The 57,671-nt window shown below is 38.5% G+C and carries 51 protein-coding genes and 2 pseudogenes; 7 read left to right on the top strand and 46 right to left on the bottom strand.

Annotated elements, in window-relative coordinates; genetic code table 11:
* Positions 1–219 precede the first annotated feature (219 nt).
* Entirely contained in the window at positions 220–1,206 is a 987-nt protein-coding gene (locus tag BQ5903_RS00270; protein ID WP_010495553.1) for a LacI family DNA-binding transcriptional regulator, read from the top strand.
* Between the two features lie 281 nt (positions 1,207–1,487).
* On the opposite strand, the gene BQ5903_RS00265 is transcribed toward BQ5903_RS00270, so the two are convergent.
* The 6 genes from BQ5903_RS00265 to BQ5903_RS00240 form a co-directional block, all read right to left on the bottom strand.
* Positions 1,488–3,251: a PTS lactose transporter subunit IIBC gene (locus tag BQ5903_RS00265; RefSeq protein WP_010495555.1), complete on the bottom strand. Its 1,764-nt coding sequence runs from the start codon at positions 3,249–3,251 to the stop codon at positions 1,488–1,490.
* 462 nt (positions 3,252–3,713) lie between these two features.
* A complete protein-coding gene (gene lacG, locus BQ5903_RS00260; protein WP_079578333.1) occupies positions 3,714–5,132 on the bottom strand; it encodes a 6-phospho-beta-galactosidase in 1,419 nt (472 codons plus the stop codon).
* A 3-nt stretch (positions 5,133–5,135) separates the two neighbouring features.
* Positions 5,136–5,486 carry a PTS lactose/cellobiose transporter subunit IIA gene (locus tag BQ5903_RS00255; protein ID WP_056971187.1) on the bottom strand — a complete coding sequence of 117 codons (351 nt, stop codon included), beginning with the start codon at positions 5,484–5,486 and terminating at the stop codon, positions 5,136–5,138.
* Positions 5,487–5,528: 42 nt separating this feature from the next.
* The gene (locus tag BQ5903_RS00250; protein WP_079578331.1) at positions 5,529–6,419 is read right to left on the bottom strand and encodes a PRD domain-containing protein; all 891 of its coding nucleotides are present in this window, start codon (positions 6,417–6,419) and stop codon (positions 5,529–5,531) included.
* Positions 6,420–6,639: 220 nt separating this feature from the next.
* A complete protein-coding gene (locus tag BQ5903_RS00245; protein WP_079578329.1) occupies positions 6,640–7,272 on the bottom strand; it encodes a LysR substrate-binding domain-containing protein in 633 nt (210 codons plus the stop codon).
* Complete coding sequence (locus BQ5903_RS00240; protein ID WP_079578327.1) at positions 7,273–7,530, bottom strand: LysR family transcriptional regulator; 258 nt, start codon at positions 7,528–7,530, stop codon at positions 7,273–7,275.
* Between the two features lie 723 nt (positions 7,531–8,253).
* Here BQ5903_RS00240 and BQ5903_RS00235 point away from each other — a divergent pair.
* Together BQ5903_RS00235 and BQ5903_RS00230 are read left to right on the top strand one after the other, a co-directional pair.
* Positions 8,254–9,879, top strand: a complete 1,626-nt coding sequence (locus tag BQ5903_RS00235; RefSeq protein WP_079578324.1) for a malolactic enzyme — start codon at positions 8,254–8,256, stop codon at positions 9,877–9,879.
* A 35-nt stretch (positions 9,880–9,914) separates the two neighbouring features.
* Positions 9,915–10,886 (top strand): annotated as a pseudogene (locus tag BQ5903_RS00230) (AEC family transporter).
* Positions 10,887–11,074: 188 nt separating this feature from the next.
* On the opposite strand, the gene lacD reads toward BQ5903_RS00230, so the two are convergent.
* The 8 genes from lacD to BQ5903_RS00190 form a co-directional block, all read right to left on the bottom strand.
* The gene (gene lacD, locus BQ5903_RS00225) at positions 11,075–12,055 is read right to left on the bottom strand and encodes a tagatose-bisphosphate aldolase (RefSeq protein WP_010495564.1); all 981 of its coding nucleotides are present in this window, start codon (positions 12,053–12,055) and stop codon (positions 11,075–11,077) included.
* 71 nt (positions 12,056–12,126) lie between these two features.
* Entirely contained in the window at positions 12,127–12,645 is a 519-nt protein-coding gene (gene lacB / locus BQ5903_RS00220; RefSeq protein ID WP_010495566.1) for a galactose-6-phosphate isomerase subunit LacB, read from the bottom strand.
* Positions 12,646–12,712: 67 nt separating this feature from the next.
* Positions 12,713–13,141, bottom strand: a complete 429-nt coding sequence (gene lacA / locus BQ5903_RS00215; RefSeq protein ID WP_010495568.1) for a galactose-6-phosphate isomerase subunit LacA — start codon at positions 13,139–13,141, stop codon at positions 12,713–12,715.
* Positions 13,142–13,220: 79 nt separating this feature from the next.
* The gene (locus tag BQ5903_RS00210) at positions 13,221–13,991 is read right to left on the bottom strand and encodes a DeoR/GlpR family DNA-binding transcription regulator (protein ID WP_010495570.1); all 771 of its coding nucleotides are present in this window, start codon (positions 13,989–13,991) and stop codon (positions 13,221–13,223) included.
* 250 nt (positions 13,992–14,241) lie between these two features.
* A complete protein-coding gene (locus tag BQ5903_RS00205) occupies positions 14,242–14,484 on the bottom strand; it encodes a hypothetical protein (RefSeq protein WP_010495571.1) in 243 nt (80 codons plus the stop codon).
* Between the two features lie 57 nt (positions 14,485–14,541).
* Complete coding sequence (locus BQ5903_RS00200; protein WP_010495572.1) at positions 14,542–15,951, bottom strand: PTS galactitol transporter subunit IIC; 1,410 nt, start codon at positions 15,949–15,951, stop codon at positions 14,542–14,544.
* 77 nt (positions 15,952–16,028) lie between these two features.
* Positions 16,029–16,334: a PTS sugar transporter subunit IIB gene (locus tag BQ5903_RS00195; RefSeq protein ID WP_010495573.1), complete on the bottom strand. Its 306-nt coding sequence runs from the start codon at positions 16,332–16,334 to the stop codon at positions 16,029–16,031.
* A gap of 35 nt (positions 16,335–16,369) precedes the next feature.
* Positions 16,370–16,873 carry a PTS sugar transporter subunit IIA gene (locus BQ5903_RS00190; RefSeq protein ID WP_079578322.1) on the bottom strand — a complete coding sequence of 168 codons (504 nt, stop codon included), beginning with the start codon at positions 16,871–16,873 and terminating at the stop codon, positions 16,370–16,372.
* A 418-nt stretch (positions 16,874–17,291) separates the two neighbouring features.
* Between BQ5903_RS00190 and BQ5903_RS00185 the strand changes: the two genes are divergently transcribed.
* The 3 genes and pseudogenes from BQ5903_RS00185 to tnpA form a co-directional block, all read left to right on the top strand.
* Complete coding sequence (locus BQ5903_RS00185; protein ID WP_010495575.1) at positions 17,292–18,239, top strand: hexose kinase; 948 nt, start codon at positions 17,292–17,294, stop codon at positions 18,237–18,239.
* Between the two features lie 30 nt (positions 18,240–18,269).
* Positions 18,270–18,947, top strand: coding sequence for a DUF4867 family protein (locus tag BQ5903_RS00180; RefSeq protein ID WP_010495576.1), 678 nt, complete (start codon positions 18,270–18,272; stop codon positions 18,945–18,947).
* Between the two features lie 244 nt (positions 18,948–19,191).
* Positions 19,192–19,686, top strand: a pseudogene (gene tnpA / locus BQ5903_RS12540) (IS200/IS605 family transposase); the annotation flags it as partial.
* 329 nt (positions 19,687–20,015) lie between these two features.
* On the opposite strand, the gene BQ5903_RS00165 reads toward tnpA, so the two are convergent.
* From BQ5903_RS00165 to BQ5903_RS00055, 23 genes are all read right to left on the bottom strand, one after another.
* Positions 20,016–21,575 carry a bifunctional metallophosphatase/5'-nucleotidase gene (locus BQ5903_RS00165; RefSeq protein WP_010495583.1) on the bottom strand — a complete coding sequence of 520 codons (1,560 nt, stop codon included), beginning with the start codon at positions 21,573–21,575 and terminating at the stop codon, positions 20,016–20,018.
* Positions 21,576–22,379, bottom strand: coding sequence for a phosphonate ABC transporter, permease protein PhnE (gene phnE / locus BQ5903_RS00160; protein WP_010495584.1), 804 nt, complete (start codon positions 22,377–22,379; stop codon positions 21,576–21,578).
* Positions 22,376–23,170, bottom strand: a complete 795-nt coding sequence (gene phnE / locus BQ5903_RS00155) for a phosphonate ABC transporter, permease protein PhnE (RefSeq protein ID WP_010495586.1) — start codon at positions 23,168–23,170, stop codon at positions 22,376–22,378. Before phnE (BQ5903_RS00155) ends, phnE (BQ5903_RS00160) begins: the two co-directional genes overlap by 4 nt.
* On the bottom strand, positions 23,163–23,948 hold the full coding sequence (phnC, locus tag BQ5903_RS00150; RefSeq protein ID WP_010495588.1) for a phosphonate ABC transporter ATP-binding protein: 786 nt from the start codon (positions 23,946–23,948) through the stop codon (positions 23,163–23,165). The genes phnE (BQ5903_RS00155) and phnC overlap by 8 nt, the downstream gene beginning before the upstream one ends.
* Positions 23,949–24,206: 258 nt before the next feature.
* Positions 24,207–25,139 carry a phosphate/phosphite/phosphonate ABC transporter substrate-binding protein gene (locus BQ5903_RS00145; RefSeq protein ID WP_010495589.1) on the bottom strand — a complete coding sequence of 311 codons (933 nt, stop codon included), beginning with the start codon at positions 25,137–25,139 and terminating at the stop codon, positions 24,207–24,209.
* A 340-nt stretch (positions 25,140–25,479) separates the two neighbouring features.
* Entirely contained in the window at positions 25,480–26,790 is a 1,311-nt protein-coding gene (locus tag BQ5903_RS00140) for an IS1380 family transposase (protein WP_079578320.1), read from the bottom strand.
* Positions 26,791–27,078: 288 nt separating this feature from the next.
* Positions 27,079–28,464, bottom strand: a complete 1,386-nt coding sequence (gene ltrA, locus BQ5903_RS00135; protein ID WP_079578317.1) for a group II intron reverse transcriptase/maturase — start codon at positions 28,462–28,464, stop codon at positions 27,079–27,081.
* A 477-nt stretch (positions 28,465–28,941) separates the two neighbouring features.
* The gene (gene dnaB / locus BQ5903_RS00130) at positions 28,942–30,318 is read right to left on the bottom strand and encodes a replicative DNA helicase (RefSeq protein WP_010495592.1); all 1,377 of its coding nucleotides are present in this window, start codon (positions 30,316–30,318) and stop codon (positions 28,942–28,944) included.
* Positions 30,319–30,457: 139 nt separating this feature from the next.
* Positions 30,458–30,907 carry a 50S ribosomal protein L9 gene (gene rplI, locus BQ5903_RS00125; protein ID WP_010495594.1) on the bottom strand — a complete coding sequence of 150 codons (450 nt, stop codon included), beginning with the start codon at positions 30,905–30,907 and terminating at the stop codon, positions 30,458–30,460.
* A gap of 150 nt (positions 30,908–31,057) precedes the next feature.
* The gene (locus BQ5903_RS00120; protein ID WP_010495596.1) at positions 31,058–33,085 is read right to left on the bottom strand and encodes a DHH family phosphoesterase; all 2,028 of its coding nucleotides are present in this window, start codon (positions 33,083–33,085) and stop codon (positions 31,058–31,060) included.
* Positions 33,086–33,379: 294 nt separating this feature from the next.
* On the bottom strand, positions 33,380–34,165 hold the full coding sequence (locus BQ5903_RS00115; RefSeq protein ID WP_010495598.1) for a hypothetical protein: 786 nt from the start codon (positions 34,163–34,165) through the stop codon (positions 33,380–33,382).
* Positions 34,162–35,040 (bottom strand): ATP-binding cassette domain-containing protein, encoded by an 879-nt coding sequence (locus BQ5903_RS00110; protein WP_079578315.1) that lies wholly within the window; start codon positions 35,038–35,040, stop codon positions 34,162–34,164. Before BQ5903_RS00110 ends, BQ5903_RS00115 begins: the two co-directional genes overlap by 4 nt.
* Complete coding sequence (locus BQ5903_RS00105) at positions 35,037–35,408, bottom strand: GntR family transcriptional regulator (RefSeq protein ID WP_029605071.1); 372 nt, start codon at positions 35,406–35,408, stop codon at positions 35,037–35,039. Before BQ5903_RS00105 ends, BQ5903_RS00110 begins: the two co-directional genes overlap by 4 nt.
* A 53-nt stretch (positions 35,409–35,461) precedes the next feature.
* The gene (locus BQ5903_RS00100; RefSeq protein ID WP_079578312.1) at positions 35,462–37,282 is read right to left on the bottom strand and encodes an FtsX-like permease family protein; all 1,821 of its coding nucleotides are present in this window, start codon (positions 37,280–37,282) and stop codon (positions 35,462–35,464) included.
* A gap of 2 nt (positions 37,283–37,284) precedes the next feature.
* Complete coding sequence (locus BQ5903_RS00095) at positions 37,285–38,055, bottom strand: ABC transporter ATP-binding protein (protein ID WP_079578310.1); 771 nt, start codon at positions 38,053–38,055, stop codon at positions 37,285–37,287.
* 186 nt (positions 38,056–38,241) lie between these two features.
* On the bottom strand, positions 38,242–39,006 hold the full coding sequence (locus BQ5903_RS00090; protein ID WP_079578308.1) for a DeoR/GlpR family DNA-binding transcription regulator: 765 nt from the start codon (positions 39,004–39,006) through the stop codon (positions 38,242–38,244).
* 159 nt (positions 39,007–39,165) lie between these two features.
* Positions 39,166–40,314 (bottom strand): N-acetylglucosamine-6-phosphate deacetylase, encoded by a 1,149-nt coding sequence (gene nagA, locus BQ5903_RS00085; RefSeq protein WP_079579633.1) that lies wholly within the window; start codon positions 40,312–40,314, stop codon positions 39,166–39,168.
* A 16-nt stretch (positions 40,315–40,330) separates the two neighbouring features.
* Entirely contained in the window at positions 40,331–41,500 is a 1,170-nt protein-coding gene (gene agaS / locus BQ5903_RS00080; RefSeq protein WP_010495612.1) for an SIS domain-containing protein, read from the bottom strand.
* Positions 41,501–41,518: 18 nt separating this feature from the next.
* A complete protein-coding gene (locus BQ5903_RS00075; protein WP_010495613.1) occupies positions 41,519–41,920 on the bottom strand; it encodes a PTS sugar transporter subunit IIA in 402 nt (133 codons plus the stop codon).
* A 93-nt stretch (positions 41,921–42,013) separates the two neighbouring features.
* Positions 42,014–42,835: a PTS system mannose/fructose/sorbose family transporter subunit IID gene (locus BQ5903_RS00070; RefSeq protein ID WP_010495615.1), complete on the bottom strand. Its 822-nt coding sequence runs from the start codon at positions 42,833–42,835 to the stop codon at positions 42,014–42,016.
* Positions 42,822–43,730, bottom strand: a complete 909-nt coding sequence (locus tag BQ5903_RS00065) for a PTS mannose/fructose/sorbose/N-acetylgalactosamine transporter subunit IIC (protein ID WP_010495617.1) — start codon at positions 43,728–43,730, stop codon at positions 42,822–42,824. Before BQ5903_RS00065 ends, BQ5903_RS00070 begins: the two co-directional genes overlap by 14 nt.
* Before the next feature lie 15 nt (positions 43,731–43,745).
* Positions 43,746–44,225 (bottom strand): PTS system mannose/fructose/N-acetylgalactosamine-transporter subunit IIB, encoded by a 480-nt coding sequence (locus tag BQ5903_RS00060; RefSeq protein ID WP_010495619.1) that lies wholly within the window; start codon positions 44,223–44,225, stop codon positions 43,746–43,748.
* A gap of 12 nt (positions 44,226–44,237) precedes the next feature.
* Entirely contained in the window at positions 44,238–46,001 is a 1,764-nt protein-coding gene (locus tag BQ5903_RS00055; protein WP_079578306.1) for a glycoside hydrolase family 35 protein, read from the bottom strand.
* 165 nt (positions 46,002–46,166) lie between these two features.
* Here BQ5903_RS00055 and BQ5903_RS00050 point away from each other — a divergent pair, with 165 nt between their 5' ends.
* On the top strand, positions 46,167–46,868 hold the full coding sequence (locus BQ5903_RS00050; RefSeq protein ID WP_010495625.1) for a GntR family transcriptional regulator: 702 nt from the start codon (positions 46,167–46,169) through the stop codon (positions 46,866–46,868).
* Between the two features lie 309 nt (positions 46,869–47,177).
* On the opposite strand, the gene rpsR is transcribed toward BQ5903_RS00050, so the two are convergent.
* From rpsR to dnaA, 9 genes are all read right to left on the bottom strand, one after another.
* Positions 47,178–47,414, bottom strand: coding sequence for a 30S ribosomal protein S18 (gene rpsR, locus BQ5903_RS00045; protein WP_010495631.1), 237 nt, complete (start codon positions 47,412–47,414; stop codon positions 47,178–47,180).
* A gap of 20 nt (positions 47,415–47,434) precedes the next feature.
* Complete coding sequence (gene ssb / locus BQ5903_RS00040; RefSeq protein WP_010495634.1) at positions 47,435–47,986, bottom strand: single-stranded DNA-binding protein; 552 nt, start codon at positions 47,984–47,986, stop codon at positions 47,435–47,437.
* A 28-nt stretch (positions 47,987–48,014) separates the two neighbouring features.
* The gene (rpsF, locus tag BQ5903_RS00035; RefSeq protein WP_056971648.1) at positions 48,015–48,305 is read right to left on the bottom strand and encodes a 30S ribosomal protein S6; all 291 of its coding nucleotides are present in this window, start codon (positions 48,303–48,305) and stop codon (positions 48,015–48,017) included.
* Positions 48,306–48,599: 294 nt separating this feature from the next.
* Positions 48,600–51,161, bottom strand: coding sequence for a DNA gyrase subunit A (gene gyrA, locus BQ5903_RS00030; protein WP_010495637.1), 2,562 nt, complete (start codon positions 51,159–51,161; stop codon positions 48,600–48,602).
* A gap of 52 nt (positions 51,162–51,213) precedes the next feature.
* The gene (gene gyrB, locus BQ5903_RS00025; protein ID WP_010495640.1) at positions 51,214–53,172 is read right to left on the bottom strand and encodes a DNA topoisomerase (ATP-hydrolyzing) subunit B; all 1,959 of its coding nucleotides are present in this window, start codon (positions 53,170–53,172) and stop codon (positions 51,214–51,216) included.
* A 125-nt stretch (positions 53,173–53,297) separates the two neighbouring features.
* Positions 53,298–54,479, bottom strand: coding sequence for a DNA replication/repair protein RecF (gene recF / locus BQ5903_RS00020; protein WP_010495641.1), 1,182 nt, complete (start codon positions 54,477–54,479; stop codon positions 53,298–53,300).
* Between the two features lie 2 nt (positions 54,480–54,481).
* Positions 54,482–54,700: a S4 domain-containing protein YaaA gene (gene yaaA, locus BQ5903_RS00015; protein WP_010495644.1), complete on the bottom strand. Its 219-nt coding sequence runs from the start codon at positions 54,698–54,700 to the stop codon at positions 54,482–54,484.
* Between the two features lie 218 nt (positions 54,701–54,918).
* A complete protein-coding gene (gene dnaN / locus BQ5903_RS00010) occupies positions 54,919–56,058 on the bottom strand; it encodes a DNA polymerase III subunit beta (RefSeq protein ID WP_010495646.1) in 1,140 nt (379 codons plus the stop codon).
* A 242-nt stretch (positions 56,059–56,300) separates the two neighbouring features.
* Positions 56,301–57,671: a chromosomal replication initiator protein DnaA gene (gene dnaA, locus BQ5903_RS00005; RefSeq protein WP_010495648.1), complete on the bottom strand. Its 1,371-nt coding sequence runs from the start codon at positions 57,669–57,671 to the stop codon at positions 56,301–56,303.

The following is a 57,671-nucleotide window of genomic DNA, read 5'->3' as shown; positions in this document are numbered from 1 at the left end:
ATTACATGTTGCTTTTTGCTTAAAAACAATCGCTTTCATATTGTGCATTAAACATTTTTAAATGCAATTTTTCTTTTAAATATTAGCCTGACTTTGCTTGATATACTCTTCAAGATGATTATGGAAGTTCAAAGATCCGCATTGATAGTTCACTTAAAAAATCAGGGTATTCAGTCTTTATTCCGCTTTCTCCACCCTGTTATAAAGGAGGCCACGCCAGTGAGTTTAAAAGATATCGCATTACAAGCAGGTGTTTCGATCACCACCGTATCACGCATTCTAAATCAAGATAGTTCTTTATCTGTTGCAGATGAGACTCGCCAACGAGTTGAAAAAATCGCGAATGAGATGAATTACAAACCAAATAAAAAAAAGCCCAGGTCAGCTACTATCGGGATCGTAACATGGTTCACCGAAGAACAAGAAAAAAATGATCCCTACTACCTAACATTGCGTTTGTCAGCCGAAAAAGAATTAAAAAAACAGGGCTATAAATCCGTCTCAATCTTTGGCGATTCACCTTGGACTAATGTCAGACGTTGTATGGGAGTGATAGCCATCGGTCGTTTCAGTACTGCCCAACAGCTTCGACTTAAGGCATTGAATCCATCCCTAGTGATCATTGGTGATAATTCTCTAGAAAATGATATCAGCTGCGTAACCAGTGATAACGAAGTTGGAGTCAAGCGTGTGTTACAGGATTTTATTGACCACAGTCGTGAAAACATTGGCATCCTAATTGCAGAAGGACGCACTAGTGATGATTTGGAAAAAATCTATGACCGACGTTTAGTAGATTACCGTCATTACCTACGCTCTAAGCATCTATATCGCGCCGAAAATGTCTTTTCTATCGCTGAAGTTTCTAGAAAAGCTGGTTATAATGGGATTCAAACCGCCTACCGCAAACTAGGCAAAGATTTTCCCAATGCTCTTTTTGTAACCAGTGATATTTTGGCATTAGGAGCCCTAGATTTCTTCACAGAAAATGAAATCAAGGTACCACAACAAGTATCCGTAGTTAGTTTTAACGATTCACAACTTGCTGAAACAGCGAAACCGTCTTTAACATCTGTCAAAGTTGATTTACCACTGATGGCAAAACGCGGAGTTGAGATGCTACTGCAAATTATCACTGCTGACGCTGATGTTGCCGAAAGAACGATCATCGGGACTTCGATCAGTTTCCGTGAGAGCAGTGACTGATTCGCTAGCTAGGAATAGATACTGTAAATCTTTAGCAGCAATTAAATTTATAGATAATAAATACCGGCCCCCTCATTTAGCAGGCCGGTATTTTTTTATTTCTGGGTAATACTTAAATAACCTGACACCTTGCGTTCTGTAGATTCTTGTCAAACTACATTATACGCCGCTTCGTTATGGGTCAGTTTTTATTTACCCTAGTGTTTTACTTGAATTTTAAAATCAAGAGCAAAAAAACAGTATATTCACAATTATTAGGCGAATATACTGCTTTATTATACTTATTCTTCTACTGAATCGTCTTCATGTAACTTACTCATCACAAACTCAATTGCTTCTTTTGGAGCACGAGTTAGATCAATGTATTGCTTACCTTGTGTTTTGATCAACTTGATCCCATATTTATCGGTATCTTTCTTAATATCGTCGTAATATGTCTTGACCTGTGGAGCTAACACAACAACATCAAAATTAGGTAAGATATCGTAATGAGAGCCATAAGCGCCTGCTCTGGCAGTTAAATTAACATTATATTCTTCTGCACCTTCTTTAAGCGCATTAGCAAGTAATTCACTCGTTCCGGCACCGGCACAAAGGACTAACACTTTAGTTGGATCGTCTGGATCATCACTGATACTTTCAATTGATTCATCTTTTGTTTCTGAAGCTTCTGTTGGTTCAACTACTTCTGATTCTGCTGCGACAGTTGCAGTACCAGCTGCTGGAACAGTCTCAACTGCTACATCACCTGCAGCTGTTTCTTCTGCTAAGTTAGCAGCTTCTTGATCACATAATTCTTTATCATAGGCACGACAGAATGGCAGATAAATTAAAACATCAACTGCCAATAATACTAGGACAAATACTAGGGATAACGGCTGGAAACCAGTAGCCAAGAATGTCCCAATTGGACCTGGAGTTGCCCATGGCAAGACGTACATAAACCCATTCATTCCTAAGAATTGAATAAATGCTTTACCGATCAAAACGTTGACAACTGGTGCCAAGACAAACGGTACGAACATGTATGGGTTCAAGATCATCGGAGCAGCGAACAGCAAAGGTTCGTTAACAGCGAACATAACCGGAATAAAGGATGCTTTACCAACAGCTCTTAACTGTTTTGAACGCATTGCGATCATGAAAATAAATGGTACGACAAAAGTAGCACCGGTACCACCAAGTTCGCCAACGAAGTTACCAAAGTTTTCTGTCAACGCATGTGAAGGATGCTCCCCGGCCTTTTGTAAAGCCAAGTTTAATGTTGTATTACCAAACAATGGAGCTTCGATAGCTGGTTTGACAACAGAAGGACCATGCACCCCAACAAACCAGAACAATGGGATCAGGAACCAGATAAAGGCCATACCTAGATATGATTCTGCACCATTGAACAGTGGTTGGAACAATTTAGCAATAACTTCAGCAAAGGGCACTTTAACAAAGAAACGTGCTAAGAAATCAATAAGAGCACAACCTAGAACTGAAAATGAATATGCGAAGATATCACGGAAGTTTGCTGCAATTGTACCAGGAACTTCTTTTGGCATACGTATCGTAATATCTTTAATAATACAAAAACGATATACATTTACTGTTAAGAAAGCAGAAACAAAGGCTGACAAAATACCATTTGTACCCATGTTAGATGTCACAAATGAACCATCTTTTTGTTGAGTAACAGCGAGTAATAAGAAACCACAGATCGAAGCGATCATAACTGACACTTCACTAATGGCCTTACCAGCGGGCATCTTATTGCGGTTCATGGAACCTGCTAAACAACGTGCAGTAGTACCTGCAACTAACATCCCAACTACACCCATCGTGTAATTGTAAATTTTATTTAACCAGTCAGATAAACCAGTCGGTAGATCCACCCCGAAAACGCTCGGCAAGGATGCACACAAGAGAAAAATACTTGAGAACAAAATAACCGGCATTGCGGCTAAGAAACCATCTTTGATAGCTTGCAAATAGATATTACGCGAAATCTTTTCAAACGTAGATTGATGCTTTTCTATTGCTTTAATAATACCATTCAAAGAACCTCACTCCTTTTAGAAAATTTTTATAATAATACACTTAATTAAAAACCGCAGCCAAAAAAATACACAAACAAGAAGATCACTTCTTGCTTTCAGTACTTTCCCGGCTGCGGTCACGCCTAATTAAATAGTAACGATCCGCCATAAGGGGATATTATTGAACAAAAACTTTTATGATCCTGAGCGGCGGCAGTCCGCCCAGGCCATAAAAATTAATACTTAGGAAGTTTAGGCATTAGCTGCCTTTCATAACATTTTGACTGTGGGCAACATGCTATGAAAGGCAGCCAATGCTGACCCTTCCACGTGTTGCTTGCTTACTTTCACTGAGTATTAGTCGAGTTGCACAAGCTAAGAACTTTTTGCTTAACTAACTTCGCCGTCATATCGTAAAATGCGACAGTATAATGCTGAAGTCCGTTAATGCCCAATTTCTCCGAGCTTGCTCCGCTTCTTTTTTTACTTCATCGTATCTGCTAATTCTTTGAACCACAACGCACTTTTCTTGATATAACGCTTTTGGGTTTCAAAATCGATAAAGAACAACCCATAACGTTTGTTATATCCATTAGCCCAAGAGAATTGATCTTGTAATGACCAGACAAAGTATCCTTGAACATCGACACCTTCGTCTCTAGCTTTTAAAATCGCCTCAATATGTTGGTCAATATAATCGATACGTTTGTCATCTTCTAAGACTTCGCCTTCTGCTGGCTTTTCTTCTTTAAGGCCTAAACCATTTTCGGTAATATAAATGGTTTTGCAATTAGGGTAATCTTGCGAAACACGTTTCAATGAATCATATAATCCTTCCGGATAAATATTCCAGTCCCAATCAGTCGTTGGAATACCTTCCTTTTTAACAGCTTCACCGACACCTTTAAACTTGAAAGAAGAGGTCCCTTTTTCACCAGTCCCATTAAAACTATTAGTGCTTTCGCCGTGGTATGCTTTGATAAACTGGTTTTGATAATAATTCATTCCAAAGAAATCATTTTGCGGTGCAGCTTCTGCTAAAATATCCAAATCGCCATCTTCGATCTCTAAATGAGCGTCATTTAAACGTAAGATCTCGTTGATCGACTCCATCGTGTCATCTGAATAATAGCCTAAGAATGTCCCATCAAGTAAGAACTTATTCATGAACGCATCCTGTAATTTAGCAGCATGCACATTTTCTGGTGCATTATCGATCGGATAAATTGGTTGGATCACATGAATCAAACCGATCCGGCCAGGCAAGCCTAACTTCTTGTACAAATTGACAACACGAGCATGGGCAACTAGCTCATTGTGTTGTGCTTGGATCCCGCTTGTTACATCAAAATGATGATTAGGTGGGAAGTTTCCTTGAATGTATTGTGAATATGCCAAAGAAATCAACTCGTTGATCGTAAACCAATTCTTCACTTCTGTGAATTCTTTAAAACAAAATTCAGCATAGTCCACAAAGTAATCAATATTTTTACGATTTAACCAGTCACCATCTTCAAATAATGTTTGCGGACTGTCAAAATGGTGCAAACTGACGTACGGCTCTAATCCTCGATCTAAGCATTCCTTAAACAAACGATGATAATAAGCAACACCTTCTTGGTTCGGTTCACCATACCCCTTAGGAAAGATTCGCGTCCAAGCAATCGAAACACGAATAGAATTCAAACCATATTTCTTGGAAAGAGCAATATCTTCTGGATAACGATTATAAAAATCACTGGCTGGATCAGGCGAAAAACGACCTTGAGCCTTCAAGTAATCATCCCACATCGTTTTACCTTTACCTGCAACTTTAGTACTGCCCTCTACCTGATAAGCGGCAGTTGCGCCACCCCAAACAAAGCCATTTGGTAAACTTTTTACTCTATTTAATAAGCTCATAAATTAAAGACCTGCCTTATCTAAGCGTTCTTCGATCTTAGCGATCCTTTCGTATTCGTTGATAAAGTATTCAACTTGATCTTTCAACATCATTGTTGTCATTAAAGTATCCTGACCATGAACCATGATAAATGTAACGTCCATATCAGCACCGCCGGCCTCTTTTGTCAGTAAACCAGTTTGTTCATTATGTGCTTCAACGATGTTTTTGTTTGCAGACTCGACTAGTTCGCGTGCTTTAGCAAAGTTTCCATTACGTGCCTGATTTAAAGCTTCGATCAAGTCTGATTTTGCATCACCAGCGTAAGCAACAATTGCAAAGCCTACCATTGAAATATCATTTTTTGTAGCCATTAGTAATTCCTCCCATTAACCTTCTCATTAAATAGTTCGTCGTCAGTAATTAGTTTCACTAGACTTCAAACCGCTTTCATTGTCTTTCTCATTAATGATCCTTTGAATGTGAATCAATAAATACAACTCTTCATTTATACCTAAATCAGCATCTAATTCACTGCAAATCGCTTCATAGATCTCGTGAGCTATTTTATAGGAATGTGGATATGAGGTTTTCATTTCTTCTTCTATCTTCACTATCGCACGCTCATTGCTTGGCTGATGTTGTGATAATCGTTCTGCCAAATAACCGAGATGAATCATCAATCTGTCATAAAAATTCTGATTAGAGCCATTTCTAAGTACCATATTTTTCTGCAAGATACTTTGTACCAGATCATTCAGATCTGAAGTGATCTGCGACGTCTCATTTCCTGCCGAAACATCTTCGCCCTCACTACGGCCGTTGATAAAGTGCAGCGCGATACTCTTGATCTCATCTTTAGGAAAGTAGACTTTTAAATTCGCGTTAATGATTTTTAAACCATCAGCAGCAATATGGTATTCAGTGGGGTATTGTTCTTGCATATCAGGAACCGGAGTACGTTGATAGGTATTATTTTGCAAATGCTTATACATTCCATTAATATGATCAGCTAAAGTAACATACACAAAATCAGCTAAATTATAATGATATTTGCTTTTAGCATTATCAACTATTTCGTATGTTGTTGTTACAATATTGATCGGAATATCCTTCAACAAGAATGCCAAGTTTTGCTGAGATTCCTTAGTTGCCAAATACATTACTTTTTCGATCCGCTCATTATCAAGTTGGTCACCCTTTCTTTTTTGATAAGCGACCCCTCGACCTTTGACCAGCGCTTGGCGACCTTTTCCTAAATCTACGATTGCACAATTATTATTTAAAACTTGGACGATTCCTAGCAAGAAAATACCCCCTTTCATACATTTGGACAAAAAAAGGCCACAAGAGCAGTTGACAGTTCTATATGAACTGACCCCCATCTCCTATGGTCATGCCTAATTTAATAGTAACAATCCATTTAATATCCACGTCTTAGTATAAACTAAACCAAACAGTTTGTAAACGTTTTTTCTAAATAAATGTTTATTTATTAACAACTTTAAACAATATAAAACAAAAATTCTATGACGAGCGTGATAACTCCTTCTGCAACAAATCTACAATACTCTGTTCATCATCTGACAATATCTTATTTTTACGATATGCAGTTGACATATAAAAAGTAGGCTGATCATCATCTAATAGGGTCAATGAATGTACTTGATCCGTTTTGGAAATAGCTGATTCTGTCAAAAAACCAATGCCGACGTTTTCGGCCACTAATGACTTCAAAATATGAATATCAGTCGTCGGATAAACAATGTGCGGTCGATAATGCGCATGGTGACTGACCTGCTTTAATGCCTTACCATGCACAAAGCCTTTGTCCAAAACTATAAAATTCTCATTTTTCAATTCGCTAAAATTGATTTCATCCTTTTGTGCTAAAGGATTGTTTTTAGAAACAATGATCTTAAATTTCGACTCGTCAAACAGCTCGACCTTTAAAACATCATCAATAACAGGAGACAGCGAGCTCAGTAAGGCTATATCTAAATCTCCTTTTTCTAAACGCAGGCGTAAATCAGCAGATCCAGCTTCGACAGTTTCGATCTTGTTGATCAATTTACTGCGAAATAAATCTGGCGATATCTTAGGAAAATAATAATTACCAATTATTGGCGGTAAACCCAATCTGACTTTACCAGATGTCATTTAAGCCAATTCTTTTTTGGCTATTCCTAATTCAGTCAACATATTTTGTGCATGGATCAATAATTGTGAACCTTGCCTAGTAGGTTCCAATCTTTGATGCGAATGATCACGAATAAATAACCTAGCACCAAATTCGTTTTCTAACCGTTTGATCGCCAAAGTAATGGTTGGTTGTGAAACGTTCTTTTCCATAGCGGCCTTAGAAAAATTTTTTTCATCAAAAACTGCTACAAAATATTCTAGATCTTTCACATTCATTTTAGCCCCTCCATATCAGCTTTTTTCTGCTGCCTATTAACATTTTTTATAAGTAACTTAAGATTTGACTATAATTTTAACACACTACTATACTAAGAATCGTTCAAAAGGTTGAGAACAACAAATTAACCTTTTAAGTTTTAACAAATAGGAGCTAATTTTTAGTCAACTTAGGTTACTGAGTCAAGTTGGGTGTTTCGCTTTGTTTTTATAGTTGAGCTGCGCAACTCAGAAGATTCCGCTTATCACACCTCAAGCTCACAGCGCTGAGACCCGCGCTATAAGCCTGATGTCAGATAATGCTCATCCTCTAAACAAGTTGTTCCACTCTGTTTTCATAGTCGAGTTGCGTGAACCAGAAAGCTCCGCCTATCTCACTCTAACCTTCAATGCTAAAAACGCATTAAAGGTTAGACTATGATAGTGCTCACTTTCTCCCTGTTCACTCCACTCTGTTTTCATAGTCGAGCTGCGTGAACCAGAAAGCTCCGCCTATCTCACTCTAACCTTCAATGCTAAAAACGCATTAAAGGTTAGACTATGATAGTGCTCACTTTCTCCCTGTTCACTCCACTCTGTTTTCATAGTCGAGCTGCGTGAACCAGAAAGCTCCGCCTATCTCACTCCAACCTTCAATGCTAAAGACGCATTAAAGGTTAGACTATGATAGTGCTCACTTTCTCCCTGTTCACTCCACTCTGTTTTATAATAGGAGGTTTTATCATGGAAAATGCACAAAATATTTTAAACGATCCCTTCAAAAACAAGGGCACCGCATTTACTAACGAAGAGAGAGAAAAATATGGTTTAATAGGCACTCTTCCTCCTCGTGTTCAAACTTTAGCTGAACAAGAAAAACAGGCTTATAACCAATTTAAGAGCAAGGATTCCGCCCTCGAACAACGACTGTTTTTAATGAATATTTTCAATACTAATCGGACTCTTTTCTATTCTTTAATGGGTAAACACATTACTGAATTTATGCCCGTTGTTTACGACCCAACAATAGCTGATTCTATCGAACAATATGGACAATTATTCGTGGATCCGCAATATGCTGCCTTTTTGTCGATCGATGATCCTGATCATGTGAAAGATGCCCTGGCAAATGCTGCCGGCGACCGCGACATTCGTTTGATAGTTGTCACAGACTCACAAGGTATCCTTGGCATTGGCGACTGGGGCGTTAACGGTGTAGACATCGCTGTTGGTAAATTGATGGTTTATACTGCTGCTGCAGGTGTTGATCCTTCTCAAGTACTGCCAGTTGTTTTAGATGTCGGAACTGATAATCAACAATTACTAGATGATCCTGAATATCTGGGCAATCGGCATTCACGAGTCCAAGGGAAAGACTATTTAGATTTTGTTGATAAGTTCGTCTCAACTTCAACTGAATTATTCCCTGAAGCTTTACTTCACTTTGAAGACTTTGGACGTGCCAATGCTTCTGTTCTCTTGGATAAATATCAAGATCAAATCTTGACTTTTAATGATGATATCCAAGGAACAGGGATCATCTCCCTAGCTGGTGTTTTAGGTGCTTTAAATATTTCCGGTGAAAAAATTACTGACCAGAAATTCTTAACATTTGGTGCTGGTACTGCCGGTGTCGGCATTGCTTCAATGCTTTATGATGAATTAGTTCGTGCCGGTTTGTCTCCAGAAGAAGCTAAAAAACATTTTTATCTCGTTGATAAACAAGGTCTATTATTCGAAGACACACCTGACTTAACAGATGGGCAAAAGAAGTTTACACGTTCACGTTCTGAATTTGACAATTCTTCTGAATTAACAGATCTTTATTCTGTTGTTAAAGCTGTTCATCCGACAGTTATGATCGGTACTTCCACACAACCAGGTGCATTTACTAAAGAAGTTGTTCAGGAAATGGCACAACATACAGAGCGTCCAATTATTTTCCCATTGTCCAACCCAACCAAACTTGCAGAAGCTAAAGCACAAGATCTGATCGAATGGACACAAGGAAGGGCCTTGGTTGCTACAGGGATCCCAGCAGGTTTTGTAGAATATAATGGAGTCAGCTATGAGATCGGCCAAGCTAATAATGCCCTCGTTTATCCTGGTGTCGGCTTTGGCGCCATTGCTGTTGGTTCTAAGATCATTAATGAAAAAATGCTTGCTAAAGCCAGCCATGCTTTAGGCGGTATCGTTGATACAACTAAAGCAGGGGCTGCCGTATTACCGCCAGTTTCTAAATTAGAAGAATTCTCAACAACCGTTGCAGAGGTTGTTGCACAAAGCGCCATTGACCAAGGATTAGCTAAAGACGGTATCACTGATGCTAAAAAAGCTGTTCGTGCTACCAAGTGGACACCAAAATACTAAAATCATAAAATCTAAAAAAAGAAGGTAAGCAGATAATGTCTGTATTTCTAACGTCTGTTTCCAGCGTTGTCGTGATCGTTTTGATCATGGCCTTGGGATATTTACTAAAAAAATATAATTGGGTCGGTGATTCATTTGGAAGTGAAATCTCTTCAATAATTACCAAGATCGCTTTACCGGCTTCAATTTTTACCGCAGTTATGAAAAATTTGACTAGGTCAAGTCTGATCAGTCTCTCAACGGAATTAGTTTTCCCGGTTTTGGGTGTTGTGATCGGCTATGTTATAGCTTGGATAATGGTCAAAGTCTTCAAGATCAAACGTGGTCGCCGCGGGATCTTCATCAATGCCTTTGTTAACGCCAATACCATCTTTATCGGAATGCCTTTAAATATGGCTCTCTTTGGTGATAAGGCGATGTCATATTTTTTGATCTACTATATCGTTAATACAGTTTCAACCTGGGCATTCGGCGTATTCTTGATTCAAAATGATGACCCAACGGTCGATAAATCTGCTCAAAAAAAGCACAATAAGATCAACTGGAAAAAAATCTTGCCAATGCCGCTTGTCGGTTTTATAGTGGCCATCGTTTGGATGCTGTTAAGCATTCCAGTTCCAAACTTTTTGGGTTAAACTCTAAATTATGTTGGTTCACTGGTTACTCCACTTTCCCTAATTTATATCGGGATCGTCTTGTATAACGCTGGTTTAAAAAACTTCCACTTCGAACGTGATTCTGTTCTAGCTTTGATCGGACGTTTCATCTTGTCACCGCTTGTCTTGATTATTTTGATCAAGATCGGTGCTTCGACCGGTTTTTCAATGCCAAGTCTGATGAGCCAAACATTGGTCGTTCAATCAGCAACACCTATGTTGGCTGTTTTGCCGATCTTAGCAAATGAAGCTCATGGCGACGTTAAATATGCAACTGATGTTGTTGTTATGAGTACTGTATTGTTCATAGTCGTTGTACCTATTTTGATGACTATTTTACAATTTATCTAATTGAGTTACACCTTATAAAAACATTATTATCAAAAAAAGACTGTTATCGTACGGACATATGATCCATACGGTAACAGTCTTTTTGGTCAGGCTATGACAAGACAAGTAAGAAGCTTCGTCTATCTAACTCCAACATCACAGAGTTATAAATCACTCGTTACTTGCTTGTTGTTACCTTAACTTTTTAATTATTTAACTTTACTTTCCCAAGATGAAGCTGTAACTGCCAGAACTTTGTTTAGATCTTCAATGTTCTTCCGGCCAGTTGTCCGCATCCATTCGCGTCCGGCTTCCTCGCCATCTTTAGCAAATGGTTCGATCGAATGACGCCAGGTAGCACGGCCACAGAGAACCCCGTTGAAAGATGAGCCTGCTTCATGAGCAAACATCAAAGTTTCTTGGAAGAGTTCAGCAGAAACACCGGCACTCAAGAAGATAAATGGCACACCTGCAGTTGCCTGGTCTTGTTCTTTGAAGAAGTCCAAAGCCTGCTCTTTAGTGAAGATAACTTCATTATCACCATTGTAACCTGCAACATAATCCATGTTGACCGGAACTTCGACTTTCAAAACGTCGACATTGTAACGGCTCTTAGCAAATTCTTCAACCATTGCGTTGACCTTGTGTGGTTTTACTTTTGCATATTCAGCACTCTTGGTATCATCGATGTTGGCATCATATGACATCAGTTCCAAGAAGAACGGCATATCTTCAGCCACACATTCGTCACCGATCCGTTCCACGAACGCTTGCTTCTTGCGGTTGATCTCAGCACCTTCATCAACATCATAGTACAACATGAACTTGATCGAGTCAGCGCCAGCTTCTTTCAAACGTTTAACGGACCAGTCAGCCAGCAAGTCTGGCATGCGGCCAGGAGCAGTTGTGTCATAACCTGTCTTTTCATAAGCTGTCAGCAAGCCGCAGTTAGCGTCGCGTTCTTTAGCAGCTGGCAAACCATATTCTGGATCAAGCAAGATCGCTGAAGCATATTTAGTCAATTCGGAAGAAATAGCCTTCTTAAATTCAACGATATCTTCTTCATTGGCAGGCTTGTTAGCAGCGGCAGCCAACATTTTTTTCAAAGAACCGCGTTGGTCGATTGCTAAAGCTGCGATCACACCATCTTTATTGGACATACGTTTTAAAGCTTCGATTTTATTGGACATACTGTATTGTTCTCCTCTTTATTCAGTCTTAAAGTTCAGTATCTCGGTATTTTTACTTGCCGACTAACACATTAGTCGTGATAGTAGCCTTCATTCCATAACTTCATCTCATCATCATAGAAATGAGGATTATCATGTTGAGCTGGGTTATCTTTTTCAAGATTATCGATTTTTTCGATCAACTTCTTGTTTTCTGGTGTCTCTTTATATTCTGTTTTTAAGAAGGTATTAACGATCTCTTCAGCAAGGTGTTCACCAACAACTGCACCACCAAAACCGATAACATTAGCGTTTAATTCTTCTTTAGCATACTTAGCTGTTGTCACATCATTGACTAAAGCTGCTCTGATTCCTGTATTCTTATCAGCAGCTGTTGAAATACCAACACCAGTCCCACAAAGAACAACACCAAGATCAGCTTTGCCATCGCGAACTAAGTCAGCAACTTTTAAACCATAAATTGGGTAGTGAGTTCTAGTATTGTCATAAGTTCCAACATCGATCACTTCATGGCCTAAAGACTTTATAAAATCTGAAATTTGAATTTTTGTACCTGTAACAATATGATCATTTCCTAATGCGATAATCATTGCAATTCCTCCTTGAGATAGACATTTTCTTTTTGATCAAGCCTGTTAATTTTTTAGAAGCCGTTTATTAAGATAACTTCTCTAACATGTCCAAACGGATCTGGTGACGACCGCCAGCATAATTAACACCTAAATATTCATCAACTAATGATTCAGCCTTCTTTGGCCCTACGATACCTGCACCAATTGCGATCGCCTTTGCCCCATTATGTTGTGTTGTCATATGTGAGGTGTTTTCTTCAGCAACGTTGGCTGTAACCATACCATGGATTTTATTTGAAGCCATTGCTGAACCGGCTCCAAATTCATCAAACATGATCCCACGGTCTGCCTTACCATCAAGTACAGCACGAGAAACTGCCACAGAAGAATCTACAAAGTCTGCTGCTGGTTCTTCAGTCAGATCGATCACATCATAGTCTTTACCCTTCAGATAACTCTTAATATATTCCTTTAGATCAAAGCCGCCCTTATCAGATGCCAATGCAATTTTCATGATAAAATCTCCTTTGTTTTTGGCTAAATCATCATCAACTGATTCAGCCCTTTGTTTTTACAGAGCGAGTCACTAAACTTCACTCTATTTGTTCCTTTGTTAAAATAACCTTTGTATACTGCTGATAATGTGAAACTGCTTCGTCATTCAACTCAACATTAGTAATCAAATAATCAACATCATACAAATTGTAAAACTGATAAAAATCGTCGCGATTTATTTTAAAACGATCAGCCAAAACGATCTTTGTCAGGCTATTATTGATAGCAACTGTTTGGGCACTGCCCTCCTCAGTATTTGCTGTCATCATGCTTTCATTGCGGATACCATTAACACCGACAAAAGACTTGCTAAACTTTAAATCTCCCAAGGTGTCGCTAGCCAAACCACCAATAAACGCTCCTGACCGCTCGCGAAAGTTACCACCGCCTAAAACCAAATCAACATTTTTGTTTTGCCATGATTCAAAGACCGGCAAACTATTAGTGACGACTCTCAAATCAGCAATATCATCTACGTAACGAACTATCAGCTCCTGGGTCGTGCCAGGGCCAATGTAGACCGTGTCACCCGCATTGATCATTTTTGCAGCCCGCTTAGCAATTTGTTCTTTTTGCTGAAGATGGACCTCTTTTTTTTCAATGTGAGATAACTCAGTCGCATCACTGCTAGCAACACTCTGGGCACCGCCATGTATTCTAACCAACTTGCCGCTGTCCGCTAATTCATCCAAGTCGCGACGAATCGTCATATCAGAAACTCCCAGCTCATTGATCAAATCCTTAACAGTCATGATGCCGTTTTGGTTAACCATATCAAGCAGCATCATCAGCCGTTCTCTTTTTAACATGCTAGCAGCTCCCTTTTATGGTTGTTTTTGTTTGTTAATGTTCCTTACATGTATAAATTAGCACTAAAACAGACTATAGTCAACGTTTTATGTGCATTTTTGTTTGTTTATTTTTAATAAAATAAACATTTAGCTCAATATATTTCTTTATTTACTCAAAAAGGTACTGCGAATTAACACAGTACCTTCTGCAGTCATTTACATGACCTGATTTTGTGACAAATCATGGAAAATGCATTGACCGATAATATTAACTTTCTTGTTGCTGTTCATGTTTATATTCCTCATGTGCCTTTTTATTACGTTCAATACGTCTGTAATATGACTTAGGAACACCAACTGTCTTATACAATGCGTATAGTGCAATGATCGTTGAGATCGTTTGTACCATAGGATTTGGAAATGCTGTTGCAATGATACTTGAAACGATCACGATCGCTGCCCACAAAATAAGATTAGCGCGTTTTGACAATTTACCGGTTGCTTTTTTCATGATTATCACCTCGATTTTTGTCATCGTAAAGTTGACTATTATACTAACGTCTTAGAATTAGTTGCTTTCTTTTGCAGCAGCATATTCAGCATTACGTTTCTTCATTTGTTTTGCATACCACCAGAAGATCAAACCATATGCGATCAAAGCAAGAGCTGCATAGATAATAAACTCGATTTGTCCTTCAGAAGCCTTACCAACTAAGTAAGCCAAGAACTGTTCGATAGGTCCTTCTTTAGTAGCTTCAGCAATCTGTGTACCTGAACCAACACCGGCAGGGAAAGCACCAACTTGTTTAGCAACACCTGTGATGAATGGAGCAGATAATGTACCAGCCCACAAGAAGATAGGCATTTCAATAGCACCGATAACGATCATACGAATGATCTTACCACGAGTAACAACTAACAAAGCAGGTGTAACACCCATAGCAATGATAGAACCTAAAGGCATGATATGGTTACCAGGAAGTACCAATGCTTCAACCAACATGATAGGAGCTAAAACGTTAGCTGCAGCCCAAATTTCGGCACGGCCAGCGATAAATGGCCAGTCAAGACCAATGTTGAATGTACGTCCCTTAAATCTCTTAGTAGCAAAATCAGAAATACCTTGTGACAATGGTTCAACAGCGGCGATAAACCAAGAACCGATCAAACTAAACAGTTCCAAACATGTACCACCAGTGAAGGCTAATGTCAAAATTGTCTGAACGTCTTGTTTTGAAAGCAAGCCGATGAAGACACCTAAGTAAACACCAATGGCAAAGTGACTGCCCCAGAAACCGATCTTTTTGTTCAATTCGGCGGAGTCAAAGTCATACTTGTCCAACCAAGGGAAAAGTTTATCAAATATCTTATCAAATACCATGATAATTGGGTTCATCATGTAGTTCAAATGGGTTGTAGTCATCGGGTTTTCATCCGGTGCATCCAACAGATCGTTGAAGGTTGGCTTCATCAGATCAGAGTTAACGATCTTCAAAGCACCAATGTATAAGATCAAAAGCGTAGCGACAAATAGGTTAGCACCGAAGTACATAGCCATCAAAGCCGTAAATGAAATATGCCAAATATTAAAAATATCAACATCCAACGTATTTGTCTTGTTTAAAACCAACATTACAACGTTTAACAAGATCATAATAAGTAAGAAGAACAAAGTATATGGGGAACCCCAAGTAATAGTACCCAATGGAGCCCAGCCAACGTCAGTGATCGACAAGTGAATACCTGTTGATTTAACAAAATCGACCAACGGCTTTTGGTATGCAGTTGTCAATAAGTTGATAATGTCACCAATAGCTGTCAAGGCGATGGCTAAACGAATACCACCTTCCAAGGCACGAGAAAACTTGACCCCAAACAACAGCGCTAATAGTGTTAAGACGATCAACATGATCGGAGCAGCCCCCAGATCGATGATCGGCTTGAATACCGCATTAGCGATATCAATAATAGTTTGCATTAAAAATTTCACTCCTTTTTATAATAGAAAATTATTGCTTTTTAAAAATTTAATGCCTTAATTTTAACGAAGAGTGTTTATTTTAAGCCCTCTTTTTTGATTGTTTCTTCTACCTTGTCATAAACAGGTTTTGCCATTGCAGCGATCCGATACAAAATAGGACCAGCATCAATTACAGGGATAGAAGGCGTAAATCCTAAGTCAGTTTTAGCAATTGGGGTGAAAATATCATATTTGCTGATCATATCTTCGGTAATGTCTTTAACCATGACAGCGTCACATTTAACGTCGTATCCACGATCTCCCATTTCTCTTTCCAATGCATCTTTGATTTGATGACTTGAATTAACTCCTGCTCCACATGCTGCTAAAATCTTGATCATAATAAGTTCCTCCTTAAAATAATTAAATATATGTTTTACATATTTTGTTCTTCAAACGATCTCTTCAAAAATTTATAAATCGCGGAAGTATCCGTACTCTTGAAAAACGGTCCTAAGTCGTTAGGAGAAGTTGTGGTACAAAAATTCATGATCTGAGCTAAAATATTTGATTGCCCTTCTGGGTCATTGTTCAAAATCATGAATAAAAATTTAACTTCCATGCTCGAACTAGGATCGATCATATTTTTGAATGTGACCGGATGTTCCAAATGAACTGGGATCACACGGCGAACATTAACAAATTCGCCTTCTGTATGCGGGATCGCAATATTTGGAAGACTTTCATCAACGACACTCAAGTCTATTCCAGTTGGATAGTCTTTTTCACGCCCGATGACATTTTCATAAAATGCGGGTTTGACCAGCCCCTCTGAAAGTAGCTTGTCTGAAATTTCTTTAATGACCTCTTCTGCCGTTGTCTTCGAAGAAAGATAGACAGTGTCCTCAACAAAAAGTGGTTCCTCTTTCTCTGTCTGCACTTTAGTCGATCTCCTTTCTTGTTTATTTTTGTTCAATAATGTTTACAAACTAATAGTATAGCGAAATTTTGAGAATGTCAACCACAAATTTGAAAAGGCTTTCCAGTTTAGTTGTACACGATTAAATGCCTGAATCGTTGGTGTTTCAACCAGAAGCCCAAGACTTCAACTGTATATCGACCTAGCAATCAATATTAAACATTTCTAATCTTTTCCTTTTCCAAATAGTAGTTAACGTTATCCTCATCTCACCAACAAATAGTACCTATAATTAAGCAATGTAACCGAAGTCATAAAAATATTTTTATCTAAGGGTTTTATACGCTTATTTCTAGTTAGTCTTGACTTATTGCTTGTCTAATGATAATTTTAGCTTTGAATAAACAATTAAAAACATTAATAAACAAGGATGGTCTTTATGTCAAATAAAATTTTAGCGATCACTATGAATCCTTCTGTCGATATTTCTTATCCTATTACTCACTTAGATATAGACACAGTCAACCGTGTCTCAAATGTTACTAAAACGGCCGGAGGTAAAGGCCTTAACGTTGCACGAGTGATCCACCAATTAAATGAACCCGTTTCAACCAGCGGAGTTTTAGGCGGAACGATTGGTGATTATATTTCTAAACAATTAAAAGAAGTCGGATTGCAAGAACAGTTTCTACACATCACACAAGAATCACGCAACTGTATCGCTATTCTCCATGATGATGGCCAACAGACCGAGATATTAGAAGCAGGCCCGGCACTAACGGCACAACAACAAGAAGAGTTTATGCAACATTTTACAAATCTTCTAAGTGAAGTCAGCTTGGTAACTATTTCAGGCAGCTTACCACAAGGTTTTACCGCTGATCTTTACGCGCAAATGATCGAGGCTGCTGCCAAGCAAAATGTTAAAGTGATCCTTGATTCATCTGGAAAGTCACTAACAGCTGGAATCTCAGGCGCAAATAAACCATTATTGATCAAGCCTAATCAAGAAGAGATCGCCCAACTTGTTGGCCGAAAATTAAAAGACCTGACGGATCTGCAAGAAGTACTATTAAACGAAGAAATATTTACTAACTTGGAGTGGGTCGTTGTTTCTCTTGGTAAAGATGGTGCTTTAGCCAAGGTTGGTCAAGAAATATATCGTGTCTCAATACCAAAGATTAATGTAGTCAATCCTGTTGGCTCTGGAGATTCGACAGTTGCCGGTTTAGCTGTTGGGATCAACAGAAACGAAACCATACCCACTGTTTTAAAGACGGCTATGACTACTGGAATGTTAAATACCATGGAAAAAGAAACTGGTCATATTGACCCTTCCTTGTTTGACGAGTACTTCAACAAAGTGTCCGTGGAAAAATTAAATTAAGCATATAAAATATAGAAAGAAGTCAGTGCTTTGAATAAATACGAAGAAATGTGCGCGCAAAATCCAACATATACTATTAAGAAAACTACAGATCAAGCTTTTGCCAAATATGGCAAGATCTATACTAATTATGATGTTTCAGATGTGATCAAATATATGGACGACAATATTACCATCGATCAAACAAGTAATGTCTATGTACCTTCTAACGCTGAATTAGAAAAAGTACCTTCCATGCAAACGATTGGAACAGATATCTATGCCGGCATGCCTTTTGAAGCAGGTGAATGTACTGGTCAATCTTCAAACTTCACAGCCGTTGAATATCATCAAGGCAGTGAATTAAATGTTATGTTAACCGATGTTGTCATGGTTTTAGGTAAAAGAAGTGTCTTAGAAGAAAGCGGCACATTCAATGCTAAAGAACAAGCTGAACTTTTCTTTGTTCCACGTGGAACAGTCGTTGAATTTTATAGTGATACCCTACATTACAGCCCGATCAAAGTCGACGATTCAGGTTTTAAAATCATAGTGATGTTGCCAGCTGGATCAAATCAGCCTCTACCGGAAAATTTCCATTCCAATAACCCGCGGATCGTTAAGAAAAATAAATTTCAAGTGGTCCATGAATCACGGACTGATAAAATTGAACAAGGCGCACAAATCGGAGTTTCAGGCGATTTGATCGAACTTTCTCCTTTGAAATAAACATGTAGCATGTGAGTACTATTTAACCTTGAGTTTTGGGACTCAATGATGAGGACAGGTAAAAAACTGAGAGACAGAAAATCACTTTTGATTTTTCTGTCTCTCAGTTTTTGTTAGTATGATGCTAATAAACCACACGTTATACATGTGCGACTCGAGAGGCTTCTAGCAAAAAAGACCTTCCCTCAGCTAAAATAGTCAGTGGCTACCAACCGCTAACTAAAAAATGAAGGGAGATCTTGAAATGTCTAAAGACGATAGTAGCTTAGCATATACAAGGTGGAATTGTAAATATCATCTGGTGTTTACGCCAAAATATAGAAGAAAGGTCATTTATAAAGAAATCAGAAAATATATCGGGTAAATACTGCGGAGATTGTGTGAAAATAAAGATGTTGAGATTATTGAAGCTCATGCGATGCCAGATCACGTGCATATACTGGTTAGAATTCCACCAAAATTAAGTGTATCGTCTTTTATGGGATACTTAATAGGATCGGCATCCAAATAGATAGGTTTGGCAGGGCAGACTTAAACGATCTTCTCAAAAAGTTCAATGCTCACTATCAAACACCACTCAACAAAAAGACGATCGAACAAATCATCTATCAAAGTAACAAGCAACGCTTTATTATTGAAGGCCGTACGATCCGCGCTTTATACGGACATAGTATTCCTGTTGAACCACTTGAACCAGCAGCAGATCCGCCAGAAACCCTTTATCATGGAACTTCTCATATAGCTGCAAAATTAATTCAACAAGAAGGACTTAAAGATTGCAGCTCAAAAAGCTAATGCGTCGGATATCTCTTTTTATCCAACAAAAAACGGGATCTGGTTAGTAGACTATCTTCCGCCAAAATTCATTTCAATAAAATAAAAAATTTTTGCCTGCTTTATCTTAATGTTTTTGCTTTTCGTGATAACGAGCAAGTATTTGTTCGCAAACGTCAGTAAAAATTTCCCTGATTATACTAGACAACAAAAAAGAGAGCTTATCTGCCCTCTTCTTTTTGTAGTAATACACATATTGCTTATCAGCCTTTTTTCTAGCATTCCTAAAGCACACTATCGTAACAAATGAATGTTATGGGGTTGAGCAGCAGTGATCTTAGGATGATCCTGTAAATACTGAATGATCAATTTTGGCATATCGTCAGCATATTCACGCACGATTTTATCAGCACTAAACATGGGATAATCCCCGCCGCCAACACCTCGATACTGATTCAACACTACTTCTACCTCTTGTTCATCTAATAATTCGGCACCAGCATGAAAAATTTTGCCAACTCTTTGCCCGACTGGTTTATGCAAATCAAAAGTGTAATCTAGACCCGTGTAGTAATCGTAATTATACAATTCTACCTTTGGCGTACTAAATTCTGCATAAATTTGCAGAGACCCATCTTCTCTTAATTCAAAAAAAGAAGCACATCTTTCAAGCGCCGCTCTTAAGTCGGCACCGGTTACTTTTTCAACCACCAAGGTATTAGGATAAACATAACTATTCATCACATTACGCACAGTCACGTTCTTGCCGAATCCTCGCACATCATCATTAAATAAAGCAGTTCCAGATATTTCAGTACCAGTTGCTTCCATTTGAACATGGTTAACTAAATCTAAGTAAGCGTGTCCCCGGGCACGAGCTTTCATATGGTCAGTGATCCGCATGTCCCCTGTGATCGTAGCAACTGGCTGGTCTAACCATTTTTGTGTATCATCGTACCACTGTTCTGAGACCTGTTGCAGATCTTGTGCTAATTGCTGTCCGGACACTGGTATTAACTGGGCTGTGGAGCGTTTGACGTGCTTTTTTTCGTCAAGTTCCAGCACAATTTTTCCAACATCACTTCCCCGATACCCAGGCTGTGTTACCGGAATCCCATTAACAATGGCTGCCTCTCGCCGATGCTGGTGTCCAGTCACTAAAGCATCAATTTCTGGTATTTCACGTAAAATAGCCGATCCTTCATTTTCACCTGTCTGTTTTTCAGTCGGCTGACCCGTGATCAGATCTGCTTCGAAACCGCCATGATACGCTGCAAGTAAAACGTCAACTTGTGAACGCAATTGGGCAACTGTTCCTTTTAAAGTATCAAGTGCCGAGGCGAAGTGCAGCCCACAGATATTTGTGGGGTCCTCCCAATGAGGAATAAACTGTGTCGTTAATCCGACGATCCCGATCTTGACACCTTTTTCTTCAATGATTTTATACGGCGCATCAAGGATCCGTGAAGAACTTTCCCCGCTGATATTTGCACCTAATATTGGAAAACTACGCTCTTTTAGCACCTGACCCAAATAATCTAATCCGTAATTAAACTCATGATTACCCAAAACCGCAGCGTCAGGTTTTAAAAGATTGACCAGCGAAATAATTTTCTGAGAATAATCAGTGGTTTCCCTAGTATTATAGGCATAAGAATCCATTGGTGACCCTTCGATAATGTCGCCATTTTCAATATAAAGAACTATTTCATTCGGTCTTTCATCTGCTTTAACCTTCCTGATCAAACTTGCAGCCTTTAAAAATCCAAATTCGTGGTGATCATCTATCGTACTAAAATCAGTCGGATAAAAATAACCGTGAACATCACTTGTAGATAAGATCGTGATTTTCATTTAAACTAACTTCTTTCTAATAGAACCTGAAATGAGATCGATCATTGTAACCATTACGATGATACCCAATAAAATAATACCGACCCGCGGCCAGTTTCTTGTCTGGATCGCAAACAATAATGGCGTCCCGATCCCGCCGGCCCCGACCATCCCAAGAATCGAAGCAGAACGAACCGCGATCTCAAAGCGATATAATGTATAAGATAAGAATTCGGGCATGATCGTAGGCATGGTAGCTAGAAGCCACATGTCAGCCTTACTTCCGCCAGCAGACTGAATAGCTTCTTCAGAACCACGGTCCATATTTTCGATCGCCTCGCCAAACAACTTACCTAGCATCCCGATCGAATGGATCGAAACAGCCAACACCCCGGCAAATGACCCCGGACCAACTGCTTTAATAAACATAATAGCCAAAACTAGCTCTGGAAAAGTCCGGATAAAAACTAAGACAAACTTTCCACTTGAAGAACGCAGATGAAGTTTATTTTCTTCCGGCCCACGCGCTGCCCAAAAGGCAAAGGGCACACTTAAAATCGCAGAAACAAACGTCCCCAAAAAAGCAATAGCAAGCGTTTGGATGATCAAGCTAAACAGATCTTCCCCACTACCATCGTAAAAATAGCCCCATTCGGGATGAAAGAGCCCATTAACGATCGATTTTGAAACCTCGCCAGCTGATTCCTGCAGACCGCTAAATTTAAGACCTGTGATAGACCACACGTAAAATAAAAGGACTATAACAGCCCAGAAGATCCAGCCATATCGTGCAGCAAAATTTTGTTTTTTAATATTTTCTGTCATTGCAATCTCTCCCTTAAACTGTTGCTGACTGAATCGATCACTATAACAATCAATAAGATAGCAATAACGATCACAGCCGTTTGATCATATCTAAATGAAGACAAGGAGCGTTGCAAATAGACACCAATACCGCCCGCGCCTAAATAACCAAGAACGGTCGAAGCACGAACATTGATCTCAAATGTATATAGAAAATAACTGACAAAACTGTTTAAAACTTGAGGAACTACGGCAAAGACAACTACTTGTACATTATTAGCACCTGCAGCTCTTAAAGCCTCCAACGGACCATCATCAATAGTTTCAATGGTTTCATAAAATAGTTTAGAGATCATTCCGAATGAAAACACAGCTAATGTCCAAACACCAGCAGTTGAACCGATCCCCACGATCGCCACAAACAAGGCAGCTAATAAAAGATCCGGCAATGTTCTGACCAAGTTTAAAATAAACCGTATGACCCCTCGAACAACTGCATTTTTAATTAAATTTCGCGCAGCTAAAATAGAAAATGGGATAGCGATCAAAGTCCCGATGGTCGTTCCGATCAAAGCCATTTGAATTGTTTCTAATATCGGTTGGATCACAATGTTTGTATAATCCCAAGCAGGGTGTGCCATCCGACTAAGTAAATCGAAAAACTGATCTAAGTTAGTAAAAAATTCACCCCAATTAACGCCTGTCATAACTGCTGAACCCCACAATAACAGGAGAAAGATGAACGTTCCAACCAGTCCTTTAACATGATATTTCTGTACGAAAGTACGTTTTGGAATAAGATCTTTATCCATGGACAGCGCCTCCTGTCACAGGATGACTTTCGCTGTAGATCTCAGCAAAATCATCTTCAGAAACTTCGGCGATCGGCTTATCATAAACTAACTGTCCTGCACGTAAACCGATGATCCTATCAGCATATTTCATTGCAAGCGGCACCGAGTGCAAGTTAGCTAAAACTGTTATTCCTAAATCTTTATTCAAACTAAGTAAGTCATCCATCACTGCATTAGTAGTCAATGGATCAAGTGAGGCGATCGGTTCGTCCGCCAACATAATTTTAGGATCCTGCATTAAGGCACGTGCAATAGCTACACGCTGCTGTTGTCCGCCAGAAAGCTCATCGACCCTGGTATATAGTTTTTCAACCATATTCACTCTTTTTAAAGAGTTGATCGCACGCTGTTTATCTTCTGCAGAAAACAATCCTAGTGAACTTTTCCAAGTTGAATAATACCCAACTCTACCGGACAAGACATTTCTTCTGACGCTTGCCCGATCAACTAAATTAAAATCTTGGAAGATCATACCAATACTTCGTCTGAGATTGCGGAGGTCCTTCCCCTTATACCCAACGATCGACTGACCATCGACTTTCAAATCACCACTAGTAACATCGTGCATCCTATTGATCGAACGAAGAAGAGTACTTTTTCCCGCGCCAGATAAACCAACTACGGCAACAAACTCACCATCATATATTTTTAGATCAATATCTTTCAGCCCTACTGTTCCGTTAGGATACACCTTTTGTACGTCATCAAATTCGATCATAACTGGTCTGTCGCTCATTTTAAATCCACCCTTCATGCCGCACATTTGCAGCTAGATATAACTAAGAGCAGAAACAATAGTTACTCGTTTCTGCCCCCTTTTTAAAAACATAAAATCGCTACAACTTAAGAAATACTAATAAATAAAAGAATGTTTGGTTAGGAACTGTGAAACAGAAAGCCCTGTTTATCCAGCTCGGAGCTGGCCGTGCAAAAATGCACTATAAGGTTCGAGTCCGATAATGCACGTTGTCTCCCAAATTTCTCTACCCTGTTTTTATTTATCCAGTTTTTCTGCTGTTTTATCGTATTCACGGATTATATCAAAATTGCTATCCTTGGAATCTGCATAACCTTCATGGGAATAAACACTTGATACAATGTCATGACCCTTTTTAGTTTTGGCGATATCCTTAAATGCTTTAGCGATCTTCTTTTGCCATTTTCCATCCATATCTCCACGGACGGTAATAGTATCATTCGGGATCTTTTTAGTAGTATAGATCGGAACAACTTTGTCATTAACATCGGGTGCGTCTTTTTTGACCAAATTACGTGCACTTTGGAAAACAAAAGCAGCATCAGTATTTTTGTTGTAAACAGACAGAACTCCTTGATCATGTCCTTTTACCTGTGCTGTTTTAATACCATTTTTGTTAATATTCACGCCATGTTTATACATTTCAACCGCAGGGAAGATCCATCCGGCAGTTGATGTTGTATCTTGAACAGCAATTTTCTTACCCTTAAGATCGTCTAACGTTTTTATACCACTATCCTTACGTACCAAGATCTGTGAACGATAGTAATCAACATTCTTGCTGCCTGGATGATCATCTTTTCCGAGGACTTCTTTACGTTCAGCCTGTAAAATAGCCTTGGCATTATTTTGTTTATGTGCCAAAACATAAGCATCTGGCGGCAAGAAACCTACATCAACTTTTTTGGAACCCATTGCTTCCACAATAGTATTGTAATCAGTCGAAACACTAACCTTCACTGGGATACCTAACTGCTTTTTTAATAATTTTTCCAAAGGCTTGGCCTTAGCTTCGATCGTTGTTGCATTGGACGAAGGCACAAACTGGACCGTTAATTCTTTAGGCTTATATGTATCTGAATCTTTGGAGCTTTTATTACCGCACGCTGCCAAACTAACTGCACACAAGAGTCCAGACGCGACAATTGCAGCTTTTTTAAAAAACTTCATTCGAAATTCCCCCACTTCGGTTTGTCTAATATGAACCTCTACTTCCAAAAGCTATTATAAACAAAAATTAAGCACTTAATCAAGGATAAAAACGAATGTTTACATAAAAAACATCTAAAATAGTTCCATTTTTTACAAAAATATATTTTATATGCCCCAGTAAAACGTATTTATTTATATTTTTCCTGAATTATTCATACTTTTCGTTGCAGTTAAAACTTTGTGCAAAGTTACTTTAGTGTGTAAAAAAAGCAGCTTTTTGTTAGTTTTGTTGTCGGACTGTTTAAAAAAGGACAGACTTCACCCTTTCCCTAAGAAAAACATTTTTTATTTTGTGAGTTCACAGCGGATATATTTTTAGATTTTGAATCTTGAACAGTGTCTGCCAAAATAATTTATCGAACACATTGGTCTGAGATAAATGGACCCAGACTTGACGCGCATGGTGCGTGACCTTAGCTGCCACATGGAGTAATTTAAAACGGATCGTCCCGACCTGAGCGTGTTTAAGCTTTGTTGGTAAAACTAAGTTCTTCATGGCTTGCAGTATATTATAAGCGACCCCAGCTACCAGCTTCCGGAACTCATTGGCCTCAAAACTAGAACTGTCCGTTTTATCAAAGTGAAAGCCACGTTTAACTTCTTTGATCAAGTCTTCCATGGAACCGCGTTGGTGATAGAGGGCAAAGACTTGTGGACCGCTTAATTCTTCCAAGTTGGTCACGATAAACTCATGGTCAAACAGAAAGTTGCCCGCCGGCCGCGTTGATTTAATAATCACACGATAAGGTCGTGACCAACTTTGAGGACAATAGTCTCGCAGGACATGCCATTGGACTTCAGCTTCGGTGAAGTCCTGGTCACCCACTTGGATCAGGTGCTCAGCCCGACTTTGGAGCTGGTAGTTCGCTTTTAAACGAATCACGAACTTAGCCTGCTTTTTATCACACGCATGGTAGATCCCTGGAGCTGCGAAACCAGAATCTCCCCGCACTAAGACATCCAGGGAAGATCCGTCATAGGCCCGTAAGCTCCGTAATAAAAATTTAGTCGCACCTTGGGAAGTATAGCGATTGCCGGGGCGTAATTGAGCATTCAACAAGCAGCCCGATAAAGCATCAAAGGCTAGTAAAGGATGATAACCGTTGGTCTGGTAGTGACCGTTATAAGCACTCTTTTCTTGGTCACCAAACGTATCGGCATGTGTCGAATCTAGATCAAGGATCAGCTGATGTTGATTTAGCTGCCCAAGAACAAAGTGAGCTACCGAGCCGAGCAATGATTTGACTGAAAAGAGCCCAGACGCTGAAATGTGATTGATAAAGCGTGAAAGTGTCGGCTGGGAAGCGACCGCTTGAGACAAGACCAGCTTAAAATCAACGGCGTGTGACAAGGTATTAGCCGACTGATCTTGGCAGTATCCTGCCAGCAATTGCAACAGCAACTGCTTAAATAAATTGTTCAAGGGAAAGGTACAATATTTACGGTCATCTTTAAAATGCAAGTTATCTTCTAAGAGCTGGTCAAAGTGAATTTGGTGCAGAAATTCAGCAATTAATAAAGTTCCGGCATCGTTCGCTAACTCACCACCGTCATTAGAAATGTTGATCTGGTCATTGAATAAAAGTTTTTCATGATGTAAAGTTGACATAAGGAGCACTCCTGTTCTTTGTGGTTTTCATCGACTTTACAATAGCACAGGATGTGCTCTTTTTGTACACCCAACAGGTGAAAAACGAAAAAGATGCGAACTAGCATGACAACAACAAAAAGTAGTCCTTAAGGGAAAAGTATGAATAATTCAGGTTTTTGTGAACTTTTTAAAATGTGTTTTTTTGCTGCCGTCGTATTTACATCTACTAATCGGGTAGGAGATAGTTCACACTATCGACCTCCCACACCACCGTACGTACGGAACCGTATACGGCGGTTCAACAACTTAAGCTTTTGCTTGAATAGACTGGTACAGTTTGGACAGATTTATTAGCCCACGCTGTGCCAGTCTTTTATTAGTTATGGTCATCAACAGTGTTTTACTGTGCGCGTTGCGCCAGTATCCCTTACGAGTATTGACGTAGATTTTCGCCTGTTTGGGTGTCAAGCCTAGTTTAATCAATGCTTTATAACGGGTTCCGATATTCTTCCACTGTTTCCAGATATACTGGCGGATGCGCGAGCGCAACCATTTGTCTAGTTGTTGGAGAAAGATTTTCATCTTCCCAATGGAATAATATTGGATCCAGCCCTGCATTTTCTGCTTAATTTCATGCAGGATCCTATCAAGGCTGACGCCTCGGCTTCTCTTGGTGATTCTTGTCAATTCCTGTTTAATTCTCTGTTTAGGTTTTTTATGAGGACGCGGGTAGGCGCTATTGCGTCCCACACCCAGCGAAAAACCTAGAAACTTCAGTCTTAGTGGAGAACCGACTTGCGTCTTTTCTGCATTCACTTCAACCTTGAGTTCCTTTTCTAAAAACTGGGTGATGCTTTTGAGAACCCGTTCACCCGCACGCTTACTTTTAACATAGATATTACAGTCATCCGCATAGCGTACAAATTTATGTCCTCTTTTGGTCAATTCTTTGTCCAGCTCGTTCAGATAAATATTTGCTAGTAATGGTGAAATATTGCCACCTTGCGGTGTACCTTTAGCGGACTTCTCGAAAAATCGACCATTCATAACACCACTCGTCAAGAACTTACGAATCAAATGCAAGACCCATGGCTCACTAATGTAATTTTCAACAAATTTAATTAGTAAATCATGGTTCACATTGTCAAAATAGGACTTTAAATCAAGGTCGACCACGTAGTGATAACCCTGATTATAATAAGCAACCACCTTTTTCACAGCACTTTGTGCACTGCGGTGTGGTCGAAAACCATAACTATTATCTGAGAATACTTTTTCAAAAATAGGAGACAGTTGCTGTTGTAACGCCTGTTGAACCACACGGTCAACGACCGTTGGGATTCCTAACTGACGTTTCGAACCATCTGGCTTAGGAATCTCAACTCGTTTGACAGGTTGGGGTTCATAGCTTTCGGTTCGCAAGGCCTCGATTAGTTTTACGTTATTCTCTTTCAAGTATGGGCCAAGTTCCTCAACGGACATGCCGTCAATTCCTCCAGCCCCTTTATTACGCTTGACATGGACAAAGGCCCGATTTAAATTATTCCGGTCTAAGACCTTCTCACGTAATAAGCCATTTTGAGTTCTCTTTTCACCAGAAACAACGCTACGCGCTCCTGTTTGCTCTGACCCTTCCAGGGTTACCCTCCGCAGGTAGTCAGCTTTATTTTCTGTTTTCTGCGATTGTCGCATTGTTTCCACCTCCAGGATGAATCAAAATTATTGTTGTTCAGCCCTTCACCATTACTGGCTACTATGGCCTCGGCTGACTTCTGTCATGGACAACTCAACATTACTATTGAGCCTGTTCCTGCCAGAAATAACTTCCAGCTTGAGAGAACTACCATGACAGACCTCCCCGGGTAAGAGCAGTAGCTTTCGCATCAAACCGTTGGCTTTACTGTGACGGTTTCGAGTGGTCAGGGACTTCGATTTGTTAAGCAATCTCATCCCACCGTTTCCAGCCTTTTAGCCACTTCTTGTTCATCGATTCGATGTTTCGTCTAGGACTTCCTTCAGATTCTACCTCACGATAGACACCCTTGTCTTCGACTCGTGATACCGGCCACTACGGCTCACAGCGGACTTACACCGCCTAGTTACTGCCCATGCCGGGCGCACTTACAAAAAAAGCCCCCTAAAATATAGGAGACTTTTGTGCAAAAATTATTATTGTTCTTGTTGATAAGCAATGTTTGAAAATTTATTGTACGATTTGATAAACAAAAGTTTGACTGTTCCTCGTGCACCCGCACGATTTTTTTCAATGATCAATTCAACTTCACCAACATCTTGATCTTCTTCATTTTGCTCCTCATCGTCATCGTCATTATCTCGCTCATAATAATCATCACGATATAAGAAGGCAACAATATCCGCATCTTGCTCAATAGAACCAGACTCACGAATATCCGATAAAACCGGCCGCTTATCTTGTCTTTGTTCAACTCCACGTGATAACTGTGATAAAGCAATGATCGGTACTGATAACTCTTTAGCTAGTTTTTTAAGTTGCCGTGAGATCTCAGAGACTTCTTGTTGCCGACTTTCTTTATTCGACCCTTCAATCAACTGCAGGTAATCTACAACGATCAGATCTAAACCATTTTTTTCTTTAGCTAACCGCCGACATTTAGCTCGGATCTCACTCATTTTGATTCCGGGTGTATCATCAATGTAAATATTTGTTTTAGACAAAGCCCCCATGGCAACGATCAAATTTTGCCACTCATTGTCATCTAACTGTCCATTTCGCAAATGATTGGCATTGATCGAGCCTTCCGCACATAACATTCGGTTGACCAGCGATTCCGCGCTCATTTCCAATGAAAAGATAGCAACATTTGAGTCAGTTGCAGTCCCAACATTTTGCGCGATATTCAACGCAAAAGCAGTCTTACCAACAGCAGGCCGTGCCGCCAAGATGATCAAGTTATCAGGTTGCAATCCTGCGGTCATCAAATCAAAATCCCTATATCCGGTCGGTAAACCCGTAATATCTTCATGCTCTTGTGAGAGCTTATCGACTTCTTCCAAGGCTGTTTTTAAAACTTGGTCGATCGGTTTAAAACCGCTGCGATTCCGCCGCTCTGAAACATCCATGATTTGACGCTCAGCATCATCCAGCAAGTTAGGTACGTCTTCATCCTGATTCTGTGCCGAACTCATGATATTGGTTGCTGCAGAGATCAACCTACGCAGCATCGCTTTTTCTTCAACAATTTGCGCATAATACGAGGCATTTGCAGCTGTTGGAACTGCCTGAGCTAATTCAGCGATATAAGCTACTCCGCCCACATCATCGATCTGATTATCCTGCTCCAGCTGGTTCTTAACAGTCACAACATCAATACCCTCACCAGCATCATTGAGTTCGATCATTGCCTGAAACATGATTTGGTGAGCTCGCCGATAAAAGTCATCTGGCTCAACATATTCCATCGCATCAGCTAATGCATCTGTACTCAAGAAAACTGAACCAAGGACTGCTTGCTCAGCTTCAATATTTTGTGGAGGTAAATTGTCCGTCAAAACGTCATTATCCATGACTGTGTTCCTTTCTAGTAATAAAAATTTCTTAGTTTCTAATCATTATAATCGGTTGTACATAAAACGAAAAGAGCCTAAGAATCATCACGTACTCTTAGGCCCTTTTTAAATCATACTGGGCTTTAGCCTCTCAAATTTATTGTTCAGTAATGTGAACCCGGATCTTCGAAGAAACATCATTGTGCAACTTAACCGGCACATTAACATACCCCATTGAACGGATGGGTTCTTTTAATTCCATTTTACGTTTATCGATCTTAATTCCATACTGTTTTTGTAACCCTTGAGCGATCTGCTTAGATGTAACTGAACCAAACAAACGCCCATCCTTGCCAGCTTTGGCCTTCAATTCAACCACATACTTGCCAGATTCAAGTTTTTCTTTAAGATCCTTAGCTTCAGCAATGATCTCTGCTTCTTTTTTAGCCTCAGCATGTTGCTGACCCTTTAACTTGCTCATCGCAGCAGCACTGGCTTGTTTGGCTTTATTATTTTTGATCAAGAAGTTAGCATAACCGTCTGGGATCTCTTTAACTTCTCCACGTTTACCTTTATTTCGCACATCTTGTGTAAAAATAACTTTCATCAAAATACCTCCTAAAATAACAGAGCGACGGAAGACTGGCACTACCGACTATCATGTTACAACACATCTTTTTAGCATCATGGTACGAGAGTCGGCTAGATCATTAACAAAATCTCTTGTCTTCCAAAATTCAACTAATAACAGCGTAGATCACTCTGCTGTCTCTTCTTTATTTTCCTGCTGATCTTGTAAAATTTCAAGCAGTTGTTGTCGTACTTCAGAAACAGTCGTATCTTCAATTTGGGTAGCTGCAACGGACAAGTGTCCGCCACCGCCCATCTGCTCCATGATCAATTGAACATTACGCTTACCACTACTCCGAGCAGATATCCCAACTGAACCTTCACCACGTCTAGTAATAGCGAACGATGCTTCCACGCCGCTAACATCAAGTAACGAATCCGCCGCTTGAGCAGCAGTGACGGGATCATAAGAACGATCATCTTCACCTGCACAAATTGCATTGCCATCATCCATAAACTCGACTCTGTCTATCAAATGACTCCGATTCATATAACTATCAACATTTTCTTTCATAAAATGACTGGATAAAGCTTGATCTGCACCCAGAGCACGCAAATAGCTGGCAGCATCAAAAGTACGTGTTCCAGTATGCTGTGAAAACGACTGCGTGTCAACAACGATACCCGTTAACATAGCAGTAGCTTCAATACGATTGATCGGTTCACTTTCCCGAGCCTGATATTCAAACATTTCGGTGATCAACTCACAAGTTGAACTTGCATAAGGTTCAATATAAACCAACATCGGGTTCTCAGGAAACTCTTCACCACGCCGATGATGATCGATAACCATCAAACGATTTTCCAGTTTGTCGTATAAATCAGGGCTCGCTGAAATCGACCGTTTAGAATGGTCTGCCAAGATCAATAGATCTTCCTGATCGGCTTTTTCAATGGCCTCTTCAGAACTAATGATCGAAGCACTGATCGTTTCATCTTTTTGTAGTTCATCCATTAGACGAGAAACATCCGAATGTAGGTTTTTCTGATCTATAACGACCCAACATTGCTTTTTATTCATTGCAGCGATCCTTCTGATACCCAAACAAGCACCAACTGAATCCATGTCCGGCCTTTGATGCCCCATCACAAAAATCTGCTTAGACTGCCCCATCAAATCTCTGAGCGCTTGTGAGATCATTCGTGCTCGGACTCGCGTTCTTTTAGCCATCGGATCAGTAGTCCCGCCATAAAAGCGCGCCTGTCCATCGACCTTTCGGACAACGACCTGGTCGCCGCCGCGTCCTAAAGCCAAGTCTAAATTATTCTGTGATTGATCAGACAATTCCGACAGGTTATCATCACCATACGCGATACCAATGCTCAGTGTCAGCGGGGAATTTCCCTTGGATGTTTTTTCTCGAATAACATCTAAGATCTTAAATTTTTCATTTTCGATCTTATTTAAGGTTCCTGTATAAGCTAAGATAAAGTAACGATCTTGATCGACCTTTTTCAGAAACATTCCAAATTTTTGCGCCCAGTTTGATAAAGTATTGGCAACAAAACTATCTAAGTTAGAAACTTCTGTGTCATTCAGCGATTTAGTAACTTCATCATAATTATCTAAAAAGACTTGTCCCAAGACCAACTGTGAATCATCATATTTTTTCTGTATCTCAGCATAATGCGTAATATCCAACAAATAAACGACCCGCATGTCCCGTTGGATCAGCAGATTAAAATAATTGTCATGCCATTTAACTTCTACATCATCCTTATGTTCCATATTTTTTTCTATCAAATCGGCTAACTGTGGATCCACTTCATTTAAACTACGGCCTAAAACATCTGCCTTACCAAAATAACTCTGTAAATAAGGATTGACCCAATCGATTTCTTTGTTTTCATTAAACATCAAGATACCGATCGGCATTCTGATCAGCGCATCCTGCTCATCTCGCTGAATACGGTAAGTTAAATCAGAAATATAATCACTTGTTTGCCCACGGATCTCAGTTAAAGTGGTAAAAGCTCCGACAATTACTAAAATCATGATCAATAAAAAGATAACACCAAAGATCCAGTTAAAGGCAAAAGCTAAAATATCACTCACGGTCGCCATTATAATTAATAGAATAGCAACTAGGCGGAACTGCTCGTTTTTAAAGATCTCAGGTATATCACCAAATCTTTGTATAAACTTATTCTTCATAAACCTTCCTCTTCTTTTCCGTCCCCTAATATGCAAAATTTAAAATAAAGATTTTCATTCAGTTTTAACTTCAAGGTACTTAATGATCAATATTACCACTAAGAACACCTTGCCAGTCAGGCAATCTTTTCAACCCATACCCCTATCTGATATTATGTGTACTCTTACATATTTTATCATATTTGGCCTTAAATACCGAATTTTAGTCATCATTATTGTGTCTTTAAAGACCATCATCACAAACAAAAAACGTCAAAGATTATTTGACGTTTTTGTATTTTTATTCTGTTATTATTAGCGGGGAGTCTTCAATTTCAGGTTAAAGAAATATGTTCCACCAAATAAAATTACCGAATATAAGATCCCGGAAAACAGAGGGTGAAAAGGATTCAAACCTTCAGTTCCAGAATTACCGCTCTCCCCAGCGATCCACAACAATACCTTAGCTATCCACGTTAACTTCAATGAAGTTTCTTCGCCTGCGTTTCCTACAACTATTAAAGCAATGATCAAAATAATAGGTACGCCAATTATCAAAGCAATCTGTGTCCGTCGTTCAAATAAACTTAAAATGCTGCCCATAAACGTAAAAGTTGCTGAAATACAAATCGTCAACAGTACTAAAAGGATAAAGGACATAACATCATTCAATATGTTATTAGAAAAGAAATTGTAATAAAAGCCTTCCAATACAGCTGTAGCTGTCCCTTGACCGTAAGAAGTATTAAATGGCATTACCAGCAAGTTATACAAAACACTGACCAAATTTCCTACTAAAGCCAGAGTACCAATAACAAGCGTTTTTGAATAAAAGTATGTGTTACGTCCGATCCCATTTTGAATCATCAGTTGAAAGCTGTCGTACGTTGAAGCACTATAAAATACCAAACATGCCATTAAAGCAATTTCTAAAATTCCAGATGGTAAAAAATCTTCACCATTCAATGACCCTAATCGCCCCGTTAAAGCAGCTGTTATAAACGGTATAATGACAATTGCCACTGCGACCCAGACTAATGTCCAGCCCAATAATTTAGCGCCGCTCGCTAACTGATATTGAAAAGCCTTCTTTAATTTCATTTCTGCCCCTCCTCATCAGATTGCTCAGTCAAATTGATAAACAACTTCTGTAAATCAATTTTTTCTACAGAAACTGTATCCGGTAAAACTCGGTTTTCGTCCAACTTGCCAAACACATAGTCTGAACGAAGTTTACCTAAACTATCATGCCCGATCACATTGAGTCCGGCAGTATATTCTCGGACTTTTTCTTCTGGTCCAGTGACAGAATAGCTTCGTGCTAATAAGCTTTCCGTCGTATCATCGAGAGCTAATCTTCCGTCCTTGATCAATAAGACATTTTCAACCATTCCTGCTATCTCTTCAATCAGGTGTGTTGATATTACAAAAGTCCGTGGCCGATCAGCATAGGTTTCAACTAATTCCTGATAGAAAAGTTCACGATGATTAGCATCCAAACCTAACGTTGGTTCATCTAACAAAATAATATCTGCATCAACGCACAAAGCAATAATATCCTTTAAAATCGAGCGATAACCCGTTGAAAGTTTGCCGAAACGCAAGCTTTCATTTAAGCCAAATTTATTGGTTAATTGATGTGCAAGTTCAAAATCAAAGCCCATATAAAAATTGGCAGTCTCGCGAAATATTTGAAACACTTTAGCACGAGTTGGGTAAAGATTTGGTTCACTCATGAGATAAATTTTACCTAAAGCATCGTCATTATTAAGGTTTGGCTGACCATCTATCAAAACCTTGCCTGATGTTGCAGGGATTCGATTTGTCAGAATATTTAACAAAGTACTTTTACCAGCACCATTGCGTCCCAATAAACCATAAATCGTATTAGGCTTTAGCTTGAGGCTAATATCAGTTAAAACCTCTTGCTTCCCATATTTTTTTGAGATCTGGTTTAAAACCACTTCTGTTGTCATCCTTCTTCAAATCCCCTTTCCACTAAAGAGATAATTGCATTTTCATCTAAGCCTAAATTTTTGGCTTCGACTATCATGTTTAAAATATAATCTTGAAAAAACTCATTTTTTCTTTTAGTCCGAATCTTTTCTTGTGCATCTTCTAAAACAAACATTCCTCTTCCTCGTTTTTTCTGGATCAGTCCATCTGCCACCAAAATATTCATGCCCTTTAAGACAGTCGCAGGATTGATTTGAAAATCACGTGAAATTTCAGTAGTCGAAGGAATTTGCTCTCCTGTTGCAAAGCTTCCCAAAAAAATAGCATTTTCGATTTGCTCTGCTACTTGAAGATACAATGGTTCAGAACTATCAAAATTAAATTGCATCATCATCACCAAGTTTCATTATCGGCACCCCTCGTCTTTTCTAATTAATTTTCTTATTTATCAATTTCTACTGCAGGTAGGACAATGCTCTCATATAACTTAACTGTGACCAAATAATACAGCAGGTACAAGACGATAAAGATCACAAACGGCAACCAGATCCCCTGATAAGGCGATATTAGCAAGGTCTTAAATAACTGTAAGCCGAACAAAACATGCACGATCCCTAAAACGCCTGGCAAAGCATAAAGTGTCATTATTTCCCGGGAAATAGATCGGCGTAGAGTGTTCTTTCTAACCCCTAATTTATTTAACATCTCATAACGATGTTTATCACTATTAGCGCCACTTAAAATTTTAAACATTAAACAACTGGCTAACATTGCCAAAAAGGCAATCCCTAAGAAAAAGCCCATAAATTCAAAACCGCCAAATACCTCGAGCCCATTCAAGTACCCAGCATATCCGCCTGGAATAGTTGAACGAATTATCTCATAGTTTTTAGGATAAGCTGTTTTGACGATCTTGTCTAAAGATTTTTTGCTTTTCTCGATATTTTTCACTCTGAATAAATAAAGTTGTTGACGTGGTGCCTGAATTTTAGCAAATTCACTTTGAGAAATAATTTTTACTGTTTTATCGGAGCCATTTTTTTGTAAATAATATAGTGAACCGGGGTTTTTTTGCAGTTTCTGCCCATCAAAGCTTTGGTAAGATATTTTTGCTTTCTTACCCTTGGACATTTTTTTCATCCAATTATCGCTGACATCCTGTAAAGGTATCCTGTCAAATTCTTCTTTGACGTAATAAACTGTATCTTTGCTCTGCTTTTCAGAATAGCTTACCTTTTTTTCAGTATCTAATTTATTGACCTGTTTTTTGACAGCAGCGCTCGGATCTTCGAGTGCCATCGTATAACCACTCGAACCTTGCGTGAATAAGTCTGTTTCTTTACCAAAACCCATACCAACTGTGATTGCACCTAATGCCAGAGCAAACAAGATCGAAACTGTCGCTAAAATTTTAGTGTAATTTCTGATCCTAAAATCGAGCTGTGACAAAGTAAAGTTGTTGATCCCTCGTTGCGCCCATTTTGTCTTTTTCAATAACACGACCAACCACACAAAAACAGCATTAAATAGGAAGTATGAACCAAAAACAATTGTTACTAATGCAAGTGGAATACTTGCTAGTTGGAAGTCAATAAAATGCTTCATTACATAATAACCAACTGCCAATAATCCAATCCCTAAAACTACTTGGATAAATTGACTTACTGGTTTTAGTTTGGCTCTGTTCGGTTGACTATCGCCTTTTAATAATCCCAAAACGGGTGTCTTGATCAATTTCCGTCTGTTGATAAACCCAGCAATCACGAATAAAACCAAATATAAAACTAAAGTCACCAAGATTGCTGGTACGTGCACAGCATGAAAGTTTGCCACATTAGTCTGCAAAATACTTTGCATCAAATAAGATCCCAAACTGGCCGTCAAGAGACAACCCACAACAACTCCGATCACGCTTGAAAGTGCTCCAATAACCAATGTCTCAGTTAATATTAACCGGCCAATTTTAGTCGGCTTAGCACCAAGCATCATAAAAATCCCATAGTCATGTTGTCGCATACTTAGCAAAAATGAATTAGCATAAAAAATATAAACTAATGAAATAATTGTCAACAAAACTGAACCAAATTGAAATATAAAAGAAGCTGCGCTCATCCTATTGGTACTGTTTTTTAGAAACTGCGGATTAGTCGCCAAAGCTTCAAACATATAAAAAACAGCACTTGAGATCACCAAACCTGTAAAGAGAACTAAGTAGTCACGCAAGCGACTTTTGATCCCCGTAAATGCTAATTTTCTTAACATCTTTAATCAGCCTCCTGACCCTGAAATGCGCCCAGGTCATCAATGATCTGTTTATAAAATTGTTTTCTTGTTTGGCCTCCACGCTTTAACTCTTGTCCGATCTTACCATCTTTAATAAATAAAATCCGTTGGCAATAGCTAGCTGACAGAGGCTCATGAGTGACCATCAAGATCGGAACATTCTGTTGTTGGTTAACTTCGTTCAACATTTCTAATAGATCTGTTGTGCTGGAAGAATCTAACGCGCCTGTTGGTTCATCTCCAAATAAAATTGCTGGTTGGCTAACGAGTGCTCGAGCAGCAGCAACTCTTTGTTTTTGCCCACCTGAAATTTCATTAGGGTATTTGTCTAAAATCCCTGTGATCGACAACTGTTTAGCCAATTTTTCAATTTGCGGTTTTATCTCAGCTGCTGCTACATTTTGTAAAGATAGTGGTAAAGCTATATTTTCGCTATTAGTTAAATTTTCTAACAAATTGAAATCTTGAAAAATAAAGCCGATCTCTTTTGCACGAAAATCTGCAACAGCATTTCCTTTCAAACTGGTAATATCTTGACCATTGATTTCAACCGTTCCTTGTGTCGGTTGATCTAAAGTTGTTAAAATATTTAATAATGTGGTTTTCCCGGAACCTGATGCACCCATGATCCCTACAAACTCACCCGCTTTCACATCAAAAGTTATTCCTTTTAAAGCTTCATATTGTTTTTCGCCTTTATGGCCATATATTTTTCTAATGTCTCTTGCTGATACGATTGCTTGATTATTCATATCGCATCCTCCTGTTCCTTAATTGGTTAATTACTTGTGTAACTAACTATATATGTCAAACAGTCTTTTGTCAATCATTTTCAAAAAATATTTTTACTTTGAAAAAAATGTTTCACGTGAAACATTTTATGATAACACAAAAAAAGCACTGATCATTAAGCTTATCAGTGCTTTAACTCATTATCACTACTCACTAGCTAATTTCACTTTTGTAAATTGCTGGTAATGTGTCAGAATTTCTTCAGAAATATCAGGGTTAGTGATCAGATAATCAACATCGTATAAATTGTAAAATTGATAAAAATCATCACGATTAATTTTAAATTTATCTGCCAAAACTATTTTTTCTTTGGCATTATTCAAAGCAACACTTTGTGATTTTCCTTCTTCTGTGTTAGCTGTCATCATACTGTCGTTATGGATCCCATTGACTCCAACAAAAGCTTTGTTAAACTTTAACTCCGCCAAAGTATCATTAGCTAACCCACCAATAAATGCCCCAGAGCGTTGCCGAAAATTACCACCCACTAAAATTAAATCAACATTATTTCTATTTTTCCAGCTTTGAAAAATCGGAAAACTGTTAGTAACTACCCTCAAATTAGAAATGGCTGGTAAATAACGTTCAATTAATTCTTGCGTCGTACCTGGACCAATGTAGATGGTATCTCCTTCTTTGATCAACTGTGCTGCTTCTCTGGCAATCTGCTGTTTTTCTGCTAAATGAATCTCCTTTTTCTCAATATGTGATAATTCGTTATTTTCGCTGCTATCAATACTCTGGGCACCACCATGAACTCGAATTAGTTTTCCACTATCAGCCAGTTCATCTAAATCACGCCGAATAGTCATATCAGATACACCTAACTGATCGATTAGTTCCTTGACGGTAATGATTCCACGCTCTTGAACAAGTTTTTTAATTGTTAACAGTCTTTCTCGTTTTAACATACTCGTTTCCCCTACTAAATAAAATTTTATTATTTTATCATTATCATACGCTATTTTTGACTGCTAAAACAGGGGGAGATTCACACAAGCGAAAAAGTGTTAGTAAACTAGAAAACACTAACACTTTCTTCGTTATTTACATAATTAAGAGTAGCCTTCTTACTTAGAATAGACTTCTTTTCCAGCTAAAAAAGTTGACTGTAAATTAATATTTTCATCAACAACAATAAAATCAGCCTCTCTGCCAGCAGCAATCAAGCCACACTCATCTTCTATTCCAACACTTACCGCTGGAACATAACTAGCCATCTTGAAAGCATCGTACAAGCTTACCCTACCCCACTGAACCAAGTTTTGTACCGCCTGAAGTAATTTTAAAACGCTGCCTGCTAAACTACCGCCATCTTTTAGCCGAGCTGCTCCGTCTTTCACGATAACTGGAAACTCCCCTAAAACATACTCTCCGGCACGCCTTCCTCCGGCACTCATGCAATCCGTCACTAATGCCACGTGATCAATGCCCTTTTCTTGAATCAGCAAATTTGCTGCCCCAGATTCCACATGATGACCATCGCAGATCAATTCAGCATAAGTATTAGGCGTGTCCATCGCTGCCCCTACCATTCCCGGAGCATGATGATTTAACCCGCTCATACCATTAAAAGTATGCACAAAGATATTTGCACCTGCATACACAGCCTCCAGTGCTTCTTCGTAAGTAGCCGAACTATGTCCAATTGCGACTTTAGTTCCAGATCCACTGACATTTTCGATAAAATCTGCAGCTCCATGGCGCTCCGGTGCCAGTGCAATTTTTTTTAAAAGGCCTTGTGCAGAGTCCTGCCATCTTCGAAAGGCCGTCAGACTAGGATCTGACATGAAGCGAGGATTCTGCGCTCCTTTATGTTCCGTAGTAAAGAATGGCCCTTCAAAAAAAATTCCTTTGATCCTAGCCCCCTTTACTTCTTTATATCTGGAACTTATCATTTTACAAATTTCGTTCAATGTATCCGCGCCAGCAGTCAAAGTGGTTGGTAAAAACGCTGTGACACCACACGATAAAAGCCCTTTAGATATTTCATTTAGGCCAGTAAAGTCATTGTCCATAACATCATGGTTATTATAGCCATGAATATGTGTATCTACCAACCCTGGAGCAACAATACTTTCACCCAGATCAACTATCCTAGTATCCACCGGTCTGGTTTTAGTATATTTGCCAAATTTACCTTCAATGATTTCTAAAAATCCTTGTTCACTGAGGCCTGAAGCTAAAATAAACTTAGCTGCATGAATATAATAATGCATCTCTTGACCCCCTTGATTACTTGAAATCATGAATCGTAACTCCTTTGACTACTCGGTTGACCGTACCTGTTGGAGATGGAGTATCTGGCGTGTTATTGATTTTTATCGAAGTTAATAACGCGAGTGTTTGGGCAAACATAATATCAGCTAAAGCGAGATAGCCATCTGGTAAAGCTTCACTGCTTTTTGTAAATTCAAATTTGTCACCACTAAAATTACGCTGTCCAATTTGACCAATCGTCATTGCCTTAAGAGCAATCTGATCATTTTTGATTTCTTCCATGACATCTATATCATAATCACGTGTATACTCATCGTTATTGACAAAATCAAAAACTAAAGTCTTTTCATTGACAAATGATTTGGGTCCATGCCGAAAACCCATTGAAGAATCAAAAACTGTTGCGATTTTACCTGCAGTCAATTCAAGAACTTTTAGCTGAGCTTCACGAGTTAATCCTGCTAAACTACCAGAACCTAAATAGATTATTCTTTCAAAATCGAGCCCCATAAACTTCTGAATCTCTGTTTCACGAGCAATGACCTCATGCCCTAGGTCTCTTAAATTCGTTACATAACTAGTTTTTGTTCGTAGATCACTCTGGTCAAAAGTCAACAATGCAGCTAATGTCATACATGAAAAACTGCCAGTCATTGCGAAACCACCGTCATTTGAACGTTCAGGCATTAAAAGTACCAAGGTATTAGCTGCCTTTTTCCCATTAACCGCCAATGCACCACTTTCAGCGCAAGTGATCATTAAATGATAGATATTTTTGACATTCTTTTCTGATAAATTTACTGCCGCCACACTTTCGGGACTATTACCGCTTCGGGCAAACGATACCAGTATCGTCGGTTCATCAAATAATAACGTTTCTTCTGGCGCAGAAACAATATCTGTCGTTCCAATACTTTCAAATGAATAAGCTGCTGTATTACCATATTTGCGCAAATATGGGACTATAGTATCACCGACATACTGTGAAGTCCCTGAGCCGGTAAAAATAACACGTATCTTTTGCTGAGCCTGATCTTTAACATTGTCTAGAAATGAAACAATTTCGGCTTGATGTTGTTGATAGATCTGCAAAGTTTCTTCCCACAATTCTGGTTCTTGTTTAATTTCACGTGTCGTAATACTTGCGCCCATTTTCGCTAATTCTACTTGAGATAATTCAAACATTTTTAATGGCCTCCTTGATCACTCGTCTTCACCGTCTAATTTTTGTAAAGAAGCATTAACATCACAGATTCCTTGAGTCCCCCCTTTTATAGGGTCGGGCTTTGTGTCTAACAGTGCTGCATTTAAATAATCGATGATCATCGCCATATTCATTCCTGTATACAACTTGAAATTACTCCCCGAAAGAAGCATTTTTGCTGCGACATTGCAAGGTGTTCCTCCATATAAATCAGCAAAAACAACAAATTCATCTATGTCAGCAATAGTCTCCTTAAATTTCTGCAGAAATTCTGCTTGGCCTTCCTCTGGTTGTAAAGTGACCGTATATATTTCTTCTTGCGGGCCCATTATCATTTCCACACTTTTCTTTAATTCCAAGCATAAATTTCCATGACTGATCAGTATTAAAGGTTTCATCATCTTTCATCATCTTTTATCACCTCTTATCCTCTTAAGCAAAACAAGACAGATGGTTCTGACACTTTTTTGTTTTAACATTGCATGATTTTTATATTATTTTGCAATAACTCCCAATGCTGACAAAGCAACCGAGACGATCAAAACAATAAAAATTACACGTGTGGAAGTCATATTCTTTTTACCCAACATCCAATAAATGACCCCTACAATACCCGCAGGTAAAATTTTGGGCATCAGCATATCCAGAGTATTTTGGATATCCAATGGAACTTTACCGATCATTGGCTGCCATCCAATATGGACATTGATCATCGTAGCAACCAAAGCACCAACCATAAAGACACCTAACATCGTAGCTGCATCAGTTAAAGCACTCATTTGATTTTGCATGGTTGTGACTAAGTTAACCCCTTCTTTATAGGCAAACTTCAACTGTTTCCAACGAAAGATCATGATAAAGATATTAGCTAAAACCCAAATGAAAACACCAGTCGGATTACCATTAATAGCCATGTTTGCAGCAATTGCTCCAAAAATTGTGGGAACTAAAGCGGCAAACAACGAGTCACCGATCGCAGCAAATGGTCCCAGCAAGCCAGCTTTGATACCTGCAACTGCATCCAGTGATTTGGCACCTTCTTTTTCTTCCAATGCCAAATCGATTCCTGTAATGATGGTATTAAAAAAGTTTGATGTATTAAAGAATTGAACATGCGTTTTCATTGCCTGTTTCAATTCAGGGGTGTTATCACCATAAATTTTACGTAATTGTGGCAAAATCAGGTAAAGATAACCTGTGTTTTGCATTCTTTCATAGTTCCAACCAGATTGAAAAAGAAATAAACTTTTACGATTGACTTGTTTAAAATCTTTTTCGGTCAACTGATATTTTTGGTTTTCATTAGAGTTCGTCATCTTCAATTTCCCCCTCAGCATCATTATTATCATTTTGTGATCGATCTTGTTGTTCGCCAGAATCACCACGATTTTGGTTAATACTATTCTTATAACTAATAGCAGCCAAACCAAAGCCAATCAATGCGATCGCTAACATTGGCAAAGAATTAAACGTACCAGAAAAGCTCTTAGCAACTCCTTGCAAACCAGTTCCTAAACTTTGAATATTGGTAAAGATAGTAGAAAGTATAGCTGTCAAAGTAAAACCTAAAATCAAATAAGGAAAATGTTTCTTCACTGGGAGATAACGAAGCAAAATAGCAAAACCAACGGCTGGCAATACAGCTCCAGCAACTGACAAACCATCACCAAGCCACTTAAGGTCAGTATTTAAATAATTAACAACTTTAGTAACCAATCCTCCACCAAAAGCAAGAGCCAAAAAGACTGGAATTTGCCGTGAAAGAGCCCAAGGAATATTACCTAACAAAAAATTGCGGTTGATTGCTGAATAATTAAAGTCCTCAATGTTCTTATCGATCCGATGGGAAAAATACGTATTTGCAAAACGAGCCAAAATATCAGTTTGAATCATGAGAGAAGCTACGGGAACAGCAATCGCAGCAATCGCTTGTTCTGGTTTCATACCAATTGCAACTGAAAATGCAGTTGCTAAAACTGTTCCTGAGTTAGCATCAATTCTGGAAGCGCCTCCAAAAGTTCCTACACCAAGAATAGTTAACTGCATACTCCCACCGATCAACAAGCCAGCCTTAACATCACCCATGATCAAGCCTGTGATAAAACCAGCAAAAACAGCTGAACCAGCACTAGAGTTTATTTCAAGTTCATCCAAAATCTGATAACCTGCATAAAGCGTCAACAATAAAATTTGCCACCATGAAATGTCCATTTATGTGACCTCCCTTTAATTTTGTAATAATTTCATAAATTCTTCTGATTTAACACTTGGGTTGACTTGTGCAAATAGGTGAACTCCTTTTTGATTTAATTCTTTAAAGTTGTCTATATCATCTTGTGTGACTGATACTTGATGCGTCAGAATTTTTTTGGCATTATCACGTGCTAAATTTCCTACATTAACATCAGAAAGTTCAACGCCCGCATCTACCAAATAATTCAAATATTTTGGTTCTTTAACGACTATTAGTAACCGTTGACTATCATATTTACCAGCCAAAATATTAGTTGCTGCTTTTTGAACAGGTAAAACACTAAGTCTAACTCCTGATGGAGTGGCTAATTTTAAGCCACTTTTCTCAATTTGACTTGTTGCTGTCTTGTCGTCAACAACCATGATCCGCGAAATTTGTAGTTTTGTGACCCATAAATTTGCCACTTGTCCGTGGATCAAACGACCATCTACTCTAGTTCCAATAATACTCATACTTCGTTCCTCCTATTTGAGTGGTGCTTTTATCAAATTAAGTTCCTCACTAAACTGTCCTTCAGTTTCAAAAATAATTATCTGATTATTTTTCCGACGTAAAATCCCGTGTGGCAAATAAAGAGAATGTTGTGGTCCGCGTTGCCAAAAACGACCTAAGTTGAATCCATTAATTATCACAACTCCTTTCCCAAACTGACTTAAATCAATATTTGTATCCTGAATTTTATTCAAATCAAATGAAAAACGATAAAATGCTGGAACTCTAGGTTCCCATTTACGAGAAAAATCTAATTTTTCAATTCGCGAAAAATCTAACCCATATTGCTCCCAATTTATTACATAGTGCAAATCACTCATAACACCCGAACGAATTCCTTTTCTTTGTGTATCTGCCAATAGCTTATGTCCATAATTAACTCGACCCATATTTTCCATTAAAATATCAATTTCATTGTCTTCTTTATCTTGTTTTACACTGATTTCTTCACCAATTTTCTCTTGATACTGTGTTACCTGTAATTCTTGATTCAAAAAAAACTGTGCTCGATCCCTACCATCGATTATGCGATATTTTTCTTTAAAAGAATCACGTTTGACTTTTGTCCGATACAGCATATAACCGTAATAATGACCAGCCTTTTCCATTGTTTGTGGGTACTTAGTTGTTGTTTTACTCCCGATTTCATCTAAAACTTCAAATAAACTAACTTTATCTTGCAGTCTTATTTTACTTAAGCGAAAACTTTCTTTGACCCAAGGATCTTGCTGGCTAATATTTGGATATTTTTCTTTCAGCATTTTTTTTATCTTATAATAACCTTCTGTAGGATTTCCTTGCTCGTTTAACGGTGCCCCATAATCATAAGAAGTGATCTGTGGCAGGTCATGGGTGCCTCGAGCAGAACAACCATTCATAAAGCCAAAATTTGTGCCGCCATGAAACATATACATATTTACACTGCCAAGTTCGATAACTTTTTTTAGTTCATTGACCATCTCATCTTGGTCTCTTATATGGACTGGTTCACCCCATCTATCAAACCAACCGTCCCAAAATTCCATATTCATCAGAGGCTGAAACTGACCTTTTTCATTTTGAAAATCTACAATATTAGCAAAATTTTCTTTAGCATGGGAACCAAAATTCCCTGTTTCTAAAATTCCTTTTTGTATCAAGCTGCCTGCTTGCAATGTTGCATGCCAAGCACCATCTGAGGTAAGCAACGGCACATCTACGCCATTTTTTAGCATCATATTACGAATACTGCACAAATAGTCGTGGTCTTCGCCATATGATCCGTATTCATTTTCTACCTGCATCATTATAATTGGACCACCATGAGTAACCTGCAGAGGAATCAAAATTTGAAATAATTTTTGATAATAAGTTGAGACTAACTTTAAGAATTTCGGATCATTAGATCTAATACGGCAATCTTTTGCCAAAAGCCAAGCAGGCAAGCCTCCAAATTCCCACTCAGCACAAATATAAGGCGATGGGCGAACGATAACATAAAGTCCTTCATGTTGAGCCAATTCAATGAATTTTTTTAAGTCAGCGCCCTCAGTAAAATTGAATTGCCCCTCTTTTTGCTCATGAACATTCCATGGAATATATGTTTCTACTGTATTAAAGCCAAGAGTCTTTAAGTTATGTAGTGAATTTTGCCAATCACTTGGGTGTATTCGAAAATAGTGGATCGCGCCTGACAAGATCTGAAACTTTTTTTTATTTAAATAAAAATCATGCTTCCCTATACTAAATTGTTCCATGATGTTCACCCTTTCAACACTTGCAATTTTCACTTAGTATATTAACATAGTAAGTTCTATATGTAAACGTTATCAAATAACAAAAATAAACATTTTTTCATTTCACTTGATCTCTCGATAGGTTAAACTTAATATAATTAGCAGAAAGAAAAGAGTTGCGAAAATTTGAAAACACCGAAATACCTTACGATAAAAAATGACCTAAAAAGTCAGATACTCAACGGTACTTATTCAAGCGGCGATAAATTTTATAGTCAGGCCGAACTTGTCAAAATGTATGATGCCAGCTCGATCACGGTGATCCGTGCCGTGCAAGAATTAGTTAAGGAAGGCTACTTAGTTCGTTACCAGGGAAAAGGTACTTTTGTTTCGCGTAAACGTGTTAACAAACTTGTTCGATTCACAGACAAGGAAATTTTTTCTTCTGATGAAGATCAAGTAAAAGTTCTCTCGCTGACTAAGGAAAATGATCCCAATATTTTAAAAGAATTAAATTTATCCACATATGAACATTATTACAAAATAGTCAGATTAAGGACTGCCGATGGCATACCATATATCTATCACCAATCATATATCCCGGAACACTTTATTCGCCGTCCAAAAGATCCGGATTACTATAGCTCGATCTATCAACGCTTTCGGAGCGATTTTTCGATTAATTTAAATGACATGCCCTCTAAAGAAATCAATAAGATTTGCTTCCCTACAAACGAATTTGTCGCTAATATGCTCCAGCTGAAGGGAGAACAACCAACCGTTTTTCAGGAGAAAAAAACACGGTTATCCGTTAAGAATACCGTGGCAGAATATGTCATTACTTATAAACGATGGGATTATTATCAAATAGAAATAGCTAATGACTAAAACAGAGTGAAATAAACTTAAGGGCTTAGACATTAATGTCACGTTTCTTAACACATAATGTCTAAGTTAGGTGAACAGAGCTTTTTTCATAATACTCACCTGACAATATCTACCAAGAGTATCAGTTTAACCTTGTTGCTTACAAAAAAGGGTTAAATATCTATCATTCCATAGGCACAAAAATAGCTCCAGGAAGTTGTAAAAACAACTTCTTGGAGCCTTTTTGGTGGATCGATAAAATCCATAATATAGAGCGAATCAAATTAAACGATATTTATACACTTAATAACATATTCGCCCACTTTTTAATTAGTCTTCTGTTACAAATGGTAATAAGCCCATGATACGAGCACGCTTGATAGCAATCGTCAACTTACGTTGATTCTTTGCGCTTGTGCCTGTAACACGACGTGGCAAGATCTTACCGCGTTCAGAAATGAATCTTCTTAACAAATCTGTATCTTTGTAATCAATATATTCAATATGATTAGCTGCGATAAAATCAACTTTACGGCGACGACGTCCGCCTCTGCGTTGTTGTGCCATGTTTTTTCCTCCTCCAGTTACTAGAATGGTAAATCATCATCAGAAATATCGATCTGTTGGCCACTATCCGCAAACGGATCTCGATCGTTATCAGAATTAGAATTATTCTGGTTCTGATAACCACCTTGATTATTGTTATTGTTAGGATTGCCATACGGATTACTATTATTCTGTTGTGATGAATATTGCGAAGAAGGAGCAGAATTATTGCCCTGAGAGCTAGGATGTTGTTGGCGATATTGCTCTGACTGAGCTTTAGACTCAAGTAATGCAAAATTATCAACAACAACTTCTGTTACAAACACACGATTTCCTTGTTGGTTTTCATATGAACGTGTTTGAATCCGTCCATCAATTCCAACCATTGAACCCTTATGCGTAAAGTTAGCAAAGTTTTCAGCTGCTTTTCTCCAAATAACACAATTAATGAAGTCGGCCTCTCGTTCACCTGAACGATTTGTAAACGGACGATCGACAGCAACTGTGAAAGATGCAACAGCAGCTCCGGAAGATGTGTAGCGCAAATCAGGATCACGGGTCAGTCTTCCAACTAATACGGCTCTATTGATCAAAATTCGTTCCCCCTTCTGATTTCAAAAATTAAGCTTCACGTTTAACGATCATATGACGTAAAATTCCGTCATTGAATTTAGCAAGACGGTCAAATTCATTAATAGCGTCAGCTTTTTCTGCCTTGGCGTTTACAACGTGGTAGATACCTTCTGTAAACCCACCAATTTCGTAAGCAAAACGACGCTTAGACCAGTCTTTTGAATCTACAACTTCAGCACCATTGTCTTTCAAAACGCTATCGAAACGTTCTACCAAGTCATTCTTGGCAGCTTCATCAATAGCTGGGCTGATAATGTAGGTAATTTCATAATTTGTCATGACTGTTTACACCTCCTTATGGACTTTTGGCCCCCTATCCTAACGTAGAGGACAAGGAGAGTAATCTAAAATGCTTAGATACTCACGAATTAGAATTATAGCACGTTTATATTGCATTTGCAATAACTGCTTAAAACAAACGAAGTTGGAAGCTAACAATCATTCCACAGCTAAATTTAAGTCCAAATTCTTATTAACTATTCTTTTTAACTATTCTTTTCTTCTGGATCATTGATCTACGCTACATAACATATATACGCAAAAAAATGTCTTTTTTATTTTCTAATTTGTTATTTAGTCCAAATTGTCCTCATTTTTATTGTTTTCTTCTTGGTCCTCAGATTCAGATCCTGTTTCTGAACTAGCTTGAGCATCTGTTGCTGTCTCTGAATTAGTTTCAGATTCTTCAACTTCTTCAGGTTCAACCTTAGCCATCGTAGATACAAAAGAATCTTCTTCCAAATTGATCAAATGAACACCGAGTGTTGAACGGCCAGTTGTTGAAACATTAGCAACTGCAAAACGGATCAGTACACCCTTATTAGTAATGACCATGATATCTTCATCGCCCGCAACGGTTGTTAATCCAACAAGCGGACCATTTTTGGCAGTAATATTAACGGTTTTAACACCTTTACCGCCACGACCTCGGATAGCATATTCACTAGCTGGAGTTTGCTTACCATAGCCTTGTTCAGAAATAACAAAAACATTACTATCAGATGCTAAGATATCAGCACCGATCACATAATCGCCTTCACCTAATCTAATGCCACGCACACCTGCAGCTGAACGGCCCATAGAGCGAACCTTTTCTTCAGAAAATGAAACAGCAAAACCTTGGTGAGTCCCAATGATAATGTTTTGGTTTCCATCCGTTTGAGCAACACCGATCAATTCATCCCCGTCACGTAAAGTAATAGCTTTCAAACCATTCTTTCTGATATTCAAGAATTCTGAAACTGCTGTCCGTTTAACAACACCGTTTTTAGTTGTGAAGAATAGGAATTTATCCGCTTTATCCGGATTATCTCTATCTTCTTTTGGGACTGTAATGACAGTTGCTACCTTTTCGTCAGGATCAATATTTAACATATTGATTACCGGGATTCCCTTAGCAGAACGGCCGTATTCAGGAATCTGGTATCCCTTAGAACTATAAACTTTACCAGTATTGGTAAAGAATAACAGTTCATCGTGAGTTGAAGTTGAAATCAGTTGTTCGATAAAGTCTCCTTCATGAACTCCCATTCCTTGAACACCGCGGCCTCCACGATTTTGTGACTTAAATTCACTAGTTGGCATTCGCTTGATATAGCCATTATGTGTCAAAGTAATGACAACAGCTTCTTCTTCGATCAAGTCTTCATCTTCAATACTTGTCACATCACCAACAAGCAATTCTGTCCGCCGTTTGTCACCAAACTTTTCTTGAATCTGCAAGAGTTCCTCATAAATAATTTGGTTGATCCGTTCTTTATGAGCCAAAATATCTTCATAATCAGCAATAGCTTCCATCGTCTTTTTATAATCGTTTTCGACTTTATCACGTTCCAAGCCGGTCAACCTTACCAAACGCATATCAAGAATAGCCTGAGCTTGTTTATCGCTTAATTGATACTCATTCATTAACCGATCTTTAGCAACATCACCGCTTTGTGAACTCCGAATGATGTCAATGATTGCTTGAATGTGGTCTAAAGCGATTCTCAACCCTTCCAGAATATGAGCACGTGCCTTGGCCTTCTTTAAATCAAATTCTGTTCGGCGACGGATAACTTCTTCTTGATGTTTTAAGTAATACTGCAAGATCTGTTTCAAACTTAAAATCTTGGGAGTACCACCAACGATTGCCAACATATTGAAACCAAATGATGTCTGCATCAATGTTAATTTATATAAATTATTCAAAACAACTGAAGCACTAACATCACGTCTGATATCAATAGTAATTCGCATTCCTTCACGGTCAGACTCATCTTTAATATCTGTAATGCCTTCGATCTTACGTTCACGAGCCAACTCAGCGATCCGCTCGATCAAACGAGATTTATTGACCATATATGGCAATTCATTAACAATGATTTGCTCCCGACCATTCTTTTGCTCGTTGATATCGACTTTAGCCCTCAGAACTATATGTCCATGACCAGTTTCATATGCTTTACGGATGCCTGATTTACCCATAACGATCCCGCCAGTAGGAAAATCGGGTCCAGGAATAGCTTCCATTAAATCAGCAACGGTAGCATCAGGATTATCCATCAGAATATGCAAAGCTGAAATAACTTCTGCCAAATTATGCGGCGGAATATTGGTTGTCATCCCAACAGCGATCCCGGTTGCCCCATTAACTAGCAAATTTGGGAAGCGTGCAGGTAAAACTTTTGGTTCTCTTTCTGTCCCATCATAGTTTGGTGCAAAATCAATCGTGTCTTTATTGATGTCACGTAACATTTCTAGTGTGATTTTCGACATTCGCGCTTCAGTATAACGCATAGCAGCCGCACCATCACCGTCAACAGACCCAAAGTTTCCGTGACCATCAACTAACATATAACGATAACTGAAATCTTGTGCCATCCGAACCATTGATTCATAGATTGCCGAATCACCATGCGGATGGAATTTACCCATAACTTCTCCGACGATCCTAGCAGATTTTTTGTAAGGTTTTTCAGGTGTGACACCTAATTCGTTCATTCCATATAATATCCGACGATGAACAGGTTTTAACCCGTCCCGTACATCAGGCAAAGCACGAGCAACGATAACACTCATTGCATAATCAAGGAAAGATGTCCGCATCACCTTGGATAAATCGACATTTTTTACTCGATCTGGTATATCTACCAACTTTCTGACCTCCTATTTTATTCCCAGTCTATAATTATTTCCCGGGAAATAATTATGCATCTAGATTTTCAACGTATGTGGCATTTTCTTCAATAAATTGTCGTCTAGGGCCTACATGGTCTCCCATTAACATCTCAAAAACCTGATTGGCTTCTTCAGCATCCGACAAAGAGACACGCATCATCCGGCGGTTTTCTGGGTTCATTGTAGTTTTCCACAATTGATCGGCATCCATTTCACCTAGACCTTTATACCGTTGAATAGCGGGCTTTGGAGAAGGTGGTAATTGTGATAAAATGTCTTGTAATTCTTCATCAGAATCAATGTATCTGATCATCTTACCTTGGCGAACTTGATATAAAGGCGGTTGAGCAATATATACATACCCAGCGTCGATCATTGGTTTCATGAAACGATAGAACAATGTCAACAACAATGTTCTGATATGGGCACCATCAACATCGGCATCAGTCATGATGATCAATTTATGATAATTTGCCTTGCTGACATCGAATTCCTCACCAAACCCAGTACCTAAAGCAGTAAATAGTGAACGGATTTCTTCATTAGCCAAAATACGATCTAGACTTGCTTTTTCAACGTTTAAAATCTTACCACGGATCGGCAAAATGGCTTGAGTCAAGCGAGACCGGCCTTGTTTAGCAGATCCACCCGCAGAATCACCCTCAACGATAAACAATTCTGAAATTTCAGGATCTTTACTTGTATTATCGGCTAACTTGCCTGGTAGATTTGAAATTTCTAATCCATTCTTTTTACGCGTTACTTCACGAGCCCGTTTAGCAGCAACACGAGCTTTAGCAGCTAATGAACCCTTTTCCACGATTTGCTTAGCTGTCGTTGGGTTTTCATACATGAACTGCGAGAATGTTTCACTGAAGAGCTTATCTGTTGCAGTTCTAGCATCTGAGTTACCCAATTTTGTCTTCGTTTGTCCTTCAAACTGTGGATCCGGGTGTTTAACAGAAACTACTGCTGTAATACCTTCACGAACATCTTCTCCAGAAAGATTGTCATCATTATCTTTTAAAATTCCTTGTTTTCTAGCATAGTCATTGATTACCCTAGTCAAAGCTGTCTTGAAACCAGCCTCGTGAGTCCCACCTTCATACGTATGAATGTTATTAGTGAAAGTCAACAAGTTTGAATGAAAATCATCTGTATATTGCAGTGAAACTTCAACAGTGATCCCATTCATTTCACCTTCAACATATACTGGCTCAGGAAAAAGAACTTCTTTGCCTTTATTCAAAAATTCCACGTAATGTTTAATACCACCAGCATAGTGGAATTCTTCAAACGTCGGCTTTTCTGGGCGTTGATCAGCAATGGTTAATTTTAAACCTTTGTTTAAGAAAGCCAGCTCACGAATACGTGTAGTCAAAACTTTAATATCGTAAATATGAGTTTCCGTAAAAATATCTGTATCAGGTTTGAAGTGAACCTTTGTTCCGTGTGTATGTTCACTAGTTTGAGCGATGACATGCAACTGCGTTTTGACCTTACCGTAAGCAAAATCCATCGCATATACATTTGGATCTTCCGCACGCGTGACCTGCACTTCCAATTCGGAAGAAAGTGCATTAACAACTGACGCCCCAACACCATGCAAACCACCAGATACTTTATACCCGCCACCGCCAAATTTACCACCGGCATGCAAGATCGTATAAACTGTTTCAACAGCCGGTCGTCCTGTCTTCTTTTGAATATCAACGGGAATACCGCGACCATTGTCTTTTACAGTAATACTATTATCGGTTTCGACCGTAACATTGATTTCGTCACAGAAGCCTGCAAGAGCTTCATCAATACCATTATCAATAATTTCCCAAACTAGGTGATGTAAACCCTGAGTACTTGTCGAGCCAATATACATCCCAGGGCGCTTACGAACAGCCTCTAATCCCTCTAAAACCTGGATCTGACTAGCATCGTATTCATTCGCCCGTTTTTCTTTGGCTTCTACTTCTCTTTCTTCGTCAGTCAATTGATATCCTCCTTATTATCTAAAGTCATGCTACTAACAAAAAAGTCACAGTTGATCCTCGAACTGACCAACTGCCATTTAGTTGTTTGTTGTTTTATTCCTATTCGAATCTTAATTTAGTCAAGTTATCCTTCTTGTTTATCACTTTGAGGATAATAAGTGACCGTTTTTAAAACTAGCTCCCCGTTAGCCGTTGTTTCAGCCACATGTCCCTTTTCAATCGTAAAAATTTTAGGAGCTTTGATCAGATTTCTAGCTACATCGTTCATTGCTGGAGCCGTCAAAAATGTTTGTACTTTATTTTGAATGGTCTTTAATAAATGAGTTTGACGTTGACCATCTAATTCAGATAAAACATCATCTAAAAGTAATAACGGATATTCTCCTGTTTGTTCCTTCATTACATCGATCTCTGCCAATTTAACTGATAATGCGGTGGTTCTTTGTTGCCCTTGAGAACCATATGTTTGCACATTTTTACCATTGATCAAGAACTTAATGTCATCTCTATGCGGGCCGATCAAGGTCGTTCCTTGAAAAATCTCTTTTTCGTATTGTGTCTTGAGTTGTGTGTCCATTATCTGCTGTAATTCCTGTTCGGATCGATCCTTAATGTCCTTTAATTTTGAATCATATTCAAATGATAATTGTTCTTGACCTTGAGTGATCGACAAATGTAGTTCCTGCGCATATTTTTCCAGGTCGGTTAAAAACTTTTGCCGTTGCACAATGATACTACCCCCAAACAAAGATAATTGTTCGGACAAAACATCCAAATAAACCCGGTCATTAGTTTGATGCATACTCAAAGATTTCAAGTAATGATTTCTCTGTTTTAAAACATCTCGGTACGCTGTCAAATCATGAAGATATCGTGGCGCGATCTGACCAAATTCCATATCAATAAAACGTCGTCTGCCCGTTGGACTTCCCTTAACTAATGACAAATCTTCCGGAGAAAATAAAATTACATTCAATTGACCAATATATTGTGAAAGCTTGGCTTGCTCCAAGTGATTCACTCGTGCTTTTTTACCCCGTTTTCCCAATTCGAGCTCCAAAGGCAAGTCATCAGAGCGTCGATGTACTAAACCCTTAATATCAGCATCACTATTACCAAAACGGATCAATTCACGATCATTGGCTGTTCGGTGGCTGCGCGCCGTGGCTAAAACATAGATCGATTCGAGTAAATTAGTTTTTCCCTGGGCATTTTGCCCTAATAAAACATTGATGCCTGGAGAAAAATTTAATGAAGCCTCTGAATAATTTCTAAAATTTTTAAGTTGCAGCTTCTGTAAAAACATAATTATTTTCCAGCTTTAAGTTTGATCATTCTGTCGTTGATTTTGACTACATCATCTGGATAAAGCTTTTTTCCACGACGTGAATCAAGTTCTCCATTTACATAAACATCGTTTTCCGCCAAAAACCACTTTGCTTGTCCGCCGGTTTGAATTAAATCAGCGATCTTTAACAGTTGTCCGAGAGTTATGTAAGGTGTTTTTAAAGATATTTCTTGTTTCAAAAAACAGCCCTCACTTTCTATAAGTTACCTCTTAATTATACCCTTTTTTTGACCTTAAAACAATTTTATTCGGCTTGTATGTCCATTCTGAGCAATTTTAACTATATTTGGATAGAAAAGCTATAAAGCCTTTAAAGTGTCTGAGAAACTTTTTTAGCCAAAAAAATGGACTCTCGCAATTAAGAGTCCATAAAATAAATTTTTTCTCACTAATTTCACTAAAATGTTCTAACTGGTGTGATCAATTGTACAAAATTAGCTCCGTCTTCAGTTGGGACTAATGTAAACGGACGTAAAGGTAATGTTAATGACATTAAAATATCAGTTTGACCAAAAGAAGATAATGCATCTTTCATATAATCTGGATTAAAGGAAATTTCCAAATCATTTCCTTCCAATTTCTTGAAGGAAAGATCTTCTTCTACATTACCAATTTCGGGAGAATTGCCATAAATAATTGCTTTTTGTTCGCTAGTCTTCAACGACAACTTAACAACATTGTTTCTCCCTTCATGTGATAATAATGAGGCTCGTTCAATTGAATGCAGCAACTCAACGGCGTTAAATTCTACTGTTGTTTCTGAGCTTTGAGGGATCAAACGATCAGTATCTGGATAATTTCCCTCTAACAAACGTGAATAAAATGATGTATTTGCAAAAGTAAACAAAATTTGATTTTCAGCGATCCGGATCTCAACATCTTCAGTTGAGTCACCCAACATCTTGGCCAATTCATTCAATGATTTACCTGGCACGATAATATCGTAATCTTTAGTCCCAGCATTATTCAAAACAATTTTGCGTTGACTTAAACGGTGAGAATCTGTGGCAACAGCTAGTAATTCTCCGTTACCATATGCCAAATGGATCCCTGTTAAGATCGGGCGACTTTCTTGATTAGAAACGGCGATCACAGTTTGATTGATCACTTTTTTTAAAATATCTGCGGCAATCACTAGTTTATCTTCAGCATCGATTTCTGGCAGATGTGGATAAGTTTCAGAATCTAAACCGTTGATCGTAAATTCTGCTTGACCAGAAGTGATCGTTGCTTGGAATCTTTCATCTACACTAATTGTCATCATATCTTCAGGTAATTTTTTAACTATCTCGTTAAAGAAACGTGCTGGTAAAACAATGCTGCCAGGTTCATCAATTTCTAAAGCAGCTTTGTCATCTTCTTGTGAGATCACAGTTTCGATCGAGATGTCAGCGTCACTACCGGTTAAAGTTAACTTGCTAGCTGACAAAGTAATTTTGATACCAGTTAAAACATCAATTGCCGTTTTTGATGAGATTGCTCTTTGGGCATCGTTTAAAGAAGCAATAAATGTATTTCTGCGGATACTGAATTTCATAAAATGATATCCTCCTGTTTTTTATATTATTAATTAATAATAAAAATAGTCGTAGTAGTAGGGCCTGTTAATTATGTTAATAAGCAGTCTGAAGTAAGTAAACTAAAAAGATTGGTTGTTAATAACATGTGGATAAAAAAGAGAACTTATCAACAGTTATCCACATGTGCAAAAAAGATGCTTTGCTAATTCTTATGTTTAAATACGTAATTTAGGGTAAAAACTGTTAAGCAAATTTTATTTTAAACTTGCAATTCTGCTTTTAATTCATTAACTTCATGTTCCAGCTCGGCATCATCTGCTAGACTTTTTGTTATTTTTTCGCATGCATGGATAACTGTTGTGTGATCTTTGCCGCCAAATTCTTCCCCGATCCTTGGTAATGACGAATCAGTGAGTTCTCGGGACAAAAACATTGCGACTTGTCGTGGCACAACAATTGCCTTTACTCTTTTTCTTCCCTTCAATTCAGCAACAGTTACGTGATAATATTTAGCAACTTTGTTTTGTATCGCCGGAATCGTGAGTTTATTATTGTGGTCTTTACCATTTAAGCCCCTTAAAGATTCTGCAGCCAGACTAGTTGTGATCTTAGTGTGATTCATGGACGAATATGCTTGAACTCGCATTAAAGCGCCTTCTAGTTCACGAATATTGGAATCAAACTGTCCAGCAATATAACTTAAAGTATCGTTTGGAATATCTAAATGTTCTGCTTCAGCTTTATTGCGTAAAATTGCGATCCGTGTTTCAAAATCTGGCGGTGTAATATCAACTGAAAGTCCCCATTTAAAACGAGACACTAAACGTTGCTGCAACTTGGGTATTTCATTTGGTAACCGATCAGATGAAAGGACAATTTGTTTTTTATCATCATATAAAGCATTAAAGGTATGGAAAAATTCTTCCTGGGTACCAACTTTGTCAGCAAAAAACTGAATATCATCAACTAGTAGAAGATCAACATTTCGATATTCTTGTCTGAATTCTTCTTGTCGTTTTGTTTGAATAGAATTGATAAAATCATTGGCGAAAGATTCACTGGTTACATATTTAACCTTAGCGTTTGGACGATTTTCTAACATTTGATGGCCAATGGCATGCATTAAATGGGTTTTACCAAGGCCAACGCCACCATAGAAAAATAGTGGATTATAAAAAACACCGGGTTCTTCGGCAACTGCTAATGCGGCAGCATGGGCTAATTGATTACCTTTTCCCACCACAAATGTGTCAAAAGTATAACGTTCATTTAACTGAGAATTTTTGACAAAAACTTTAGATGTTGCAGCACCTGAAGTCTCTGAGGCCAAGTCATCTGCAGTTAAACTTTCTGCGGGATCATAAGCCTCTAACGGATTAGGCTCATCGGGAGTTTTTGGTAAAATTGTTAGTTTATAACCCAACGGTTCTTCCAGCAACTCAACGATTTGTGGGGTTACACTTTGAGTCCAGTAATCACGATGAAGTTTTGAAGGGACTTCGACAACAAGGGTTTTATCGGCAAACTGTATTGGTTTTGCAGTTTCGATCCAAGTTTTATAAGTGATTGTGGAGAAAGATTCATTGAACTTTTCGCAAATAAATTGCCATAAAGTTTCAAGATCTGGCAC

Source organism: Ligilactobacillus acidipiscis (assembly GCF_900116935.1).
Taxonomy (GTDB): Bacteria; Bacillota; Bacilli; order Lactobacillales; family Lactobacillaceae; genus Ligilactobacillus; species Ligilactobacillus acidipiscis.
Note: the sequence above shows the minus strand (reverse complement) of the source record. Positions and strands in the feature narration are given on the sequence as shown.

Coding starts and splice junctions, on each gene's coding strand:
- lacG (WP_079578333.1), bottom strand. CDS start 5,132: ATGAGCTTATTAAATAGAGTAAAAAGTTTACCAAATGGCTTTGTTTGG.
- BQ5903_RS00255 (WP_056971187.1), bottom strand. CDS start 5,486: ATGGCTACAAAAAATGATATTTCAATGGTAGGCTTTGCAATTGTTGCT.
- BQ5903_RS00245 (WP_079578329.1), bottom strand. CDS start 7,272: ATGACATCTGGTAAAGTCAGATTGGGTTTACCGCCAATAATTGGTAAT.
- BQ5903_RS00240 (WP_079578327.1), bottom strand. CDS start 7,530: ATGAATGTGAAAGATCTAGAATATTTTGTAGCAGTTTTTGATGAAAAA.
- BQ5903_RS00235 (WP_079578324.1), top strand. CDS start 8,254: ATGGAAAATGCACAAAATATTTTAAACGATCCCTTCAAAAACAAGGGC.
- lacD (WP_010495564.1), bottom strand. CDS start 12,055: ATGTCCAATAAAATCGAAGCTTTAAAACGTATGTCCAATAAAGATGGT.
- lacB (WP_010495566.1), bottom strand. CDS start 12,645: ATGATTATCGCATTAGGAAATGATCATATTGTTACAGGTACAAAAATT.
- lacA (WP_010495568.1), bottom strand. CDS start 13,141: ATGAAAATTGCATTGGCATCTGATAAGGGCGGCTTTGATCTAAAGGAA.
- BQ5903_RS00210 (WP_010495570.1), bottom strand. CDS start 13,991: ATGTTAAAAAGAGAACGGCTGATGATGCTGCTTGATATGGTTAACCAA.
- BQ5903_RS00205 (WP_010495571.1), bottom strand. CDS start 14,484: ATGAAAAAAGCAACCGGTAAATTGTCAAAACGCGCTAATCTTATTTTG.
- BQ5903_RS00200 (WP_010495572.1), bottom strand. CDS start 15,951: ATGCAAACTATTATTGATATCGCTAATGCGGTATTCAAGCCGATCATC.
- BQ5903_RS00195 (WP_010495573.1), bottom strand. CDS start 16,334: ATGATCAAGATTTTAGCAGCATGTGGAGCAGGAGTTAATTCAAGTCAT.
- BQ5903_RS00185 (WP_010495575.1), top strand. CDS start 17,292: ATGTCAAATAAAATTTTAGCGATCACTATGAATCCTTCTGTCGATATT.
- BQ5903_RS00165 (WP_010495583.1), bottom strand. CDS start 21,575: ATGAAAATCACGATCTTATCTACAAGTGATGTTCACGGTTATTTTTAT.
- phnE (WP_010495584.1), bottom strand. CDS start 22,379: ATGACAGAAAATATTAAAAAACAAAATTTTGCTGCACGATATGGCTGG.
- phnE (WP_010495586.1), bottom strand. CDS start 23,170: ATGGATAAAGATCTTATTCCAAAACGTACTTTCGTACAGAAATATCAT.
- phnC (WP_010495588.1), bottom strand. CDS start 23,948: ATGAGCGACAGACCAGTTATGATCGAATTTGATGACGTACAAAAGGTG.
- BQ5903_RS00145 (WP_010495589.1), bottom strand. CDS start 25,139: ATGAAGTTTTTTAAAAAAGCTGCAATTGTCGCGTCTGGACTCTTGTGT.
- BQ5903_RS00140 (WP_079578320.1), bottom strand. CDS start 26,790: ATGTCAACTTTACATCATGAAAAACTTTTATTCAATGACCAGATCAAC.
- ltrA (WP_079578317.1), bottom strand. CDS start 28,464: ATGCGACAATCGCAGAAAACAGAAAATAAAGCTGACTACCTGCGGAGG.
- dnaB (WP_010495592.1), bottom strand. CDS start 30,318: ATGGATAATGACGTTTTGACGGACAATTTACCTCCACAAAATATTGAA.
- rplI (WP_010495594.1), bottom strand. CDS start 30,907: ATGAAAGTTATTTTTACACAAGATGTGCGAAATAAAGGTAAACGTGGA.
- BQ5903_RS00120 (WP_010495596.1), bottom strand. CDS start 33,085: ATGAAGAATAAGTTTATACAAAGATTTGGTGATATACCTGAGATCTTT.
- BQ5903_RS00115 (WP_010495598.1), bottom strand. CDS start 34,165: ATGAAATTAAAGAAGGCTTTTCAATATCAGTTAGCGAGCGGCGCTAAA.
- BQ5903_RS00110 (WP_079578315.1), bottom strand. CDS start 35,040: ATGACAACAGAAGTGGTTTTAAACCAGATCTCAAAAAAATATGGGAAG.
- BQ5903_RS00105 (WP_029605071.1), bottom strand. CDS start 35,408: ATGCAATTTAATTTTGATAGTTCTGAACCATTGTATCTTCAAGTAGCA.
- BQ5903_RS00100 (WP_079578312.1), bottom strand. CDS start 37,282: ATGTTAAGAAAATTAGCATTTACGGGGATCAAAAGTCGCTTGCGTGAC.
- BQ5903_RS00095 (WP_079578310.1), bottom strand. CDS start 38,055: ATGAATAATCAAGCAATCGTATCAGCAAGAGACATTAGAAAAATATAT.
- BQ5903_RS00090 (WP_079578308.1), bottom strand. CDS start 39,006: ATGTTAAAACGAGAAAGACTGTTAACAATTAAAAAACTTGTTCAAGAG.
- nagA (WP_079579633.1), bottom strand. CDS start 40,314: ATGCATTATTATATTCATGCAGCTAAGTTTATTTTAGCTTCAGGCCTC.
- agaS (WP_010495612.1), bottom strand. CDS start 41,500: ATGTTTGAATTATCTCAAGTAGAATTAGCGAAAATGGGCGCAAGTATT.
- BQ5903_RS00075 (WP_010495613.1), bottom strand. CDS start 41,920: ATGATGAAACCTTTAATACTGATCAGTCATGGAAATTTATGCTTGGAA.
- BQ5903_RS00070 (WP_010495615.1), bottom strand. CDS start 42,835: ATGACGAACTCTAATGAAAACCAAAAATATCAGTTGACCGAAAAAGAT.
- BQ5903_RS00065 (WP_010495617.1), bottom strand. CDS start 43,730: ATGGACATTTCATGGTGGCAAATTTTATTGTTGACGCTTTATGCAGGT.
- BQ5903_RS00060 (WP_010495619.1), bottom strand. CDS start 44,225: ATGAGTATTATTGGAACTAGAGTAGATGGTCGTTTGATCCACGGACAA.
- BQ5903_RS00055 (WP_079578306.1), bottom strand. CDS start 46,001: ATGGAACAATTTAGTATAGGGAAGCATGATTTTTATTTAAATAAAAAA.
- rpsR (WP_010495631.1), bottom strand. CDS start 47,414: ATGGCACAACAACGCAGAGGCGGACGTCGTCGCCGTAAAGTTGATTTT.
- rpsF (WP_056971648.1), bottom strand. CDS start 48,305: ATGACAAATTATGAAATTACCTACATTATCAGCCCAGCTATTGATGAA.
- recF (WP_010495641.1), bottom strand. CDS start 54,479: ATGTTTTTACAGAAGCTGCAACTTAAAAATTTTAGAAATTATTCAGAG.
- dnaN (WP_010495646.1), bottom strand. CDS start 56,058: ATGAAATTCAGTATCCGCAGAAATACATTTATTGCTTCTTTAAACGAT.